The sequence below is a fragment of the Terrabacter aerolatus genome (assembly GCF_007991735.1).
GTDB classification, from domain to species: Bacteria; Actinomycetota; Actinomycetes; order Actinomycetales; family Dermatophilaceae; genus Terrabacter; species Terrabacter aerolatus.
In genome coordinates this window covers 169,794-226,238 of record NZ_BJYX01000002.1, presented here as the reverse complement: position 1 = coordinate 226,238, position 56,445 = coordinate 169,794, and the positions used below count along the sequence as shown (strand labels likewise).

The following is a 56,445-nucleotide window of genomic DNA, read 5'->3' as shown; positions in this document are numbered from 1 at the left end:
CGCAGCAGCGCCTCCAGCGCGTCGACCGCCTCGGCCGGCCCCTGGGCCACGACCTCGACCCGGCCGTCGGCCGTGTTGCGCGCGTGACCGACGAGCCCCAGCTCGAGGGCGCGCGCCCGTGTCCACCACCGGAAGCCGACCCCCTGCACCGCGCCACGCACGAAGATCGTGCGCCTCACGGTCTCGCCCACCGGTCCGCTCGATCGCTCGTCCACCCCGACACGGTATGCCGCGTGGCGCCGCCGTGTCGGTACCACCCGTCACTATGCTCACGGCAGGCACACCGGTGACTCCACTCACCGCACGCCCACGGAAGGAGCGACGTGACGACGTCCGCGATTTCACGGGCGGCTGGCAGGAGCCAGACCGCCGAGGAGGCCACGGAGGCCGGACCGACATCGGGCCGCGCCCGCCCTCGCCGCGGGTCGGCCGGTCCTGACGCCGCCTCCTCGGGTCGCGGCGGCCGCATCGAGGGCCTCGACGGTCTGCGGGCCCTCGCCATCGTCGGTGTCGTCGTCTACCACCTCAACGCGTCGTGGCTGCCGGGCGGCTTCCTCGGCGTCGACGTCTTCTTCGTCGTCTCCGGCTTCCTCATCACGACGCTGCTCGTGCGCGAGCACCAGCGCACGGGGCGCGTCGCCCTGTCGCAGTTCTGGGTGCGCCGGGCCCGGCGTCTGCTGCCGGCCCTCGTCCTCTGCGTCCTGACGAGCGTGCTCATCGCGCGGGCCGTCAGCGAGGACCTGCTCGTCGACGTGGGGCGCCAGATGGTCGGTGCGCTCACCTTCTCGACGAACTGGATCGAGATCACCGCGGGCAGCAGCTACTTCGACCAGACCGCGCCCCAGCTGTTCATGAACTTCTGGTCGCTGGCCGTCGAGGAGCAGTTCTACCTCCTCTGGCCGCTCATGACCCTGGCCCTGCTCGCCGTGTCGAGCCGCGTGCGGGTGGGCGTCGCCGTCGCCGTCGGGCTCGCGTCCTCGGTGCTCATGGCGGCGCTCTTCACGCCGGGCACCGACGCGACCCGCGTCTACTACGGCACCGACACCCACGTCATGGGGCTCATGGCCGGCGCGGCCCTCGCGTTCGCGTGGGCGAGCCCCCAGCTCGCGCGGCGCGTGGCGCCGTCCCGCTGGGGCCGCCTCGGGTCGTATGCCGTGCCGCTGGCCCTCGTGGTCCTGCTGGCCGAGATGGCCCTCCTCGACGAGCAGTCGACCTTCACCTTCCGCGGCGGCATCGTCGTGGCGTCGCTCGCGACCGCCGTGCTCGTCATGGGTGTCATCGAGCACCGACCGGCCGGCGTGACGTGGACCCAGCGGCTGGTGCGGCACCCCGCCGCGAGCTGGGTCGGCGCCCGGTCCTACTCCATCTACCTCTGGCACTGGCCGGTCATCCTCCTCGTCGCCCTCGACAGCCCTTCGGCTCCCGGCACGACGTCGCACCTGCTGACCCGGCTGTGGTGCGTGCTCGTGACGCTCGCCCTGGCCGACCTGACCTTCCGGTTCGTCGAGTCGCCGTTCCGCACCCTCGGCTTCCGCGGGGTGGCCTCGACGGTGCGACGAGCCCTGTCGACACTCACCCTCCGCGGCAAGCGTGGACTGGCGGGCGTCCTCTCGGTGCTGGCCGTCGTCACCGCCGTCATCGTGCTCACCGCCCCCGACCAGAGCGAGACCGCCCGCATGCTCGCGGCCAACGAGGCTGCCGCCGACACCGCGCCGACCGCCGGTCCGACGACCGCGGGCGGACCGACGGGGGCACCGGCCCCCGCGGCCCCCGGCTCGACGTCGGGGTCGGCCTCGGTGCTCCCGACGGCGTCGGGCTCGTCCGCGTCGCGGACCGCGTCGGCACAGAACGCGTCGTTCACGATGCCCTCGGGCCCGGAGATCGACGCCTACGGCGACTCGATCATGGTCGGCAGCCTGCAGGCGCTGCAGTACTACTTCCCCGGCATCCGCATCGACGCCAAGTCCAACCGCCGGTGGTCCGACGGGCTCACCGAGGTCTCGGCCCGCGGCACCGCCAACCGGCGCGCGGTGATCCTCGCCTTCGGCACCAACGCGGGCGTCGACGAGGATCGCGTCAAGCAGGTGCTCGACGTCCTCGGGCCCGACCGCATGGTCGTCCTCGTCAACATCATGGGTCCGTTCTCGCGCGTCGACAGCGACAACGCCACCCTCGACCTCATCGCCAAGGGCCGGCCCAACGTCGCCGTGGCCGACTGGGCCGACGCCATCCGGGCCCATCCGGAGCAGGTGCAGTCCGACCGGATCCACCCGACGATCAGGGGCGCGCACCTCTTCTCCAAGACGGTCCGCCAGGCGCTGGCCGACCTCTCCGAGCGCAACACCGGCACGAAGGTCGTGCTCAAGGAGCTCCCGATCCCCTGACGCGGCTCAGCCGGGCACGACCTCGTCCCCGACCCGGAGCGTTGCACCGGGAACGAGCGGCAGCACCGGGGTCAGGCGGATGCCGAACCAGGTGGCACCCTCCCACCTGCGGTGCCGAGCCAGGGTGCGGATCGGCTCCTTGCCGGTCCTCAGGTCGTCGCGTCCGATCGTCGTCATGACACAGCGGTCGCACACCATCGTCGTCCGGAAGGCGACGGCCCCGATGCGCACCGTCGACCACGTGTCCTCGACGAAGGGCTCACTGCCCGCCACGACGACGTTGGGCCGGAACCGCTCGTGCCGCAGGGCGTCCCGAGGCTCCTCACCGCGCTCGAGAGCGGTCTCGAGGACCCAGCCGTTGAGCCGGGCGAGGGACGACTCCGACGTCACGTGGACCGGGGCGGCGTCCGAGAGCGAGTTGCGGTCACCGTCCTCGCCACCGAGGTCGGGCCGGATCGGGCGCTGCGTCCCGTCGTCCTGCCACACGAGGCGGAGCGAGCGCCCGACCCGGCCGGTCAGCCAGTCGTCGGCGACGGAGCCCGCAGGTCGGGCCCGGTCCTGGCCCGAGAAGCCCACCCTCACGGGCGCCGCGTCCCGGGGTGGCGCCACCTCGACGGGGTCAGCCCCCGGAGCGAGCAGGCGCACGCCCCCGTCGTCGAGCGGTTCGGCCCGCAGCCCGAGCAGCGCGTGCTCCTCACGGGCCGTCACCTTGGTGCCGTCCGGGTCGACGACCGCCCACCGGCGGTCGCCCCTGAGTCCCTGCGCCTCGACGGCCGCCGCCTCGAGGGAGACACCCGCGAGCGACTTGACGGGGTATGCCGTCAGCGCCGTCACGTGCACGCGATCTGTCCCGGGCACCCGTCACTCCGCCAGCCACGCGGCATACGCGTCGAACGTGTAGGGCCGGCCGAGGAAGTCCTCGACGAGGTCCGCCGCGTCGCGGCGCCCGCCCTGGGCGAGCACCTTGTCGCGGTACGCGCCGGCCACCTCGGGGTCGAAGAGGTCGTCGCGGTCGAAGGCGGAGAACATGTCCTTGGCGATGACGAGCGACCACATGTACGTGTAGTACGCGGAGCTGTAGCCGTCGAGGTGCCCGAAGTGGCACTGCATGTGGGTGCCCGCGAGGTACGGGAACACCGAGTACCGGCCCATGAGCTCGCGCAGCCGGGCCGTCAGGTCGTCGCTCTGGTTGACGTGGAAGTCGTAGGACAGCGCGGCGTAGAACATCTGCGTGCGGGCGTCGTAGCCCTTGCCGAAGTCGTCGGCCCGGCGCATCGCCCGGACGAGCTCGGCGGGGATGGTCTCTCCGGCGGCGTTGCGGGCGAAGGTCGCGAGGACGTCGGCGTCCCAGGCCCACTCCTCGAGCATCTGGCTCGGCGCCTCGACGAAGTCCCACTCGGTCGCCACGCCCGAGAAGCGGACCCAGTCGGTGCGACCGGCGAGGACGTGGTGCACGAGGTGACCGAACTCGTGGAACAGCGTGACGACCTCGTCGTGCTCCATGAGCCCCCGGTTGAAGTTGCACACGAGCACACCCTCGACCAGCTGCGTGCCGGCGACGCCCCGGGCGAGGTCGAACTGGGCGGCGTGCTTGTACTTGCCCTCACGCGGGTGCAGGTCCAGGTGGATCCGCCCGATCCGCTCGCCCTGGAACGACACGTCGTAGGTCGCGACCTCCTCGTGCCACGTGCGGGCGTCCTCGCGCGGCACGGGCGACCACTCGAGGCCGAAGAGGCGCCCCGTGACGTCGAGCAGCCCCTGGCGCACCGCCTCGAAGGCGAAGTAGGTGCGCACCTGCTGGGCGTCGACCGCCAGCTGCTCCTTGCGGACGAGCTCGGCGTAGTACGACACGTCGGCCCCGTCGATCTCGTCGGCCTCCGTACGGTCCTGCCGCAGGCGTTCGAGCAGGACCGCCTTGTCGCGCTCGGCGCTGGCGGTCGACAGCTCGGTGATGCGGTCGATGAACTCGCCGATGGCCTTGCCGCTGCCGATCATCTTGACCTCGGCGTCGTAGTCGGCCCAGGACGCGTAGCCGAGCAGGGCGGCGTGCTCGCGGCGCACCGCGAAGAGCTCCTGCAGCACCCGGTCGTTCGCCGGCCAGGCGATGGTGAGGAACTCGGTCACGAGGTCGCGTCGGGCCCGGGCGTCACGGGCGAAGGTGCGGAACGGGACGACGTCGGGGTAGTCGGTCGTCACCGTGACGAGCCCCTCGTCGTCGACGGGGTGCGCGTCGACCCAGTCCTGCGGCATCCCGTCGAGCCGGTCCGGCGTCAGCCGGATGCTGCGCACGTCCTCGCGGATGTTCTTGCTGAACTCCTGGCTGAGCAGGACGGCCCGCTCGCTCAGCTCACGCAGCCGGTCGCGCGTCGCGTCGTCCTGGTCGACACCCGAACGGCGGAAGTCGCGCAGCGTGCGCTCGAGGACCCGTGACGCGTCGGCGTCGAGGCCACTCGCGTCGACACCGGCGAGGACGGCATACAGCTGCGTGTCGAGACCGAGGTCGGTGTCGAGCTTCTGCACCTGCTGGGCGACGGCCTCGGCGCGCTCGCGCACGGCCGCGTCGGGGTGCACCTCGGAGAAGAGCGAACCGACCGAGGCTGCGTTGGACAGCGCGGTCTGGGCCTCGTTCCAGACCCGCAGCACCTCGAGGGGCTCACGGGGCGGGTCGCTGCGCAGTCCCTCGACGAGGGAACGCGCCAGCGCGAGCTGCTGCTCGCCACGGGCGCCGACCCAGTCGAGCCAGTCGCTCTCGAGAGGCAGGGGCAGGTGGGTGGGCTCGGTCGTCACAGACGGCACTGTATGCCGCCGACCGCGCCGGGAGTGGAACCCTCAGTCCCAGAGGTGCATCGAGCGCGCCAGGATGCCGCTGAGGTCGTCGGGCCCGACCTCGCGCGGGCTCGTGGCCAGGAGCCGCTGCTGCTTGAGCGAGCCGTCGACGAGGTCGGCCACGTCGTGCTCGTCGTAGCCCACGGCCGCCAGCCCGTTGGGCATGCCGATGTCGCGCATGAGGTCGGCCAGGACGCCGGGCAGCACGTCCCGGGGGTCGGAGTCCCACCGGTCGCCGTGGGCCGGGTCGAGCAGCCGGGCGGCCGCGAGGTGCCGCTCCGGGTCGGACTCGAAGGTCCACCGGAACGCCTCCGGCGCGGTGAGCGCGACCGCCATCCCGTGGGGCACCATCGGCTCGTCGCGGGGGTAGCCGTCCGGGTGGAAGCCACGCACCCGACCGGCGATCGGGTAGGCGTTGGCGTGCGGCACGTGCACCCCGGCGTTGCCGAAGCCGAGTCCGGCGAACGTCGCCGCCAGGGCCATGTCGCCGCGGGCGGCCTCGTCCGACCCGTCGCGCACCGCGGCGCGGAAGGCCTTGGCGAGCAACGACATCGACCGCTCGGACCACATGTCCGAGATCGGGTTGCGACCGCAGTAGGGCACACGCTCCCCCGGCTGCTTGCGCTCGTAGCTCGAGTACGGCCGGGCCGTCCAGCTCTCGAGCGCGTGGCACAGGATGTCCATGCCCGCGCTGGCCGTGACGCCGGCCGGCTGGCTCGCCGTCAGGCGGGGGTCCACGACGGCCAGGCTCGGGCGGAGCCGGACGTGGCTGATGCCGGTCTTCACCTTGAGCGACAGGACGTCGAGCACGCAGATCGTCGTGCTCTCGGCGCCCGTCCCCGTCGTCGTCGGCACCGCCACGAGCGGCGCGAGCCGACGGGTCGGGGCCCGGCCCGCACCCACCGGGACGTTGACGTAGTCCATGAGGTCGCCGCCGTCACTGAGCAGCAGGTCGACCGCCTTGGCCGTGTCGATGGCCGAGCCGCCACCGACGGCGACGAAGCCGTCGAACGGCCCGTCCGACCGGGCGCGCTCGACGGCGGCGTCGAGGCTCGCGTCGGTGGGCTCGACGTGCGCCGAGTCGTGGACCACCACCTCGATCCCGAAGCCTCGGATGCCCTCGGCGACCCGGTCCGGCCAGCCGGTGGCCAGCACACCGGCGTCGGTGACGAGGAGGACCCGGCGTGCGCCGAGAGCGAGCAGGTCGTGGCCGACCTCGTCGGCAGCGCCCGGGCCGAACTTCAGCTGCGGGGCGCCGTAGGTGAAGACGGACTCGGGGTTCGCAGGCGACCACGTCATGGGCCCACCCTAGGCTGGCCACCATGTCCAGTGACGAGCGCGCCGTGACCCTCGTCGTCGGGGCCGGCCAGGCCGGCATCTCGCTCGTGACCGCGCTCCGCGAGCTCGGCGACACCGCTCCCGTGGTGCTCGTCGGCGACGAGCCCGAGCCGCCCTACGAGCGGCCGCCCCTGTCGAAGGGCTACCTCCGCGGCGACCACGAGCGAGACTCGCTCGTCTTCCACGACGCGGCCTGGTTCGCCGACCTCGGCGTCGAGCTCGTGACCGGCGACCGGGTCGAGTCGATCGAGCGGGACGCCTCGGGTGGCAGCGCCACGACGGCGTCCGGGCGCACGCTCGCCTTCGACCGGCTGGCCCTCACGACGGGAGCCACCGACCGGAAGCTGCCGCTCGACGGCGCCGACCTCGACGGCGTCCACTCGGTGCGGACCCTGGCCGACGCCGACCGGCTCGCGCCACGGATCCGCGCCGCTCGTGAGGTCGTCGTCGTCGGAGGTGGCTTCATCGGGCTCGAGATCGCAGCAGGGGCCCGGTCGCTCGGTGCCGCCGTGACGGTGGTCGAGCTGACCGACCGTCTCCTCGGCCGGGCCGTCAGCCCCCTGCTGTCCGACGCCGTCCGGGACGCCCACCTCCGACGCGGCACCCGGATCCTGCTGCAGGCCGGGGCCGTCCGCGTCGTGGGCCACGACGGGGCCGTCACGGGAGTGGAGCTCGCCGACGGCACGGTCCTGCCGGCCGAACTCGTCGTCGTCGGCATCGGAGCGGTCCCACGCACCGAGCTCGCCGAGCAGCTCGGACTGCTCGTCGAGCCGCTCGGGATCGTCGTCGACGAGCGAGCCCGCGCCTCGGACGGCCTGACGGTCGCAGCCGGTGACTGTGCGGTCGGGCCCAACCCGTTCACCCGCGGCGAGCCCGGTCCCGCGAGGCTCGAGAGCGTCCCGCACGCGACGGACCAGGCACGCGTGGCCGCGGCGACCCTCGCCGGGCACGACACGGCATACGACAGCGTGCCGTGGTTCTGGAGCGACCAGGGCGACCTCCGGCTCCAGATGGCGGGCCTCCCGCACGGCGCCGACCGCACGGTGGTCCGCGGCGACGTTGCGTCAGAGCGGTTCTCGATCCTCAGCTACCGAGACGGCCTGCTCATCGCCGTCGAGTCGCTCGGTGTCCCCGCCGACTACCTGGCTGTGAAACGCGCGCTCGAGAAGGGTATGACGATCGAGGCCGACTCGGCGGCGGACTCCTCCGTCCCGCTCAAACGGCTCATCACCGGGGCACGAGACACCCGCCCAGCCTGACGCGCCCGCCGTCCGGGGCTGCGCTAGCGTGAGTCGTCGCCCAACGAAGGGACTGAACGCATGCACGCACTGGCGGGTCTGCCCACCGCGGACACCCTCATCAGCGCCAAACCGGTCGACTACCTCATCATCGCCCTCTACTTCGTCTTCGTCCTCGGCATCGGGGTCATGGCGAGGCGCGCGGTGTCCGACTCGATCGACTTCTTCCTCTCCGGCCGGTCGCTGCCGGCCTGGGTCACCGGCCTCGCCTTCATCTCGGCGAACCTCGGTGCCGTCGAGATCATGGGCATGTCGGCCAACGGTGCCGAGCTCGGCATCTCGACCGTGCACTACTTCTGGGTCGGCGCCATCCCCGCCATGCTCTTCCTCGGCGTCGTGATGATGCCCTTCTACTACGGCTCGAAGGTGCGCTCGGTCCCGGAGTTCATGTTCCGCCGCTTCGGCACGGGCGCGCACCTCGTCAACGCGATCAGCTTCGCCGTGGCCCAGCTGCTCATCGCCGGCGTCAACCTCTACCTGCTCGGCTCGATCGTGCACGCGCTGCTCGGCTGGCCCCTGTGGGTGGCCCTGCTCGTCGCGGCCGCGATCGTGCTGTCCTACATCACCCTCGGCGGCCTCTCGGCGGCGATCTACAACGAGGTGCTCCAGTTCTTCGTCATCGTGGCCGCGCTGCTGCCGCTGACCCTCATCGGCCTGCACCGGGTGGGTGGCTACCAAGGGCTCAAGGACAAGATCACCGAGTTCGCGGCGAGCCCCGCCGCCGCAGCCGCGAAGGTGCCGTCGGCCGACCAGCAGCTCCACTCCTGGCCCGGCGAGGCCCTCTCGGGGTTCAGCTCACCGGTGTGGTCGGTCATCGGCATCGTCTTCGGGCTCGGCTTCGTGCTCTCCTTCGGCTACTGGACGACGAACTTCGTCGAGGTCCAGCGCGCCATGGCGTCGAACTCGATCTCCGCGGCCCGCAAGACGCCGATCATCGGGTCGTTCCCCAAGATGTTCGTCCCCTTCATCGTCATCCTCCCCGGCATGGTGGCCGCGGTGCTCGTCCCCGAGATCACCAAGCTCAAGGCCGGCGGCTCGCCCCCCGGCGGCGCCTCCGGGGAAGGCGTGAAGTTCAACGACTCGCTCCTGCTGCTCATGCGTGACGTGCTGCCCAACGGCCTGCTCGGCGTCGCCATCGCCGGGCTGCTCGCGGCCTTCATGGCGGGCATGGCCGCCAACATCTCGGCGTTCAACACCGTCTTCAGCTACGACCTGTGGCAGCGCTACATCCGCAAGGACCACAGCGACGACTACTACCTGCGCATCGGGCGCCTGGCCACGGTCGGCGCGACCGTCATCGCGATCTTCACCGCCATCGTCGCGAGCTCGTTCAGCAACGTCATGGACTACCTCCAGACGCTGTTCGGCTTCTTCAACGCCCCGCTCTTCGCGACGTTCATCCTCGGCATGTTCTGGAAGCGGATGACCGCGACCGCCGGATGGGTGGGCCTCTCGGCCGGCACGCTGTCGGCCGTCGCCGTCGCCCTCCTCAGCAAGGACGCCTTCGGGACCCTGAGCCTCGGCATCATCCCGCTCGGCGGGCAGGGCGCCGCGTTCGTCGCGGCCTCGGTGGCCTTCGTCGTCGACATCGTGCTCAGCGTCGTCGTCTCGCTCATGACCGAGCCGAAGCCGGCGAGCGAGCTGCGCGGACTCGTCTACTCCGAGACCCCGCGCGAGGACCTCGTGGACCCCGAGGAGCGCAAGCTCCCGTGGTTCCGCCGCACGCTGCCCCTCGCCGGCATCTCGCTCGTCCTCGTCCTCATCCTCAACTTCTTGTTCTGACAGGAGCCTCGACATGAGCGAAAAGCACGATCGCGGCGCTCCCACCCGCGACGGGAAGCACGAGGGCCAGCACACCGCGGGCGCCTTCGACATCCGCAACTTCATCGGGGCGCTGCTCGGCCTCTACGGCATCATCCTGCTCGTCATGGGGATCTTCGGTGACCAGTCGCTCGACAAGACGGGCGGCGTCAACGCCAACCTGTATGCCGGCATCGCGCTGGTCGTCGTCAGCGCCTTCTTCGTCGTGTGGGCGCGGATCAAGCCCATCGTCGTCCCCGAGCACGTCGAGCCGCCCGACGACGACCCGGTGCGCCCCGCCCCGAAGCGTCGCCCCTCGGGCCACTGACGCCCACCCGGCAGACCGCCGGGGCAGCCAGAGGTCGCCGCAGCCCGTCCCCCGTCCTCGACGGTCAGGACGGGCTGCGGCGTCTCGGTCGTGGCTGGCAGACCGGGCAGGAGAACGACGAGCGGTTCATGAAGTGCTCGCGCCGCATGATGGTGCCGCACCGGTCGCACGGGGTGCCGGCCCGGCCGTACGCGTGGAGCGAGCGGTCGAAGTAACCGCTCGCGCCGTTGACGTTGACGTAGAGCGAGTCGAAGCTCGTCCCCCCGTGCCCGAGCGCCTCGGCCATCACCTCCCGGGCGTGGTCGAGGATGCGTGACAGGGTCGGCTTCGTCAGCGCCGAGCAGAGCCGTTCGCCGTGCACCTGCGCGCGCCACAGGGCCTCGTCGGCGTAGATGTTGCCGATGCCCGAGACGAGGGACTGGTCGAGCAGGGCGCGTTTGACGGCGCTCTCACGCTGCTTCATCCGGCGCACGACCGAGGCCTGGTCGTAGGCGGACTCGAACGGGTCGGGCGCGATGTGGGCGACCGACTCGGGGATGCCGTCCGGGCGCAGCGGCGAGAGCGCGAGACCGCCGAAGGTGCGCTGGTCGACGAAGCGCAGCTGCGGTCCGCCGTCGTCGAAGTCGAACTGGGCGTGACAGTGCTTCTCGAGCGGCGCATCCGCCGGCTCGACGAGCATCTGGCCGCTCATGCCCAGGTGGACGATGAGCGCGTCCTCACCGTCGAGCGCCAACCAGAGGTACTTGCCGCGGCGGGAGGCCGCGGTGACCGTCACGTCGTGCAGACGAGCCGCGAGGTCGTCGGGACCGGCGTCGTGGCGACGGGCCACGCGCACGCCGGTGATGCGGGCGCGCGTGACGTGCCGACCCACGACGTGGTCGGCGAGGCCACGACGGACGACCTCGACCTCGGGCAGCTCGGGCACGCGGCTCAGCCCTCGGACGAACCCGCGGCTCCGACGCTCGGCTCAACGGCCGGGTCGGTCGAGCTGCCGCGGCCCACCGAGGTCGCGGCGTTCACGGGCGTGCGACGGGCGTCGAGGGTGTGCCAGGCCTCCTTGGCGGCCTTCTGCTCGGCCTCCTTCTTCGACCGGCCGTGGCCCTCACCGAGGACCTCCTCGCCGACGACGACCCGGGCGTGGAACTCCTTCTCGTGGTCCGGCCCCTGCTCGGCGACGCGGTACTCCGGTGAACCGAGGGCCGATCCCGCGGCCATCTCCTGCAGGCTGGTCTTCCAGTCGAGCCCGGCACCGAGCGTCGCGGCCTCCTCGATGAGGGGGTCGAAGTGGTGGTGCACGAAGCGCGCGGCGAAGTCGATGTCGGTCGAGAGGAACACCGTGCCGATGAGCGCCTCGAGGGTGTCGGCCAGGATCGAGGCCTTGTCACGCCCGCCCGTGGCCTCCTCGCCCTTGCCGAGCATGACGTACTGCCCGAGGTCGAAGGTGCGCGCGACGTCCGCGAGGGCACGCATGTTGACGACCGCGGCGCGCAGCTTCGCCAGCTGCCCCTCGGCGAGGTCCGGGTGCTCGCGGTACAGCGAGTCGGTGACGACGAGGCCCAGCACGGAGTCACCGAGGAACTCGAGACGCTCGTTGTTGGGCAGTCCACCGTTCTCGTAGGCGTACGAGCGGTGCGTCAGGGAACGCAGGAGCAGCGGCTCGTCGATGTCCTGGCCGACCACCTCGTGGAGGTGGGCGATCAGAGCATCGACGGGCCGCTGCGGCACCGCCGGAACACCCCCAGCGCCAAGGTCGCTCATGGGGCTGCTCACGGTGTGATCAGGCCTGGTGCTCGGTGCGCTCGGCAACGGAGTAGTGACGGCCCTTGTACGTGCCGCACGAGGGGCACGCGATGTGCGGCTGGGTCGCCGCACCGCACTGGGGGCACGTGGTGAGCGTCGTCGGCGTTGCCTTCCAGTTCGCGCGACGCGAACGGGTGTTGGAGCGCGACATCTTCCGCTTCGGGACAGCCACGTCAGTTCCTCTTCTCTTGCGGGTCGTCGCTCAGCAGTCCACTGAGGGACGACCACCTCGGGTCGATCACTTCATGATGATGGTCCGGGTCCTCCGCGAGGTGCATCCCACACTCGGAACACAACCCCGGGCAGTCCGGCCGGCACACCGGTTGGAACGGCAGCGTCGGCACGACAGCGTCCCGGAGCACGGGCTCGAGGTCGATGAGGTCACCGACCAGCTCGTGCACCTCGTCCTCGTCCGAGTCGGCGCCCACCTCGTGGTGGTGCGCCGCCCGGTCGGCATAGGCGAACAGCTCCAGGAAGGTCCCCTCGACAGCGAGCTCGAGGGGATCCAGGCACCGCACGCAGACGCCGGTCGCCGTGCCACTGACCGAACCCGTCACGAGGACACCTTCGACGACGGACTCGAGCCGCACCTCGACCTGCACCGGATGACCGGCAGGGATCGAGATGACGTCGGTTCCGAGGTCTTCGGGCAACGTCACCGTGCGCGAGAGCTCCAGCATCGTGCCCGGTCGCCGAACGAGCTCCCTGGTGTCGAGCACCAGAGAAGAACGGGGATCGGGACGGTCCATGGCTCCTGCGAACAGTAGAGGATTCGGCCCGCGCCAAGACGGACGTGGACCGACCTCCAAGGGTACTGGAGGGGGGCCGTGCACCCAAATCAGGCGAGACGATCGCCCAGCGCCGCGAGGACGGGGTCCGGCACGAGACCGCTGACGTCGCCGCCGTAGCGCACGACCTCCTTGATGAGCGAGCTCGAGACGTGCTGCAGGGTCGGGTCGGCCGCGAGGAAGAGGGTCTCGACGCCCGTGAGGTGGTGGTTCATGTGCGCCATGGGTAGCTCGTAGGCGAAGTCGGTCCCGCCGCGCAGTCCCTTGACCATCGTCGAGGCCCCGACCTCGCGGCAGACGTCGACGACGAGCGTGCCGGCCCAGGCCCCGATGCGGACGTTGGGCAGGTGTCCGACCGACTGCCGGATGAGGTCGATGCGCTCGTCGACGGTGAACGTGCCCTGCTTGCTCGGGTTGTGCAGGATCGCGACGACGACCTCGTCGAACAGCCTGCTGGCCCGGGTCACCACGTCGACGTGACCGTTGGTGATCGGGTCGTAGGAGCCGGGGCAGACACAGCGGCGCGCTTCGCTCGTCACGCGGCCCAACCTACCGTCCGGCTGTGTGCGGACGGCTCAGGCCACGACCTCGCGTGGCGGCGGCTCGGCGAACCACATCGCCGTCTCGCCGTAGCGCTTCTCGCCGGACAGCTCGAGCCCCTCGGGCCAGGTGGGCTGGGGCGAGCGGCTCGATCGCTCCACGACGACGAAGGCGTCGGACGCGAGCCACTGCCGCTCGACGAGGGTCGCGAGCACGGAGGCCAGGGCGTCCTCGGGCACGTCGTAGGGCGGGTCGAGCAGGACGAGGTCCATGCGCACCCCGCCCGGCGGCCCTGACGCCAGAGCGCGCTCGACGGTGTCCGCGAGGACCCGGACGCCCGGACGCCCCACGACCGCCACGTTGCTGCGGATGACCTTGGCCGCGGCCTGGTGCGACTCGACGAGCAGGACGAGCGCCGCCCCGCGACTCGCGGCCTCGAGGCCGAGGGCTCCGGAACCGGCATACAGGTCGAGCACGTTGGCCCCGTCGAGCAGGCCGCGGTGCTCGAGACGGCTGAAGAGCGCCTCACGCACGCGGTCGGACGTGGGTCGCGTCAAGGACCCCGGCGGGGTCTGGAGCCGTCGCCCGCCGGCGACGCCGCTGATGATCCGTGTCATCTCATCCTCGCTCGAGCCATACGGCCTGGTCCTCGTCGAGGCGCATCGCCACCGCTGCGGCGAGCGCCGGGTGCTCGCGCAGCCCGGGGTCCGCGTCGACGAGGGCGAACGCGTCCTCCCGCGCGTCGGCGATGATCTGCTCGTCCTCGACCCGGCCGAGACGCAGGTGCCGCACGGAGTTGCCGCGACCGCTCTGGCGCGCGCCGAGCACGTCGCCCTCGCGCCGCAGCATGAGGTCGGCTCGGGCGAGCTCGAACCCGTCGGTCGTGGCGGCCACCTGGTCGAGGCGCTCGGCGGCCCGCTCCCCCGCGCCCTGGGTCATGAGCAGGCAGAGCCCCGGCACCGCACCACGGCCCACCCGGCCGCGGAGCTGGTGCAGCTGCGAGATGCCGAAGCGGTCGGCGTCGACGACGACCATGACCGAGGCGTTCGGCACGTCGACGCCGACCTCGATGACGGTGGTCGCCACGAGCACGTCGATCTCGCCCGCGGCGAAGGCGCGCATGGTGGCGTCCTTGGCGTCGGGGTCGAGGCGCCCGTGGAGCACCTCGAGCCGCACGCCCTGGAGCGCCGGTGTGGCCCGCAGCGTGCTGAGCATCGCGTAGACGCCGGTGAGCTCCTTGGCGGGCGCGTCCTGCTCGCCCTCGGGGGCCGCGCCGTCGTCGTCCCAGTGGGCGTCCCACCCGGCGTCCTCGTCCGAGGTGTCCCGGGACGTCGCGGCACCCGAACCGCTCTCGTCGTCGGCGTCGCCGATGCGGGGGCACACGACGTATGCCTGGTGTCCCTTCGCGACCTCCTCGGCCACCCGCTGCCAGGTGCGGTCGACCCACCCGGGCTTGTCGGCGTCGACGACGTGGGTGGCGATCGGTGAACGCCCCCGGGGCAGCTCGCGGAGCGTGGAGGTCTCCATGTCGCCGAAGACCGTCATGGCCACGGTGCGCGGGATCGGCGTGGCCGTCATGACGAGCACGTGCGGAGGCCGGATCCCCTTCTCGCGGAGGGCGTCTCGCTGCTCCACTCCGAACCGGTGCTGCTCGTCGACGACGACGAGTGCGAGGTCGGCGAACTGCACGTGCTTCTGGATGAGGGCGTGGGTGCCCACGACGATGCCCGCGCCGCCCGAGGCCGCGTCGAGCAGGGACCGGCGACGGGCCCCGGCGTTCTGGCTGCCCGTGAGCAGGGCCACGGTCGTGCCGAACTCCGAGCCGCCGAGCATCCCGCCCTGGGCGAGGTCGCCGAGCATCGCCGTGATCGAGCGGTGGTGCTGTGCCGCGAGGACCTCGGTCGGTGCGAGCAGGGCGGCCTGACCACCCGCGTCGATGGCGGCCAGCATCGCCCGGAGCGCCACGACCGTCTTGCCCGAGCCCACCTCACCCTGGAGCAGCCGGTGCATCGGACGCTCGGACGCGAGCTCGGACGCGAACACCTCACCGATCTCACGTTGGCCCTGGGTGAGCTCGAAGGGCAGGCGGGCGTCGAAGGCAGCCAGCAGCCCGCCGGGTCGAGGGAGCCGCGGTGTGCCGAGCTCGGCCTCGGCGGCCTTGCGGCGCTGGGCGAGGATCGTCTGGAGGACGAAGGCCTCGTCGTACTTGAGCCGGTCGAGCCCCCGCGACGGGTGGTCGTCGACGGCGGGCCGGTGGACGAGCTCGAGCGCGACGGCCCGGTCGACGAGGCCGCGCGCCACGCGTACCTCCTCGGGTACGGGCTCACGGATGCGGTCGACCGTGTCGAGCGCGGTGTGCACGAGCTTGCGCAGGCGCAGCGAGTTGAGCTTGCCCGTCGTGGAGTAGACCGGCACGCGGTGGGTGCGGTACCACTCCACGGCGGCTTCTCCGGCCTCCTCGTCGTCGAACAGCTCGTACTCCGGGTGGGTCAGCTGGAGGCGCCGACCGTAGGCGCCGATCTGCCCGACGAAGAAGCCGCGCACGCCGGGCTTGAGCTTGCCCTCGTGGCCGTAGGCGCTGAAGAACGTGACGTCGAGCTCGTTGCCCAGGTCGTCGCCGATGACGACGGTGAGCATCTTTCCCCGGCGGTTGCGCATCGACCGGGTCGCGGCGGTCTTGACCTCGGCGACGACGAGGACGTCCTCACCGACGTGCAGCGACGAGAGGTCGGTGAGCTGGCCGGGCCTGACGTAGCGGCGGGGCACGAACTCGAACAGGTCGGCGACGCTGAGCAGGCCCTTGGTGCGGGCGAGCTGCTCCGCCTCGTTCTTCTTGACGAGCTTGGTCAGGGGCGAGTCCTCGGTGAGCACCGGCACGTCACTCCACCCCCAGCAGGACGGGGTAGACGGCCTGGCCGCCGTCGATGAGCGACACCTCGATGCCGTGCTGCTCGCGCCTCGCCTCGTCGGCCACCGCCTGGAGCAGCCCGTCGGGCGCGTCGACGCCGGCGACCACGGTGACGAGCTCGCCGCCGCTCGCGAGCAGCCGACGCACGACCTCCCGCGTCACGAGGAGCTGGTTGGCGCCGACGATGACGACGTCGCCGTCGACGACGCCGAGCACGTCCCCCGCCTCGCACGGTCCACCGCTCGTCAGGGCGGCACGGTTGGCGACGGTGACCGCACCGTGCCGGGTCGCCGAGGCGGCCTCCTGCATGGCGAGCACGTTGGCCGAGGCGGGTGCCGACCGCTCGAAGACCGCGAGCGCCGCGATGCCCTGGACCGCGGTGCGCACGTGCACGAGGTGCGCCTCGATGCCGTCGTCGGCGACGGCGCGCACGGCTGCCGCCGCGGCGAGCAGGGTGTCGCCGTCGTTGGGCAGCACGACGACCCCGGAGGCGCCCCGGGCGTGTTGCTCGCGGATCGCGCCGATGAGCCCACCGGTGGAGGCACGACGGCCGGGGCCGGAGCGCACGACCACGGCGCCGGCGTCCTCGAAGAGGCCCTCGAGCCCGACGCCTGCCGCGCACGCGACGATCGCGGCACCCGAGCGCGGGGTCGCGCCGGCACCGTCGTCCCGCTCGAAGCGGGCTCCCGTGTCGTGCCCGTCGGTGAGCCGCGTGATGCGGATCCGGTGCGGTCGTCCCGCCTCGATGCCGGCCTCGACGGCGGCCCCGGCGTCGTCGACGTGCGCGTGGACGTTCCACTCCCCGTCCCCGCCCACGACGAGCACCGAGTCGCCGAGCTCGACGAGTCGGGCGCGGAGGCTCTCGACGACGGCGTCGTCGGAGTCGGCCAACAGGTACATGACCTCGAACTCGGGGATGGCCTCGGTGTCGGGGCTCCCCCGGCGTCCTGCGCCGAGGGCCGCGCTCGCGGTCTCGGGCCGGCGCCGGGAGCGCCGGTCGGTGGTGTCGGTCCCCGAGCTGGCCCGGTGCCCGGCGCACACCCGCTCGAGACACTCGAGCAGCACGACGAGCCCGGCGCCACCGGCGTCGACGACCCCCGCACGCGCGAGCACCTCGAGCTGGTCCGGGGTGCGGGCGAGCGCCTCCCGCGAGGCCTCGACGGCAGCCAGGGCGACGGGGTGGACGCCGACGGGGGCGTCACCGCCGGTGTCACCGCCCGCGGTGGCCGCGGCACCGGTGTCGTCGGCCACCGCGGCGCAGGCGCCCTCGGCGGCCTGGGCCATCGCGCTGGCGACCGTGAGGATCGTCCCCTCCTTGGGGTCCGTCACCGCCTGGCGAGCCCGGGCCTCGGCCTGGCGGAGAGCCACGGCCAGGACCCGCCCGTCGATCTCGGCGGCTCCCGCGCACCCCTCGGCCAGACCGCGCGCCAGCTGGCTGAGGATGACGCCCGAGTTGCCGCGGGCGGTCCACAGCAGGTGCTTGGCGAAGACCGACAGCAGGGCGTCGGCCGTCGTGACGTCGCTCGTGGCGAGGGTGCGCTCGACCGCGCCGTCGAAGGTGAGGTAGAGGTTCGTCCCCGTGTCGCCGTCGGGCACCGGGAAGACGTTGAGGGCATCGATCTCGGCCCGGCGGGCGGCGAAGAGCGAGCGGGTCAGCACCGCCCACCGACGGACGGCGACGAGGTCGAGCAGCGTGAGGGGTCCTTCGGGCATCGGCTCGGCGCCGGGCATCGGACCTCCTTCTCGTCGTGCGGGACCTGGCGTCCGGATGTCGGTCCGGAGATCGGACGGGCGGCTGGCCCTGCCGATCCTCGGCAGGCTAGCGCCTCGACCGGACCGTCGCATGCGCCGCTCCGTGCCGGGTGGATGCCGCCGGGTGCGGCTAGCGTGGTCGCCGTGTCGAGCACGTCCCCCGCCCACCACCGCAAGTCGTGGCCTGCGGCGCCCGAAGGCTTCTTCGAGGTCGAGGCGGCCGGCCTGCGCTGGCTCGCCGAGCCCGAGCTGCACGGCGGGGCCCGGGTCGTCGAGGTGCGCGCCGTCGCCGCCGACCACATCGACCTCGCGCGACTGCAGCCCACGCGGCCGACCCCTGCGTCCGCGGAGGCCCTCGGACGCGGGCTCGCGGTCACGCACGGGTCCGGCGCTCCCGCCTTCGGATCCCCGCCGGCCGGCTGGACGAGTGGTGCGTGGATCGGTCGCCAGCGCCAGAGCAACGACCCCACCCCGACCTGGGGCGCGTTCTACGCGGAGCAGCGGGTGCGTCCCTTCGTGCGGCGGGCCGTCGACCACGGCCACCTCGAGCCTGCCGGCGCGCGCATCGTCGACCGGGTCTGCGACCGCCTCCTCGCCGGCGACTTCGACGACAGCCGGGCTCCGGCCCGGATCCACGGCGACCTCTGGTCGGGCAACGTCGTCTTCACCGCGCAGGGCGCGGTCCTCATCGACCCGGCCGCGCACGGCGGCCACGGGCTCACGGACCTCGCGATGCTCGCCCTCTTCGGGTGCCCCGGCCTCGACCGTGTCGTCGCCGCCTACGAGGAGGCCGCCGGGCTGGAGCGGGGGTGGCGAGAGCTCGTCGAGCTGCACCAGCTGCACCCCCTCGCGGTGCACGCGGCGTCCCACGGCCCTGCGTATGCCGTGCAGCTCGTCGAGTCGGCCCGCGTCTTCGCGTGACCGGGTCCGGGCGCTGGGGCGGCAGCCCGCATCGCCGTTTTGTCGTCCGAGCGAGTCGTCGGCTACTCTTTACCGGTTCCCCCCGTGCACTGCGGGGTGACGCGCGCCCTCGTGTGCGTCGACCCGATCCGGTGGTGGAGCACAGCATTTCGTCGACATCGAACTTTCAGGAGATACCCGTGGCTGCCAACTGCGACGTCTGCGGCAAGGGACCGAGCTTCGGTCACAACATCTCGCACTCGCACCGCCGCACCAAGCGCCGCTGGAACCCCAACATCCAGCGCGTTCGGACGCTGGTGGACGGTGTGACGCCGAAGCGACTCAACGTCTGCACCTCCTGCCTCAAGGCGGGCAAGGTCGTTCGCTGAGCGAACCCTCACCAACGTCGAGAGGCCGGTTCCCGTAAGGGGCCGGCCTCTTGTCATATCCGGCGCGACGGACGCCGTGACCGACGCCGTGACCGGCGAAGGCCGGCGGCCGAGGTCTCCGCGCACACGGCACACCCCGTCGTCTCGTCTGCCACGTCGTGGCTCCGGCCGGTCGGCCGGTCGGCAGGTCGCGGTGGATCCAGGACCTGCCGCCTCGCGCTCACGCGTCGCGGAAGTGGTCCCACCCCGTGTGGGCGACGGCGCGCCCGGCCACGACGATGCCGGGCGCCTCGCCCCCGGCCGGGTCCCGGACCGAACCGATGGCTCGCCACCCCTCCGGGAGCGAACCGGTCGGGAAGGTGGCGAGCAGCGAGTGCTCCTCCCCTCCGGCGAGCACGCAGTCGAGGGCGGCCTCGGCCCCGAGCGCCCCGCTCAGGGCGGCGACGTCTGGCGCGAGCGCCTGCGGGACGAGGTCGATGACGACGCGGCTCGCGCGCGCGATCCGGCCCCCGTCGCGCAGCAGACCGTCGCTGAGGTCGAGCATCGCGGTGGCGCCTGCGGCGGCCGCCTCCGGACCGGCGGCGAGCGGCGGCTCGGGACGGCGCTGACGCTCCACCGCCACTGGCAGCAGGTCGACGGTGTCGGCCTGGAGCAGTCGCAGCCCGGCGTCCGCCAGGCCCAGCGAGCCCCGGACCGCGAGGACGTCGCCGGCCCGGGCCCCGGAGCGCAGCACCGGCTCGCCGTCGAGGCGCCCGAGGGCCGTGACCGAGACCATGACGACGCCGGCCGGCGCCGACGACAGGTCTCCGCCGAGTACCGCCACCCCGGCCGCGAGGCAGGCCTCGGCGAGACCGCGCACGTGGTCGAGCACCCACTCGAGCGAGAGCTCGGGGTCGGCGACGAGCGTGACGAGGACACCGGTGGGATGGCCACCCATGGCCGCCACGTCGGCGAGGTTCTGGGCGACGACCTTGTGACCGATGTCGGCGCCCGACGACCAGGCGTCGAGCCAGTCGCGGCCGAGGACGACGGTGTCGGTCGTGGCGATGACGCGCCCCGAGGTGTGCAGGACGGCCGCGTCGTCACCGGGCGCGACGACGAGGTCCTTGCTCGCCGGGAAGCCGGGCAGGATGCGTCCCAGCAGCTCGTCCTCGTCGAGCGAGCGCAACGGGGTGCCACCCGTCATCATCGGCCCCCGTTCGAGCCGTCGGACGTTCGGCACGGTCACACACCCTTCCGGTGGACGGCCCTCGCCGGGCCCGGTTTCCAGGGGACGTGGAGCCCCATGGCAAGGTAGCGTCAGGGCACGGTCACAGTCACACTGGGACCTGCCGTTCCGACCGGTCCGTGCGGGCCCTCGCGCCCACGCACGGCCGACCAACGATCGACACACAGTGAGGTGACACGTGGTCCAGGCCTACATCCTGATTCAGACCGAAGTCGGCAAGGCCGCGAGCGTGGCGGAGCAGATCGCCGGGATCTCGGGCGTGACCCTCGCCGAGGACGTGACCGGTCCCTACGACGTCATCGCCCGCGTGGAGGCCGCCAACGTCGACGACCTGGGCCGCCTCGTCATCGCGAAGCTCCAGGACGTCCCCGGCATCACCCGGACCCTGACCTGCACGGTCGTCCACGTCTGAGGCCGGCCCCCTGACCGGACGCCTGTTCCCCACGACGGCGGCGCTCATCGGCGCCGCCGTCGTGCTGTCCGCGTGCACCCACGCGCCCGAGGTCGCCCTCGCCCCGCAGGCGTCGGCTCCCGTGTGCGCCTCCGCCGCGTGGCCCGCCTCCGTCAGCGGGAACACCCGAGCGGCGACGCAGCCCGAGGACCCGTCCGTGGCCGCCTGGGGCGACCCCGCGATCATCGCGCGCTGCGGCATGGACCCCCTCGCACCCACGACGCAGGACTGCGTCACCGTCGACGGTGTCGACTGGGTGGTGCGCCCGCTCAGCGACGGGTCGGCGGCCACGACCTACGGCCGCGACCCGGCCATCGAGGTGCTCGCCCCCGGCACCTACGGTGCGGTGCCGCTGCTGCTGCCGGCCTTCACGGCCGTGGCGAGGTCACTGCCCGCCAACGGGCGCCACTGCTCCTGATCGCGTATGCCGGGTGGCCGGCTGCCGTGGGGCGGGTGCAGGCGCGGCCGGGTCGGTCAGCGCAGGCCGGTGCGGCGCTCGAGCGCGAGCGAGATGAGCTCGTCGATGAGGTCGGGGTACTCCAGGCCCGAGGCCGCCCACATCCGCGGGTACATCGAGTGCGGCGTGAAGCCGGGCATCGTGTTGATCTCGTTGATGACGACCCGGCCGTCGGCGGTGTAGAAGCAGTCGACGCGGGCGAGCCCCTCGCACCCGAGGGACTCGAACGCCTCGGCCGCCAGGCGCCGCACCTCCTTGGCGACCTCCTCCGGCACGTCGGCCGGGCAGCTGAGGTCGACGTCGGCCTCAGCGAGGTACTTCGCCTCGAAGTCGTAGAAGGCGTGGTTGTCGTGGATGGCGATCTCGCCGACCTCGGAGGTGCGCGGCCCGGAGGTGCCGTGGCCCTCGAGCACCGCGCACTCGATCTCGCGCCCGACGATGCCCTCCTCGACGAGCACCTTGGGGTCGTGCTCGCGGGCGACCTCGATGGCGGCCTCGAGGCCGGCGGGGTCGTCGACACGGGTGATCCCCATGGAGGACCCGGCGCGGGCCGGCTTGACGAAGAGGGGGTAGGTCAGGCCGGCGCAGGCGTCCATGGCCGCGGCGCGGTCGGTGCGCCACGCGCGGTCGGTGATGACGGCATACGGCCCGACGGGCAGGCCGTGCCCGGCGAAGACGAGCTTCATGTAGTGCTTGTCCATGCCCGCCGCGGACGCGAGGACGCCGGAGCCGACGTAGCGCACGTCGGAGAGCTCGAGGAAGCCCTGGAGGGTGCCGTCCTCGCCGAACGGGCCGTGGAGCAGCGGGAAGACGACGTCGACCTGGCCGAGCTCCTGCGGGGGCTGTCCGCTCTCGAGGACGGTCAGGGAGGTCTCGCGCGTCGAGAGTGGCAGGACGACGTGCGCGGCGCTCGGCTCGACCTCGGGCGTGCGCCCGGCGGTCAGCTCGAAGCGGCTCGGGTCGTCGGCGGCGAGGACCCACTGGCCGTCGCGGGAGATGCCGATGGGCACGATGTCGTACTTGCTCCGGTCGATGGCGCGCAGGACTCCGGCGGCCGTGGCGCAGGAGACGGCATGCTCGGAGGAGCGGCCTCCGAAGACGATGGCGACGCGGGGGCGGCGGCTCGGCTGGTCGGGCTGGGGCTGGTCCGTGGTCATCAGACGAGACTCTATCCCGCCTCGTGGGCCCCGCTCGTACCCTGACGTCGTGGTCAGGGAAGAGGACTCGCAGCAGCTGCAGGTGGAGACGTTCCTCGTGGCGTCCGGTCGTCCCGAGCGCTCCCCCGGGGCCTCGGTCAACGTGGGTGTCGAGCTGACGTCCACGTATGCCGCGGACGGCGTCGTCAACTACGCCCGGTCGGGCAACCCGACGTGGAACGCCTTCGAGGAGGCTCTCGGCGGTCTCGAGGGCGGGCGTGCGCTCGTGCACGCCTCGGGAATGGGCGCCATCTCGGCGGCCCTGTCCCTGCTGCCCGCCGGCGGCACCGTGGTCGCCCCCGACACGACCTACAACGGCACCGGCGACCTCCTCGCGGCCCACGAGCAGGCCGGCGGGACCGTCGTCCGGGTGCACGCCACCGACACGGCCGGATTCCTCGCCGCCCTCGACACCGCCGAACTCGTGTGGCTCGAGTCGCCGACGAACCCGCTCATGGACGTCATCGAGCTCGACGTCGTCCTGGCGCGCGCCCGCGAGGTCGGTGTGACGAGCGTCGTCGACAACACGCTGTCGACACCGTTGCTCTGCCGCCCCCTGTCCCTCGGCGCCGATGTCGTCGTGCACTCGGTGACGAAGTACCTCTCCGGGCACAGCGACGTCGTGCTCGGGGCGACGGTCGTCGGCGACACCGAGCGCGGGCGCGAGCTGGGTGAGCGCCTGCGCCGGCACCGCACGCTGCACGGCGCGATCGCCGGCCCGATGGAGGTCTACCTCGCCCTGCGCGGGCTGCGCACGCTGTCGGTGCGGCTGGAGCGTGCGAGCGCCAACGCCGCCGAGCTCGCCGCCCGCCTCGAAGGACACCCTTCGGTCGCGCGCGTCCGCTACCCCGGTGCGGGCGCCATCCTGTCGATCGACGTCGCGGGTGACGCCGACGCGGCCGAGCGGGTGTGCGCCGCGACCCGGGTGTGGCTGCACTCGACGAGTCTCGGGGGCGTGGAGTCGCAGGTGGAGCGCCGCCGCCGCCACCCGTCCGAGTCCACGCAGGTGCCCGAGAGCCTGCTGCGCCTCTCGGTGGGGATCGAGAACGTCGAGGACCTGTGGGCCGATCTCGACCGGGCGCTGTCGGCCGTCTGAGCCGCCCGCTCTGAGATTCTCCCCAGAATCCTCGGGAAGGGTGGGCCCTTCGCCGCGGGCCGACCGCGGCCGTCGCCTCCCCCGCGAAGGACCCGCCCGTGAGCAACCTGCTCGACCTCAGCACCGCCCTCTTCCTGCGCGTCAACGACTTCGCGCGGACGTCGACCTGGCTGCACGGCCCCGCCGTCGCCTACGCGACGTACGGGCTCGTCGTGTTCGCCGCCCTCCTGGTCGTGGGAGTGTGGCAGCGGCGCAGCTCGGGTGACCGCGAGCTCGCGGCCGCGGTCTGGGCCGGCCTCGGAACCCTCGTCGCCGTCGGGGTCAACCAGCCCGTGTCGGCTCTCGTCGCGGAGGCCCGGCCGTATGCCAGCCACCCCTCCGTCCTCGTGCTCGTGGACCGGACGACCGACTGGTCCTTCCCCTCCGACCACTCGGTCATGGCCGGGGCCGCCGCGATGGGGCTCCTCCTCGTCTCGAGGCGGCTGGGCGCCGTCGCCGCGGTGGCGGCCGTGCTGATGGCCGCGGTGCGCGTCTACGTCGGCGCGCACTACCCGCTCGACGTCGTGGCCGGGCTCCTGCTCGGCGCCGTCGTCATGGGCCTCGGGTGGCTGCTCGTGCGTCGTCCGCTCACCCGGCTCGTGCACCACGGGCGGGCGCTCCCGGTCGTCGACCGCGTGCTGGCGCCCACCGCACGGGAGGCCTGAGCGCCCGACGCGTCCTCCGGCGGTCCCCTCGCGTCGGCGCCGGCACGGGGACGCCCGACGGTCAGTGCTTCTCGGCCTTGAGGTCACGCGACATGAGCCGCGGGCCGACCTCGCTCGCCGAGTGGCCGTCGCGGATGACCGCCACCACCTGCTCGCAGATGGGCATGTCGACGTCGTGCTGCTGGGCGAGCGTGAGGATCGACTCGCACGACTTGACGCCCTCCGTCGTCGTGCGCAGCTCGGCCGTGGCCTCCTCGACGGTCATGCCCCGCCCGAGACGCACCCCGAAGCTGTGGTTGCGTGACAGAGGGGACATGCAGGTGGCGATGAGGTCACCGACACCGGCGAGGCCCATGAACGTCTGAGGGTGCGCCCCGAGCGCGAGGCCCAGACGCGTCGTCTCGGCCAGGCCGCGCGTGATGATCGTGGCCTTGGTGTTGTCGCCGAAGCCCATCCCCTCGGCCATCCCGGACGCCAGGGCGACGACGTTCTTCGTCGCCCCGCACACCTCTGCCCCGGTCACGTCCGTGTCGGTGTAGGGGCGGAACCACGGCGTCGCGCACGCCGCGGCCACCCGCTCGGCCGTCGCCATGTCACGACAGGCGACGACACCACCGGCCGGCTGCCGGCGGGCGATCTCCGGGGCGAGGTTCGGACCCGACACGACGACGACGCGGTCCTGCTCGACGTCGGCCGCCTCGGCGATGACCTCGCTCATCCGCATCGTCGTCCCGAGCTCGACGCCCTTCATGAGCGAGACGACCGGCGCTCCGGACGGGATCGCACCGCCCCACTCGACGAGGTTGTCGCGCAGCGTCTGCGAGGGCACGGCGAGCACGACGACCTCGGCGCGGTCGAGCGCCTCGGCGGGATCCACCGTGGCACGCACCGTCCGGGGCAGGTCGAGCTCCGGGAGGTAGGCCTCGTTGCGTCCCCCGTTGATGGCCTCGGCCACCTCGGACCGGCGGGCCCACATCGTCACGTCGCAGCCGGCGTCGGCCAGGATCATCGCGAACGCGGTGCCCCAGTTGCCGCTGCCCAGGACGGCGACCTGCGTCGTCACGCCCCGTTCCCGTCCGGATCGGCCGGCGGCTTCGGCCGCCCGATCTCGTGGTGCTTCAACGGGTTCCCGATCTCAGGGACACCGTGCGTGCGTGGGTCGAACCGCTCCGTGGGCCGCTTCTCGCCCCGCAGCTCCTCGAGCAGCCCGGTGATGCGGTCCATGAGCCGGTCGGTCGCCTCGCGGAGGACCTTGGTGTCGATCGGCCGGTCGTAGAGGTCGGACAGGTCGACGGGCGGACCGGCATACATCATCATCGTCTTGCGCGGGAAGAGCGAGGGCCGGTGCCCGTAGGGCGACAGGATCTCCTGGGCACCCCACTGCGCCACGGGCACCAGGGGGCAGTGCGTCTCGAGGGCGACCCGCGCGGCGCCCGTCTTGCCGCGCATCGGCCACAGGTCCGGGTCCCGGGTGATGGTGCCCTCGGGGAAGATGCCGAGCGCCTTGCCGGCACGCACGCCCTCGACGGCAGCGCGGTAGGAGTCGGTCGCCGCCGCGGAGTTGCGGTAGACGGGGATCTGGCCGCACTTCTTGAGCAGCCACCCGACGACCGGGATCGCGAAGAGACTGTCCTTGCCCAGGAAGTAGGCCTCGCGTCCGCTGTCGAACATGAAGTGCGCGAAGACGAGCGGGTCGGCGTAGGAGATGTGGTTGGTCGACACGACGAAGCCGCCCTCGGCCGGGATGTTCTCGAGCCCACGCCAGTCGCGCTTCGTCACCCGCATCAGGAGGGGCCGGAGCACGAACGCCACGGCCCGATAGGCCCAGGGCAGTCGCCTCCTGCGTGCACCGGCAGTCACGTGGTCACGTCCTTCTCGTCGTGCGCACGCCGGTCGACGTGGGCTGGGCTTCATCTTGTCCACCTCGCGGCGCGGTGTCGAGCAGCACCGCGGCGAGTGGGACGATATCGCCAGCATGACGACCTCACCGCACACGCCCCCCACGGCACCCCGGTCCTTCGAGTGGCACGTCGTGGTCCCCGTCAAGGACACGACCCACGGCAAGTCCCGCCTCGCGCGCGCGGTCGGCTCCGACCGCGCGGACCTCAGCGCGGCCATCGCCACCGACACGCTCTCGGCCGCCCTCGAGGCCGTCGGCGCGGGACGCCTGGTCCTCGTCTCCAGCGACGTGGTCCTGTCCGCCACGTGGCGGGACAAGGGGGTTCGGGTGGTGCCCGACCCGGGCAGTGGGCTCAACGACGCCATCCGGGCCGGTATGCGTGCAGCCGGCGAGGGCGCCCACGTCGCGGCCCTGCTCGGCGACGTCCCCGCCCTCGACGCCCGCTCCCTGAGGGCCGCTCTGGACGTCGCGGGGCTGCACGAGCAGTCGTTCGTGCCGGACGCGGACGGGACCGGCACGGTGCTGCGCTGCGGTCGTGGCTTCACGCCCCGCTTCGGCGCCGCCAGCGCGTCGCGCCACGAGGCCGACGGGGCCCAGCGCCTCGACCTGCCGCTCCCCCGCCTGCGCACCGACGTGGACGACGCCCGGAGCCTCTCCCGTGCCCGGGGCATCGGCCTGGGGCCGGCGACGCGAGCCGTCCTGCGCCACCGGGCATCTGGTTGGATCAGGAGCATGCAGGCCACGGTCCACCGCTTCGACCCCGAGACCCACACCGGCAGCGTGCTGCGCGACGACGGCGTCGAGCTGGCGTTCGAGGCGCTCGCTTTCGACACCAGCGGTCTGCGGCTGCTGCGCCTCGGCCAGCGACTCACGGTCGAGGTCGTCGACGACGTCGTGGTCGCCCTCCGCATCGTCGGAGTCGGTCCGGGGCAGCCGATCCGCTGACGACCGGACGGTCCGTACCGCTGCCCACCCCCTGACGCGGGTGTGGGCCCGGCCGTCAGTCGGCCGGGCCCACGTCGTGCGAGCGGCGACCCGGCGCGGGCGCCGCTCCGTTCGTCACCTGGAGGCGGCCTTCTTCGTCGTGGCCTTGCGGGTCGTCGTCTTCTTCGCCGCGGTCGTCTTCGTGCCCGCGGCCTTGGTGGCCGTCGTCTTCCTGGCGGTGGCCTTGGCGGGCGCGGCCTTCGTGGCGGTCGCGCGCTTGGCCGGGGCGGCCTTCGTCGCCGCAGCCTTGGACGTCGCCGTCGTCCGCTTCGCGGTCGTCTTGGCCGGCGTGGCCTTCGTCGCCGTGGTGCGCTTGGCCGGGGCGGCCTTGGTCGCCGTCGTCCGCTTGGCGGCGGCCTTGGCGGGAGCAGCCTTCGTGGCGGTCGCGCGCTTGGCCGGGGCAGCCTTCGTCGCCGCCGCCTTGGACGTCGCCGTCGTCCGCTTCGCCGCGGCCTTGGCCGGGGCGGCCTTGGTGGCGGTGGCGGTGCGCTTGGCCGTGGTCTTCTTGGCCGGCGCGGCAGCGGTGGAGGACCCGGCGGAGGCGCGCGAGGCGGCGGACTCGGTCTTGGAGAGCTTCTTGGCGCCCGACACGACCTCCTTGAAGTTCGTGCCCGAGCGGAACTTCGGGACACGGGTCTTCTTGATCTTCACGGTCGCCCCCGTCTTCGGGTTGCGGCCGGTGCGCGCGGCCCGGTCGGCCCGCTCGAAGGTGCCGAAGCCGGTGATGCCGACCTTGCCGCCCCGGGCGACCTCGCGGATGACGACGTCGAGGAACGCCTCGAGCGAGTCGGAGGCGACCTTCTTGCTGCCGAGCTTGGCCTCGAGTGCGTCGATCAGTTCTGCCTTGTTCACGTCTTCCCCTCCAGAGGACTGTCGGTGTCAGGCGACCCGACGATGTGAGTCCGGAACCGGTCCGGCTACTTCCCGACGTTAGGCCGCCATCGCGGGCACGTCCATCACCACTCAGTGGGTTTTTCGTTGTGTCGCAAGGACTTTGACGGGTTTTGCCGGCCCTGGGTGAGGGTCCGGGACACCTCTCCACCGTGACGGCCTGGGCCGGATATGACAACGGATCCCTTTGTGAGACAAAGGGATCCGCTGAAATTTGGGGACTGCGAAGCAGTCCCGGGCCGACGGTCAGGCCGGGCTGGTGACCGGCTTGTGGCTCGGGCGGCGCGACTCGAAATCCGCGACGAGATCCTCGTGTCGGAGGGTCAGTCCGATGTCGTCGAGCCCCTCGAGCAGGCGCCAGCGGGTGTAGTCGTCGATCTCGAAGGGCGCCACGATCTCGCCTGCGCGGACCGAGCGCGCCACGAGGTCGACCGTGATCTCGGCGCCGGGGTTGTTCTCGAGGTACTTCCAGATGAGCTCGACGTCGTCCTGCGAGACGATCGCCGTGAGCAGCCCCTGCTTGCCGCTGTTGCCCCGGAAGATGTCGGCGAAGCGCGAGCTGATGACGACCCGGAAGCCCCAGTTCATGAGGGCCCACACGGCGTGCTCGCGACTCGACCCCGTCCCGAAGTCGGGTCCGGCCACGAGAACCGAACCGTTCGCGTACACAGGGTTGTTGAGGACGAAGGACTCGTCCTTGCGCCAGGCGGCGAAGAGCCCGTCCTCGAAGCCCGTGCGCGTCACGCGCTTGAGGTACTCGGCGGGGATGATCTGGTCGGTGTCGACGTTGCTGCGGCGCAGGGGGACGCCGACGCCGGTGTGGGTCTCGAACGTGTCCATGGCTCAGGCCTCTCCGGTGGTGGCGGACGCGAGCTCGCCCGGGTGCGCGGCGTCGAGGTCGGCGGGGCTCGACAGGGTGCCTCGGACCGCGGTGGCGGCGGCGACGAGGGGGCTGACGAGATGGGTGCGACCGCCCTTGCCCTGACGGCCCTCGAAGTTGCGGTTGGAGGTCGAGGCGCTCCGCTCGCCCGGGGCGAGCGTGTCGGGGTTCATCCCGAGGCACATCGAGCACCCCGGCAGGCGCCACTCGGCGCCCGCGGCCGTGAAGACCCGGTCGAGCCCCTCGGACTCGGCCTGCAGGCGCACCTTGGCGGAGCCGGGGACGACGAGCATGCGCACACCGTCGGCGACCCGGTGGCCGCGCACGACGGCGGCCGCGGCGCGCAGGTCCTCGATGCGTCCGTTGGTGCACGACCCCACGAAGACGGTGTCGACCTTGATGTCGCGCAGCGGCGTCCCCGGCTCGAGCCCCATGTAGGCGAGGGCGTTGGCGGCGGCGAGACGGTCGCTCTCGTCGGCGAACCCCTCGGGGTCGGGCACCGAGGCGGAGAGCGGCAGACCCTGGCCCGGGTTCGTGCCCCACGTGACGAACGGAGTCAGCTCGGCGGCGTCGAGGTCGACCTCGGCGTCGAAGACCGCGTCGTCGTCGGAGCGCAGTGCGGTCCACTCGGCGACCGCCGCGTCCCAGTCGGCGCCGGTGGGCGCGTGCGGGCGTCCCTGGAGGTAGTCGAAGGTGACCTGGTCGGGAGCGATCATGCCGGCGCGGGCGCCGGCCTCGATCGACATGTTGCAGACCGTCATCCGGGCCTCCATCGACAGGGCCTCGATGGCCTCGCCGCGGTACTCGATGACGTAGCCCTGGCCACCGCCCGTGCCGATCTTGGCGATGACGGCGAGCACGACGTCCTTGGCCGTGACGCCGTCGGGAAGCGCACCGCGCACGTTGACGGCCAGCGTCCGGAAGGGCTTGAGGGGCAGCGTCTGCGTGGCCAGCACGTGCTCGACCTCGGAGGTGCCGATGCCGAACGCGAGCGCACCGAAGGCGCCGTGGGTGGAGGTGTGGCTGTCGCCGCAGACGACGGTCATGCCCGGCTGGGTGAGGCCCAGCTGCGGGCCGACGACGTGGACGATGCCCTGGTCGGCATCACCCATCGGGTAGAGACGGACCCCGAACTCCTCGCAGTTGCGTCGCAGCGTCTCGACCTGGATCTTCGACACGGGGTCGGTGATCGGGCCGGGCGTCGTGGGGACGTTGTGGTCCTCGGTCGCGAGGGTGAGGTCGGGGCGACGCACGGGGCGGCCGGCGAGCCGCAGCCCGTCGAACGCCTGGGGAGAAGTGACCTCGTGGAGGAGATGGAGGTCGATGTAGAGGAGATCGGGCTCCCCCTCGGCGCGACGAACGACGTGTGCGTCCCAGACCTTCTCGGCCAGTGTCCCTGCCATGACTCCCTCTGACTTCCCTCCGCGACGGCGTTCCGATGCCCGAGCGGCGCGCGCCATCGAGGACCGGGTCGCGACATCGCTCTTTGCAAAGACTGAACCTTTTATGGGTGAGGTGGATTGACGTCTCAGTGCCTGAGACGTCAATATCAGTGCATGGACAACTCTTCTGGGGTCGGCGTTCTCGACAAGGCCGCCACCGTGCTGGGCGCCCTCGAGGCCGGACCGGCCACGCTCGCCCAGCTCGTCGGCGCCACCGGGCTCGCGCGACCGACCGCCCACCGCCTGGCGGTCGCGCTCGAGCACCACCGCCTCGTCTCACGCGACATGCAGGGCCGCTTCGTGCTCGGCCCACGGCTCGGCGAGCTGGCCTCCGCCGCCGGCGAGGACCGACTGCTCGCAGCTGCCGGCCCCGTGCTCGGAGCGCTGCGCGACCACACGAACGAGAGCGCGCAGCTCTTCCGCCGCCAGGGCGACCAGCGCATCTGCGTCGCTGCGGCCGAGCGCCCCGTCGGGCTGCGTGACTCGATCCCCGTGGGGGCCACGCTCTCGATGCTGGCCGGCTCCGCCGCGCAGGTCCTGCTCGCCTGGGAGGAGCCGGACCGGCTGCACCGCGGCCTGCAGGGCGCGGCCTTCACCGCGACCGCGCTCTCCGGTGTCCGGCGACGCGGCTGGGCCCAGAGCGTGGCCGAGCGCGAGGCCGGCGTCGCATCGGTGTCGGCGCCCGTCCGGGGCCCGTCGGGCCGCGTCGTCGCCGCCGTCTCCATCTCCGGCCCGATCGAGCGCCTGTCGCGCCAGCCCGGTCGCCTCCACGCCGCGACGGTCGTCGCCGGTGCCAACAAGCTGACCGAGGTGCTGCGCCGCCACCACGCGATGCAGCAGCAGCAACAGCAGCAGCACAACGCCTGACCGGCACCGGCTGCCGGTCCTGGCCGGCCGACCTGGACCTGGACCTTGCCTGCGCAACGGATCGGTCACGATCCGCGCTCCGACGACGGCCGTGACAACCACGGACCCCCTCATCGCGTCACTCTCGGTGCAGTGCAACGACGCACGGCACGTCGCGTTTCGGACAAGGGGTCATGATGCAGGCTGCCAGCTCACCGTCCCGCGCCACCGCACGGGTGCGGCGCACCCTCGTGCTCGCAGGCGCCGTCGCGCTGGTCGTCGCGTCGACCGCGTGCACCCCCGACCAGCAGGGCGCCCCGGCCGCCGGCGGGCCGGTGACCCACGTCCCGGCCAGCGGTACGCCTGACGCGCCCTCGACGACGACCCCGTCCGCCAGCGCGAGCACCGGGCCCTCGAGCCCTCCGACGAGCACCCACTCCAGCGTGCCCGCGGGCCGTCCCGCGAGCACCCCCACCACGGCAGCGCCGCCGTCCTCCGCGGCCCCCACCCGGACGGCGCCGAACCCCACGGCGACGGCCGTCCCCCCGCCCGCCCCCGTCGTCGTGCTCCGCCCCGGCGACTCGGGCCCGAAGGTCCGCGCGCTCCAGGCCCGCCTGCGTCAGCTCCGCTGGCTCGAGGGCGACGTCGACAACGACTACGGGGCGAGGACGACGACGGCCGTGCGCGGCTTCCAGGCCAAGCGCGGCTTCGACGCCACCGGCGTCCTGGACGAACGCACGTGGGACAAGCTCGTGGCGATGACCCACGCCCCGACCACCGACGAGCTCGCGAACGTCCGGCCCACCCCGGTGCAGCCGAAGCCCGGCGCCCTCTCGTGGGACGTCGACGAGCGATGCCTGAAGGGCCGCGTCATGTGCGTCAGCAAGACGACCAGACAGCTCACCTGGGTCGTCGACGGCGTGCCCCAGTACGGCTTCGACGTCCGGTTCGGCAGCGACGAGCTGCCCACCCGCGAAGGCGTCTTCTCCGTCTACAAGAAGCAGGTCGACGTCATCTCGAACCTCTACCACACGCCCATGCCGTACTCGATGTTCTTCTCCGGCGGCCAGGCGGTGCACTACTCCTCGAACTTCGCCAGGCTCGGCTACGCCGGCGCGTCGCACGGGTGCGTCAACGTGCGCAACAAGCCCCTGCTGATCCAGCTCTACAACGAGGTGCGCGTCGGCGACAAGGTCGTCGTCCACTGGTGAGGGGCCGCCGAGCACCCCGACGTAGGCTGACGGGGTCACTCCCCCAAGGCCCGAAGGAGTCGGTGTGCTCAAGGTTGGTTGGAAGGCGTCCGCGGAGCAGTTCGGTCCACGCGACCTCGTCACGTTGGCGGCCCACGCCGAGGAGGTCGGACTCGACTCCGCGTTCATCTCCGACCACTTCCAGCCCTGGCGCCACCAGGAGGGGCACGCACCGTTCGCGATGAGCTGGCTCGCGGCCGTCGGAGAGCGCACCGAGCGCATCCAGCTCGGCACGTCGGTCATGACGCCGACGTTCCGCTACAACCCGGCCGTCGTGGCGCAGGCCTTCGGCACGCTGGGAGCCCTCAACCCGGGCCGCATCGTCCTCGGCATCGGCACCGGGGAGGCCCTCAACGAGGTGGCCGTCGGCGCGGCGGGCTCGCCGTGGCCGGAGTTCAAGGAGCGTTTCGCCCGGCTGCGCGAGGCGGTGACGCTGATGCGGCGCCTCTGGACCGAGGAGCGGGTCGACTTCGAGGGCGACTACTACCGCACGCACGCCGCGACGGTCTACGACCGTCCCGAGCAGCCGATCCCCGTCTACGTCGCCGCGGGTGGTCCCCTCGTCGCGCGGTATGCCGGCCGGTCGGGTGACGGCTTCATCTGCACCTCCGGCAAGGGACGCGAGCTCTACGAGGACAAGCTGCTTCCCGCCGTCGACGAGGGCCTCGAGAAGTCAGGCCGCACGCGCGACGACATCGACCGGATGATCGAGATCAAGCTGTCCTACGACCGCGACCCCGAGCAGGCGCTGCACAACGTGCGCTTCTGGGCGCCGCTGTCCCTCAGTGCCGAGCAGAAGCACGGCGTCGAGGACCCGGTCGAGATGGAGCGGCTCGCCGACGAGCTCTCCGACGAGGAGATCGCCAAGCGCTGGATCGTCACGAGCGACCCGGCGGAGGCGGTCGACGCGGTGCGCCAGTACGTCGACTGGGGCTTCAACCACGTCGTCTTCCACGCTCCCGGCCACGACCAGGCACGCTTCCTCGACCAGTTCTCCACAGACGTCCTCCCCGGACTGCGCGAGCTCGGCTGATCCGCCCCACCGACGTCGCAGGGTCCGCCCGGACCCGGCGAGGACGCCTGCGGACCCCTTCCGACACCCCCGCGGAGGGACCCCGGCCACTAGCATCCAGGTCAGGGAGCGCTCGATCACCGACGCGTAGGGGGCGGTTCGGATGCCCGAAGGTTCTGCCGTGGAGACCACGGGCGAGTCGACGGCGGTCCGGCTGTCCCGGATGGCGCGGCGCGTGCCCTTCACCGTGGGGATCGTCGCGACCATGGTGGCCCTCGGGGTGCTGACGCAGTCGCTGTGGTCACCGCTGCAGGACAGCGACCTGCTCGACACGGTGGCCTACGGGCTCCCGGCCCTGCAGGACGGCCGCTGGTGGACGCCCGTGAGCGGCGCGTTCTTCGCGCTCGTCCCGGCGCAGTACCTCCCGGTGGCGGGAGGCGCCCTGCTGCTCCTCGGGTGGTCCGAGGTGCGTCTCGGCACGCGGCGCGTCGCCGTGGCGTCGGTCACCGGTCACCTCGTCGGGGTCCTCGGCGCCTCGTTCGTGCTGCTCGTGCTGTCGAGGACGGCGTGGGCCTGGGCCGACCGCACGGCCGCCGTGCTCGACGTCGGCTTCAGCGCCGGCGCCCTGGCCGCGGTCGCAGCGGCCAGCGCGACGCTCGGGCCGCCATGGCGCGGACGGCTGCGGCTGGTGCTCACCCTGTACGGCGGCCTGGCCCTGCTCTACGTGGGGCTGCTCTGGGACCTGGAGCACCTGCTGGCGATCCTGGCGGGGCTCGGTCTCGGTCCGGTGCTGCTCGGGAGACGCCCCCGGCTCGACCTGCCGACCTTCAGCCGACACGAGTGGCGGATCATCGCCTCGACGCTCTTCGTCGTCTCCGCCGTCGTGCGCATCCTGCTGTACTTCACCCCCTCCGACGGTCCGCTGGGCGCCGCCACCGCCGACTCGGACGCCATGACCGTCCTCGTGGGGGCGGCGATCTCCCTCGCCCTCGCTTGGGGACTCGGCCGCGGGTCCCGGCGCACGTGGCAGGTGGCCGGCGCCCTGGCGACGCTCTCGGTGCTCGTCGGGCTCACGGCGCTCGTCCTCGAGCTCCTCGCCCCCGACCGGCTCGACGCTCAGGGCGATGTCGTCTCGTCGGTGCCGCAGCTCGTCGTGGACAGCCTCCTCTGGCTCCTGCAGCTCGTCGTCCTGGTCGCCGGTCGGGCGGCGTTCCAGGCCCGCTCGGGTCGCCGACGCCGCGCCGACCTCGCCGCCGGCGCGAGCGACCGCGACACCGCCGTCGCGCTGCTCAAGACCCATGGCGGGACGACCATGTCGTGGATGGGCACGTGGCCCGACAACCACTGGTTCATCCACCGCGACCCGGACGGGTCGCCGCTGGGCTACGTCGCGTTCCAGGTGCATCGCGGCACCGCCATCGCCCTCGGCGACCCCGTGGCAGCGGACGCGGCGAGCCGGGCTGCCGTGCTGCAGGCGTTCGTCGACGAGGAGGAGACGCACGGCCTCAAGGTCTGCTTCTTCTCGGTCACCCCGGAGGTCGTCGGCTGGGGCCGTCGGCACGGTCGTCGCGACGTGCTCGTGGCCGAGGAGGCGATCATCGACCTGCCCGACCTCGAGTTCAAGGGCAGGTCGTGGCAGAGCGTCCGGACTGCCCTCAACCGCGCCACCAAGGACGGGATCACGTATCGCGAGGGGCACCTGGCCGAGATGCCGCGGGGCCTGCTCTCCCAGGTCCGTGCGATCTCCGAGCTCTGGGTCTCGGACAAGGGCCTGCCCGAGATGGGCTTCACGCTCGGCGGGGTCGACGAGGCCCTCGATCCGGACACGGTGGTCGGCCTGGCCGTCGACGAGGACATGACGGTCCACGGGGTGACGTCCTGGTTGCCGGTCCACTCTCCCGGTGGCGAGGTCCGCGGCTGGACCCTCGACGTCATGCGCCGGCTGCCGGACGGGTTCCGGCCCGTCACCGAGTTCCTCATCGCGAGCGCGTGCCTGTCCTTCCGCGACGAGGGCGCGCAGCTCGTCTCGCTCTCGGGCGCGCCTCTGGCCCACTCCGGTGACGGATCGGCCGAGAGAGCGGCCCTCGAGCGACTGCTCGACCAGCTCGGCGAGGCGATGGAGCCGCTCTACGGCTTCCGCTCGCTCGACAGCTTCAAGCAGAAGTTCCGTCCGCGGCACGAGCCGGTGAGCCTCGTCTTCTCCGACGAGGCGGCGCTCCCCCGGATCGGTCTGGCCCTGACGTCGGCCTACCTGCCGGGCGCCTCCCTGCGCGACCTGGCCCGGGCCGGCCTGGCGTCGCGCCGGGACGATCAGGTGTCCTTGTAGGGCCGCTTCTCGAGGAGCGAGCCCAGCCTGGCCGTCTTCTCGGGCGTCCACCCCGGTGGGTTCGTCACGGCGACCCAGGACTCGAGGTTCGACGTGGCCGAGTAGAGGTGGCCGTAGCCCATCGGGATGCTGCCGGCGCCGGGCAGGTCGAGCAGGACCTGCCACATCGTGACGAGCGGGAACCAGCCCATCCGGGCGGAGACGTCGGGCCCCCTCTCGCCGTCCTTGAGCCACTCGGGCGCGGTGAACGCCAGGCTCGGGGAGAAGAAGACGATGGGGTCGCTGGCGTGCTGGAGGTAGACGAGACGGGTGGGTCCCCACACCTGTCCTCCGCGGCCGAGGCCGTTCTGCTCGGCGGTGAAGCGCACCGTGCGCCCCTGCTCGTAGACGGGCAGGTATGCCGGGCTGTCGGGTTGGCGCTGCGCCGTGAGCCGGGCGTGCAGCTCGTTGACGAACGGCGGCCCCGACATGAGGGCGCCGTCGATGGGCTCGTTGATGACGTTGATCGAGCTGAGGATGCTCTCGACGCCGAGGGACCCGAGCGACAGCCCGTAGAGGTAGAGCTTGGGCCTGCTGGCCTCGGGTAGGGTCGACCAGTACTGGTGCACCGTGTCGAAGACGACGCGCGACGTCTCGCGCACCGCGTCCTGGTCGGCGAGCAGCGAGATCCACGAAGGCAGGTACGAGTACTGCACGCCGGCGATGGCCGTGTCGCCGTTCCAGAGGAACTCGAGCGGGTCGGTGCCGTTCTGGTCGAGGAACCCGGTTCCCGTCGTCGTGGCGATGACGAGGACCTTGCGGTCGAAGGCGCCCGTGCGCTTCAGCTCGGCGAGGACGAGGTCGGCCCGTCCCTGCACGGTGTCGGCCGAGCGGAGGCCGGCGTAGACACGGATGGGCTCCTTGGCTCCGCCGCCGTTCGCCGCGTCGAGCTCGGCCACCGTGGGCCCGCCGCCGACGAAGTAGCGGCCCTGCCGGCCGAGCAGCTCCCAGCTCGACAGGGACTGGGGGCTGCCCGAGCGCTCGGGCTCCTTCGGTCGTCGCATGTCCTCGGCGATGAGGGTGTCGCGCGGCGCGAAGATGTTGTTGGCGACGGCGAAGAAGCCGTTGACGAGGACGCCGGTCAGCAGCGACCAGATGAGGGCCAGGAGGACTGCCGAGCCGACGACGACCGCCACCCGCCGAGGGAGACGACGCCCCAGCCATCCGAAGACGGTGCGGAAGAGCAGGCGCAGGCTCCGGGCCGCGACGAGGATGAGGACGGCGAGCAGCAGGGTGAGCGCGATGATGACCGGCCACACGGTGGGCGACGCGGGCTCCATCCCGTAGAGCGTCCGGATCTCGTTCTGCCAGCCGACCTGTCGCCACCCGGTGAAGACCGCGGCCCAGAGCCCGAGCCCCACGAAGATCGCCACGAGCACCCGGCGCGCGCGTCCGGGCACGCCGGGGATGCCGAGGTAGCGCCAGAGGGCCTGCGCGCCGGCCCCGAGGCCGTAGCCGATCATCACGGTCACGCCGGACGCGATGCCCTGCACCATGGCCCCCCGCGGGAGGAGCGACGGCAGGAGGGACAGGGCGAAGAACCAGGCCGCGACGGTGAGCCCGACCCCGGAGAAGGTCGTGTCGAACACCCGTCGCGGGGCGCCGAGGGAGGGCCGCCACGGGCGGCTCCCGGCATGGACCGCCGGAGGGGCAGCGGTGGTCGGTGCGGTCATGGCTTCTGCTCCTTGCTCGGCGTGGCCTATGACGAGCCGAGCATAGGACGGCCTGCGGGAGGGCACCCCTGACATGCAAGAAGACCCCGGTCCGTGTGGACCGGGGTCTTCTGCTGCTCTCTCGAGCGTCACGTAGCCCCGACGGGATTCGAACCCGCGCTACCGCCTTGAGAGGGCGGCGTGCTAGGCCGCTACACAACGGGGCCGTGAGCGGTGCCGAGCGGACTCGGCACGAGAAGAAACCTTACCGTGAAGGCTGGATTTCTCCGAATCGGACCACGTTGCCGTGGACCAGAGCTGGGGTACCAGGACTCGAACCTAGAATGACGGAACCAGAAACCGTAGTGTTGCCAATTACACCATACCCCAAGGGGTTTCACTCCGAGCTGGCCTTGCGACCCGTACGGGGTGAACCGAATGGGAATACTACCGGTCCGTGACCGGTGGCCCAAATCGGCGCCCGAGCGCCTGTGTCAGCTCGTCCAGACCGCGCACGGAGGCGACCGCCTCGGAGGTCCCACGGCCCTCCCGGTCGAGCCAGACGGCACGGAGTCCGGCCGCCTCGGCGCCCAGCACGTCCCACTCGAGGTTGTCGCCGAGGCAGACGGCTCCGTGGGGCTCCACGTCGAGCAGCCGGCACGCCTCGAGGTAGACCCGGGGGTCGGGCTTGCCGAAGCCGAGGGTGTCGGTGGTCACGACGACGTCGAAGCGCCCGACGAGGTCGAGCGCCTCGAGCTTGACCCGGGTGGGGGCGTGCGCGGAGTTGGTGAGCAGGGCGATGGGCAGGCCCTCGCCCTCGGCGGCCGCGAGCAGGTCCGGCACGTCGGGGAAGAGCCGCTGGGCGCCTCGGAAGGCGGGCGCGTAGGCCTCCTCGTAGGAGCGGTGGGCGCCCTCGGGGACCTCGACACCGAAGGCCGCAGCGACCTCCGACAGCCGCCCGGCCCGCATCACCTCGAACGCGACGTCACCTGAGGCATAGCGCGGGAACCAGCCCTGGGGATCGTCGTAGTAGCGCTGCGCCATGGCGCGGTGCTCACCGGTGCGGTGGGGCCAGACGGACGCCGCAGCGTGGGTGCCCGCGACCACCATCGCCTCGCGGGTGTCGACGATCGTGTCGTCGACGTCGAGCACGAGCGCCCGGACCCCGTGGAGCGTCTCGACGAGTGACCGGCCGCTCACGGGCGGCCCTCGATCCCGAAGAGGGGCAGGGCCGGCGTCACGCCGTCGACGACGACGCCGTGCGGGCCGTCCGTGCCGCCGCGGCCGGACGCCGACCACGCCGTACGGGTGAGGCGCACGTGCTGCAACGTCTCACCCGAGTGCTCGAGCACGGACCGGTGCGTGTCGAGGTAGCCGAGCGACCGGGAGACGCCGAGGGAGCCCGCGTTGCCCAGGACGGCCGAGCTGACCGCAGCCTCGGCCCGCAACGGGCCGAAGGCGAGGGCCAGCACGGCCGCGCGCATCTGCGTGCCGAGGCCCCTCCCCCGCGCCGCCACGACGAGCCACGACGAGGAGTCGACCGTGCGGTCGGTACGCCAGTCCGGCCCCTCGAGCCACTGCGCACCGACGACCACGCCGTCCCTGCGGACGACGAACGGCAGCGCCCAGTCGTCGGGCGACCACAGACCGAGGGCGCGCCAGTAGCCCTGCGCGAGGACGGCCCGACGGTTCGCGCGGAGGTCGAGTCCGGCATACCTCGTCGCGTGCGGGTTCATCTCCACGTCGTCGGGGAGCAGGGCCGCCAGGGCGGGCAGGTCGGCCTCGGTCATGACCCGCAGGTCGAGGTCGGCCGTGCGCAGGCGAATGCCGTGCAGCGGCCAGGACCAGTCCCCCATGCCCGGCGGCCTCAGAGCGAGTCGCGCAGCGACCGCAGGCGGCCCAGGGTCGAGGTCTTGCCGAGGATCTCCATCGACTCGAAGAGCGGCGGTGAGATCCGGGCACCCGACACCGCGGTGCGCAACGGGCCGAAGGCGAAGCGCGGCTTGATCCCCAGCCCGTCGACGATCGCGGCGCGCAGCGCCTCCTCGATCCCGGCGGCGTTCCAGGCGCTGCCGGTGCCGAGCACCCCGGCGCCGTGGTCGTCGATGTCGCCGAGGACCTTCAGGGCCGCGTCGAGCACGGCCGGGGCGTCGTCCTTGAGCTGGGCACGGGCGTCGTCGTCGATGACGAGCTCGTCGTCGGCGACGAAGAAGGGGCGCACGAGCGCGGGCGCCTCGGTCAGGTGCGCCATCCGCGTCTGGATGAGCTCGGCGACCGCCTTGAGGCGGGCCAGCTCACCGAGGGACTGAGTCTCGCCGAGGACCCCGTCGGCGACGAGGTAGGGCAGCAGGCGGCTCGCGAACTCGCCCACGTCGAGGGAGCGGATGTAGACGCCGTTGAGCCAGTCGAGCTTCTTGAGGTCGAAGATCGGGCCGATCGGGTTGACCTTGGCCCAGTCGAAGGTGCGGCTGAAGTCGTCGAAGGTGAAGACCTCGACGTCTGCACCCTCGGCGTCCTGCTGCGGCGGATAGGCAAGCAGCGCAAGGAAGTTCACGAGGGCCTCGGGCAGGTAGCCCTCCTCGCGGAACCACGTCAGGCGAGCGGCGGGGTTCTTGCGCTTCGAGATCTTCGACTTGTCGGTGTTGCGCAGCAGCGGCATGTGCGCGAACTTCGGCGCCTCGAGGCCGAGCCAGCGGTAGAGCAGGATGTGCTTCGGCGTCGAGCTGATCCACTCCTCACCGCGCACGACGTGCGTGATGCCCATGAGGTGGTCGTCGACGACGACGGCGAGGTGGTAGGTCGGGAACCCGTCGGCCTTGAGGATCACCTGGTCGTCGGGGCGCGGGGCGGAGACCTTGCCGCGGATGACGTCGTCGAAGACGAGCGGCACGTCGTCGGGGACGAGCATGCGCACGACGGGGGTCTCGCTGAAGCCGGGCAGTGCGGCGCGCTCCTCGCGGGTCTTGCCGACGCAGAGCCGGTCGTAGCCGGTGGGCTGCTTCGTCTTCTGCTGGACCTCGCGCATCTGGTCGAGGCGTTCCTTGGAGCACCAGCAGTAGTACGCGTGGCCCTCCTCGAGCAGCCGCTCGACGTAGGGGCGGTAGGTGTCGAGGCGCTCGGACTGGCGGTAGGGCGCGAAGGGCCCGCCGAGGTCGGGGCCCTCGTCCCAGTGCAGCCCGAGCCAACCGAGCATGTCGTAGAGCTGCGCCTCGCTGTCCTCGCGGAAGCGCGCACGGTCGGTGTCCTCGACGCGCAGGACGAACTGGCCACCCTGCTGGCGGGTGAAGGCGAGGTTGAAGAGCGACATGTAGGCCGTGCCGACGTGGGGGTCGCCGGTCGGCGACGGCGCGACGCGGGTGCGCACCGGGCCGGAGCCGTCGGAGGTGGAGACGCGCTCGGACGGCGCGGTGCGGAGCTCGACCTGCCCGAACGTGTCGGGGGTGTCGCTGGCGGGGGAAGACGGCATGTCGGTGCGGGTGCTGTTGTCGCTCATGGTGCGCCCAAGCCTAGTGGGCGCCCCGCACGCAGCGAGACGCGCCGAGGGGTGCCGGGACGTGCCGGTGGATGCCTCCGCGCGGCGACGCCGCCCGGACCGTTGCGGTCGGGCGGCGTCGCGGAGCGCGGTGGTCGAGGGCGCTCAGGCCTGCGTGGCCCCGGGAGGGCCGTCGACGTCGTCGTGCCGCGCGTCGTACGTCGCGTCCTCGTCGGGGCCCTGGTCGGGCTTGCCGGGACGCGCGTGGCGACCGATGTAGCCGCTGTCGGCGGCGCTCTGGCCGGCCCCGGCCGGCGTCTGGGGGTTCACATCATCCTTTTCCATGACATAAACCCTAAAGCGCCCGGTCAGCGGCGCACGAACGTGTTCGTCAGCGACCCGATCCCCGCGATCTCGACCGTGACCTGCTGACCCGCCTCGACGAGGCCCACCCCGGCCGGGGTGCCGGTGAGGATGACGTCGCCGGGGAGCAGGGTGAAGGCGGCGGACGCGTACTCGATGATCCGGGCGATCCCGTGGATCATGTCGGCCGTCGTGCCGTCCTGCTTGACCTCACCGTCGAGCGTCGTGCGGATCGACAGGTCGGCGGGGTCGAGCTCGGTCTCGACCCACGGTCCCAGGGGGCAGCTCGTGTCGAACCCCTTGGCTCGCGCCCACTGGCCGTCGGTGCGCTGCCAGTCCCGGACCGTCACGTCGTTGGCGATGGTGTAGCCGTAGATGCACTCCGCGGCGTTCTCGGCCTTGACGCCCTTGGTGATCGTCTTGATGACGACGGCGAGCTCGCCCTCGTAGGAGATCTCGTCGCTCCCGGCGGGAAGCACGACGGGGTCGAAGGGCCCGACGACGGCCGTGTTCGGCTTGAAGAACATCATCGGCTCGGCGGGGGCCTCGCCGCCCATCTCCTTGGCGTGGTCGGCGTAGTTCTTGCCGATCGCGACGATCTTGGAGCGCGGGATGACGGGCGCGAGGAGCCGCGCGTCGTCGAGCATGACGGGCGGCTGCCCGCTCGGCTGGAGCCCGATGTAGAGCGGGTCACCCGCCAACGGCGTGATGACCTCGCTGCCGGGGTCGCCCTGGACGATTCCGTATGCCGGGTCGTCCCCGGTCGTGTACCTCGCGATGCGCACGCGCCCACCCTACGACGGCGCCGCGCCGCGGGTACCGGTCGGTCTCAGCGCGGCCAGACGATGGTGACGTCGGCCGGAGAGCCGGGCTGCCCGCTCGGCCGCGTGCGGTACTCCGGCACACCGACGCACGTCCACAGCAGGCCGGCGACGTCCTGCCCGAGGAGGTGGGCGAGGTCGGAGTCGCGGAACGTCATGCCCGACGCTGCAGCGCCCAACGCATACGCCATGAGGTGCAACCGGCCCTCGGCGAGCCCGGCGAGCAGCTGCACCTCGCGGTAGGCGTGGTCGTCGAGGTCGTCGAGCCGGGCTCCGCTCATGACGACGAAGGACGCGTCCCGGGCCAGGCCCTGCTCGAGCGACGCGGTGAAGAGCTCGTCCCGGACGGCCGGTTCGGGCAGGGCGCGCACCGGAGAGCTCAGGTCGGGCCAACGGTGGATCCCGGTGGGCACGTCGTCGACGCCGCTGACTCCGACCCAGTGCGGCACGTCGATCCCGCGCAGCGCGGCGCCCATCGCGTCGACGAGGACCTGCCGAGGCAGGGAGCGGTCGGGGTGCAGACGCCGCACCGAGCCCTTGCTCGCGACGACGGCGTCGGTGCTCGGTCCGCCCTCCGTGCTCATCCCGACCGTGGCGCCGCGATCGACCTCGGCGCCGAGGACGGTCTGCTCCCCCGCGCGCTGGGCGGCGGTGACGAGGGGGAACTCGAGGCCGTCCGGGTCGTGGTGCCCCGACATGGGGTCGCCGGCAGGGTGGATCGCGGGGCCACCCTCCCCGAGGGCCACGAGCGCGACGGGGAACTCGTGGACGCGGTCGGCCCCGACAAGGGCGGCCACCTCGGCGTCGGGGAAGGCGGTGAAGAGGCGCGCCGTGATGCCGGCGGAGTCGGCGAGCGCCAGGGTCTGGGCGAGCATGGTGCCCGCGTCCCAGTAGATGTGGCGGAAGCCGCGCTCGCGGTAGCGCCAGCCGGTGCGCCACGGCACGCCGGTGACGACGAGGGTCACCGCGTCGCCAGAGGGCGGCGGCCCGAGGACGACGAGGGCGTGGGCCTCGGGGTCGTACCAGTGCAGGCCCGGCTCGAGGCCGACGACGCCGGCACCCCGCGGCACGGCGACGTACAGCTCGAGCGGGAAGCGAGCTCCTGCCGAGCCGGCCGCGCGGAAGAGGACGAGGCTGCCGTCGGGACGGCGGGTCCGGCGCGTGACGCCGGACGACAGGTAGAGCAGTCGGGCCAGGCCGGCGAGGTCGAGCGGGGTGCTCGCGACCTGCGCCGTGCCGGCGAGCACGGCGGTGGCCGGGACCGTCGTGGCGGGCAGGTCCTGCGGCAGCAGGACCCGACGGAGGTCGTCGTCGTACCGCTTGTAGGGCTGCGGCCGCCGCGACTCGTCGTTGGGGACGAGGTCCTGGACGAGCCGGTCGTCGTCGGGGACCTCGGTCCACTCCCGGTCAGACGAGTAGGAGGTCAGGCGGTGCAGCAGGTGCGTGGGGCGCTCGGCGGCGGTGGCCATGGGTGACATCCTGCTCCCTCCTGACCCGTCCTGCCCGGTGGTGGGGGAAGAGGCGGACATCGTGCCGGCAGGCGCTGGCGGTCACATCGAGCGGCGCAGCCGCAGGTCGAGCGGTCTCCCGTCGGGGTCGTAGACGAGCCGGTAGAGCGGCGTCGCCCAGAGCCGGGTCAGGCGGTCCTGGTCCGGGCTGTCCAGTGGACGCAGGCGTCCCGGTGGGCGCGACTCGGCCGTCGGTGTCGTGCCCTGCTGCCGGCGCCAGGCGTCGAGGGCCGCCGCGCTCGCCGCGAAGGCCTCGAAGTGGTCCTCGATCGGGAGGTCACCGTCGGCGTCGAGATGCTCGCGGGCCAGGCGTTGGCGCAGCTCGCGCGCGTAGTCCGCGTGCGCCACGGCGGCCGACAGCTCGGAGTCGTGGGTCCAGGACCGTCGGTTGAAGTTGTCGGAGCCGACGCTGGCCCACTCGTCGTCGATGACGCACACCTTCGCGTGGACGTAGACGGGCGTGCCCTGCCGGTTCTCGACCCCGTAGACGGCGACGCGGCCGGGGCCGGCGGCGTGCAGATCCCGGAGCAGTCGTGCGCGGCTGACGAGGTTGGGCGGCCGACTCAGGCGCCCGTCCTGGTCCGGCTGGTGCGGCAGCACCGCGACGACGCGGAGCCGCGGCGACCGGCGGAGGGCGTCGGCCAGCAGCGAGCCGACCTCCGCGGACCACAGGTACTGGTCCTCGATGTAGACGAGGCGCCGGGCGCGGCCGAGAGCCTTCGCGTAGGCGCGCGCCACGCTCCGCTCGCCGCGGGGCGCGAAGGGATAGCCGCCGAGACGGTGTCCGTAGGTGCGCAGCAGCTGGACGGGGTGGGGGCCGCAGGGCTCCGGGTCGGCCTGCTGCGGAGGGAGGGGGCGGCGCGGGGGCCGGTCGTGCCGGACCGCGTCGCCGACCCAGCGCACGGGTGAGCGGCTCAGCGCCTGCGGGTCCTCCCACCGCTCCCGGAACACCGTCTCGACGTCGCCCACGGCGGGGCCCCGGATCGCGAGCTGGATGTCGTGCCAGGGCGGTCGCGGTCCGTAGACCTCGGCCATGCTCTGGCGCTGGGGGTCGCCCGAGTGGCCGGCGTCGTCACGTCGGCTGTGGCACAGGTCGATGCCGCCGACGAAGGCGACGTCGAGGTCGGGCCGACCCGGATGGCGCAGGACGACGAACTTCTGGTGGTGCGAGCCGCCCGTGCGCACGCGCATGTCGAGCACGCACTCACCCCCCGCCGCGTTGATCTCCTCGCCGAGGTGGCGGTTCTCCCCGGCGGAGAAGGAGAACCGGTCCCAGTGCGACCGCCACACGAGGCCGCGGACGTCGACGCCCCGGCGGGCCGCGTCGGCGAAGAGCGTGCCGACCTCGCTGTCCGGGCTGCCGGTGAGCCGCTCGTCCGGGTCGCCCCGCCAGTCGACGAAGAGCAGGAGGTCTCCTCGTCCCATCCGGGAGACGGCCTCGACGAGCGCGCCGAAGTAGGCCGCTCCGTGCACCAGGGGCGTCACGAGGTTGCCGTCGGTCCAGGCGCGGCCGTCGGTGTGACGTCGGTCGAGGCGTGTCGCGGCGTTGCCTCGCTCACTGGGCGAGAGGTACCAGTCGGCGGGATCCACGTCCCGAGGCTAGATCCTCGAGCCGGTCGCAGCCATGCCCGACCCGGTCGGGTGCCGTGGACGCCCCGGTGAGCGACTGACCTACGATCGCGGGATGCAGGTGCTCGACGAGTCGGAGTGGCGCAGACGGACGGCGGCGCACGAGGCGCGGGTCGACTCCGCCACGGCCGCGCACCTCGCCCGACGACGTGACCACCGCAAGCACCCCGTGGAGGACTTCCTCTTCACCTACTACTCGTTCAAGCCGGCCCAGCTGCGCCGTTGGCACCCGGGCGCCGGCCTACGGCTCGACGCGGCTGCAGGGGCACCCCAGCGCGACTGGCGCTTCTACTCGGTCGTGGGCGACGTCGTCGGCCTCGACGTGGAGGCGTTCGCGGCAGCCAGGGGCGACACGATGCGGTTCGTGCGGGACCTCCTCGTCCGCACGGCGGCTCGACCGGCACGTTTCGGCTGCTTCGGGCTACACGAGTGGGCCATGGTCTATCGCCTCGACCCGTCCGACGTGCGGCATGCGGGCTGGCCGCTGCGGCTCGGTGCGTCGGGCACCGACGCCGTCGTCGAGAGCCACCAGGTCGCCTGCTCACACTTCGACGCGTTCCGCTTCTTCACCCCCGAGGCCGCGCCGCTCAACGCGCTGACGCCGACGCGCGAGACCCAGCCGGCACTGGAGCAGCCGGGATGCCTGCACGCCGGCATGGACCTCTACAAGTGGGCCCACAAGCTCGTGCCTGCGGTGTCGAGCGACCTCGTCATGGACTGCTTCGAGCTCGCCCGCGACATCCGGGCGCTCGACATGAGGGCGGCGCCCTACGACCTCCGCGAGCTCGGCTACGAGCCGGTCCGGATCGAGACGGCCGAGGGCAAGGCGGAGTATGCCGCAGCGCAACGTGGTTTCTCGGTCCGCGGTCAGGCACTTCGGGCTCGCCTCGTCGAGGCGATCGACGACGTCGTCAGCGACGACGCCGCCTCACCCCGCCCCTGAGCGCTTCTCGACGTCTCGCGGCGCCACTCAGGCGCTGAGACGAGGACGGGTCAGGCGGCGAGGGCGAGGGTCAGGGCGTGTTCGAGGGGGCTGAGCATGTCTGGCTCGGCGGGTCCTCGAGGCTGCTGGGGCGGTAGGCCGGAGAGCAGGGGCGGGGCATGAGAGGTGTAGCTGTGTCCGGTGGGGGTGGTGGTCCGGACGGTGTGAGGTGCGCCGAGCTGCCGCCCGGTGATGGTGTCGGTGTGGGTGTTGATGTCGGTCGTGGCGGTGAAGCCGGGCAGCTGTTTGGTGTGGTTGCAGCGCACGCAGAGGGCTTGGCCGTTGGTGGCGGTGGTGGGCCCGCCGTGGGCGTGGTCCTCGATGTGGTCGAGGTGGCGGGCGGGTGCGTCGCACCAGGGGGTGCGGCAGGTGGCGGCGTCGCGGGTGAGCAGGTAGCGGCGCAGGCCGCCGTCGAAGGTGCGGCGGACCGAGTCCATCCCGACGAGGGTGCCGGTGGTGGGGTGGGTGAAGAGCCGCCGCAGCCACACGCTCGCCGCCCACGCCTCGGCCCCACGCCCGGTGCCATTCCCGGCCTCATGCCCGGCCTCATGCCCGGTGTCATGCCCGGCCTCATGCCCGGTGTCATGCCCGGTGTCATGCCTGGTGGCGCCGTGAGCGGCGGGGTCGGTGGTGTGGCGGAGCCGGGTGAGCAGGTCGCGGACCCAGGCGGCAGGGACCGGGCCGTGGCCGGTGAGGTGGGCGGGGGTGTCATCGTCGCCGAGGAGGGCTCGGTCGGTCATGACGAGCTGGATCTCGACGGGGACGGCGCCGGGGGTGTCCTGTCCGGTGAGGCGGGTGACGAGGGTGTCGGCCATGACCTGGCCTTTGCCGCGCTCGTCGCCGGCGGCGCGGGCGGTGTCAGCCGCGGTGGTCAGCGCGGCGTGGGCGGCGACGGCCTGCGCGACGGGCAGCAGGGCGGTGAGGTAGGCCATGGTGTCCGGAGCGGGCCGGAGCGTGACCCGCCGGTCGGTCTCGGCCTTCGCGGCGCGCGCCGTGACGGAGGCGGCGTCGATGCGGTAGGCGACGGCCCGCACGCGCTGGGCGAGCTCGCGGTCACCGAGCATCCCGACCGGGTGGTCGACCGAGCCGATGACCTCGGCGTCGACGACGCGCCGGTCGGCCGGGGTGAGGACGGCGGTCTCGCGGACGATGATCTGGGCGCGCCACTCGCTCAGCTCGCCGGCTTCGAGCGCAGCCAGGGTGTGCGGCAGGTCCCGGGTCAGGGCGAGCGCGAGCCGGACGTGGCCGGCGCCCTGCACGGGTGACTCGTGCCGGGCGAGCGCGACCTGCGCCGCGATCCCGGTCATGCCCGAGGGCCGCCGCCGGCGCTGCGACCGGGCGCCATGGTCAGCAGCACCGGGCTCAGACGGCGGCTGACTCTCGTTGTCCTGGTCAGCGAACGACGCGGCGCGGGCCTGGTTCCGCGCGGCGCGCCACCCGTCGAAGTCACCCGCGTCGGAGCACTCGGACGCCCGCTGGGACCACGCCTGCGCGACCTGCCCCTGGGAGTCCACGAACGCCGCCGTGACCCGCACCTGCGCCGCCGCGGCCGCAGACTTCAACCGCTCGAGCACGGCGAGCTGGTCGATCCGGGCGTGGTCCGAGTCGCTGCCCGACCCGACCTGCGACAGCGCCGACACGAGGGCCTCGAGGCCCTGAGTCGTCAGCACGGGCGCGTCATCGAACATGTGTTCGATTCTAGGTGAGGACCGACGCGAGCGGCAGGGGCATCCACAGCCAATCCCGTTCGCGGAGAGCGGAACTCGAGTCAGTCACGGTCCTGATACAGGCAGAACGGGTGACCGGCCGGGTCGAGCATCACCCGGACATCGTCCTGGGGCTGGAATCCAGCAAGGACGGCCCCGACCTCGACGGCATACGCCACGGCGATATCGAGATCGTCCACCTCGAGGTCGAGGTGCAGCATCATGATCGGTCGGCCCGGCTCGCTCGGCCAGACCGGGCGGACGTAGTTGGGCTCCGTCTGGAACGAGAGGTTGTAGCCGTGGGCGTCCGACGGGGCGAGCGTCGCCCAGTTCGGGGTGTCCTCGAACAACGTCCAGCCGAGCAGTCGCTCGTAGAAGTGTGCGAGGGCGGAGGCGTCGGGGGCATCGAGCACGACACCGAACCAGTGCTTCGTCGTTCGTAGCGGCATCGCCCCAGCATGCCGAGCGGGCGCACACCCACGGGCGCGGAGACGGCCCACAATCCGGGAATCGACGTATCAGGTGCGCTGCCTCTCGCTCTGAGGGGTGTCGGCGAAGGTCCAGGCACGCGCGTCGACGAACCTCCACCCTCCAGGGGTGGTGCTGGGCGGGGCCTGGACCGCCCAGCACTTGCACCGTCCACCTGTCCTGGGCGCGGGCCGGCGTGACCAGCAGGGAGCGACGTGACCACCTGTGCGCGGCGCGCCTCAGCGCGACCGGGTGAGACCTCGCACGATGACCGACAGGCCGACCTCGAACGCCTTGGCCTCGGCCGTCGCGTCCGGTGCCGGCAGGTCGGGGTCGATGGTCGCGGCCAGGGATCGATCCTGCTGTGCCGCAACCGATCCGAGGATGTGGTGAACGACGAGCGCCGCTGCCTCGTCCCGCTCGGCAGCCGGTGCGCCGGCCTCGTGGACGAGTCGCGCGAGGTCGCGCAGCGGGCGCGTGGCACCGGGGTCGACGGCGTACGCGAGACCCACGACGTCGGCCGCGTCGGGCACCGCGGCAAGGACCTCACGCACTGCCACCGCGAGGCCGACGAGCGCCTCGCTGGCCGGCCGGTCGACCGGCGGGGCCGGGATCTCGGCGAGCAGCACGTCGGCGACCTCGACGAGCAGCTCCTGCTTGTTCGCGACGTGCCAGTAGAGGGCCCCCGGGGCCACACCGAGCTCACGAGCGAGACGGCGCATCGACAGGTCGCCGAGGCCGTAGCGGCGCAGCAGGTCGACCGCGGTCGCGACGACCTGGTCCCGGCTGAGTGCCACGCGCTCCCCTGCTCCCGACGGACGAGCCCCCGTGGACCCGCGTTGACAGCCGAGCCTAGCGACTCGGCATACTGAACACCGTTCAAGTTGAACACCGTTCAACGACGCGCGCAAGGAGCCCGCATGACCCGCCGATTCGACGACCTCGCCGACGCCGTGCTGGCCGGCACCCCGGCGGCGGCGGAGGACGCCCTCGACGTCCTGCGCACCACCGACGACGAGCTGCTCGACGTCGTCGCCGCGGCGGCACGCTTGCGCCGCAAGCACTTCGGCAACACCGTGAAGGTGAACTACCTCGTCAACCTCAAGTCCGGGCTGTGTCCCGAGGACTGCCACTACTGCTCCCAGCGGCTCGGCTCACAGGCCGACATCCTCAAGTACACCTGGCTCAAGCCGGACGAGGCGATCGAACAGGCGGCCGCCGGACTTCGCGGCGGCGCGACCCGGATCTGCATGGTCTCGAGCGGACGCGGACCGACCGACCGCGACGTCGAGCGGGTGGCCGGCATGGTCGGCGCCCTCAAGCAGGAGCACCCGGACGTCGAGGTCTGCGCCTGCCTCGGCCTGCTCAAGGACGGACAGGCGGAGCGGCTCCGCGCCGCCGGCGTCGACGCCTACAACCACAACATCAACACGGCGGAGTCGCACCACGACGACATCGTCACGAGCCACACCTACGCCGACCGGGTCGACACGGTCACCAAGGCCAAGGAGGCCGGGCTCTCGCCGTGCTCCGGGCTCATCGCCGGCCTCGGGGAGACCGACGAGCAGCTCGTCGAGGCGCTCTTCGCCCTGCGCGACCTCGGGTCGGACTCGATCCCCGTCAACTTCCTCATGCCCTTCGACGGCACACCGCTCGAGGGCACGTGGGACCTCACCCCGGGACGGTGCCTCCGGATCCTCGCGATGGCGCGGATCGTCTGTCCTGACAAGGAGATCCGTATCGCCGGCGGCCGGGAGATGCATCTGCGCTCGCTCCAGGGCCTCGCGCTCCACGTCGCGAACTCGATCTTCCTCGGCGACTACCTCACCTCCGAGGGCCAGGCCGCCGAGGCCGACCTCGAGCTGATCCGCGACAACGGCTTCGTCGTCCTCGGCGCCGATGAGGACGCCTCCGTCCCCACCGACGGGGCCGCGACGACGCACGACCCGGCCAAGCGTCGGCGCGGGGCCGGCACCGAGCTTCCCGCCAATGCCTGACGCGCAGGGCTCGGCCCTCGCCACCCGCGACCGCGGGCTCGTCTGGCACCCGTACGCTCCCCTCGACGGTCCCGAGCCGTATGCCGTCGAGGGCGCCTCGGGTGTGCGGCTCTCGCTCACGGCGCCCGGTGGCGCGCACCACGACGTCGTCGACGCCATGGCCTCGTGGTGGTGCGCGGTGCACGGCTACCGCAACCCGGTGCTCGACGCCGCGGCCCACGAGCAGCTCGACCGTTTCAGCCACGTCATGTTCGGCGGCCTGACGCACGAGCCGGCCGTCCGGCTCGCCGAGCGCCTCACGGCGATGGCACCCGGCCCGATGGCGCACGTCTTCTACGCCGACTCCGGCTCGGTGTCGGTGGAGGTCGCCCTCAAGCTGTCGCTGCAGTACCAGGCCGCCGTCGGCCGCCCGAAGCGTCAGCGGTTCCTCACCGTGCGCGGTGGCTACCACGGCGACACGTTCGCCGCGATGAGCGTGTGCGACCCGGTCGACGGGATGCACTCGGCCTTCCCCGGGGCGCTGGCCCGTCAGGTCTTTGCGCCCCGCCCTCCAGCCGCACGTCTGGTACACACGCCGACCGGCGAGGAGCGCTGGGAGACGGACCGATCCGCCGTCGAGGCGTGGGCGGACGAGGTGCGCACCCTGGCGCGGACGCATGCCGACGAGCTCGCCGCGGTCGTCGTCGAGCCGATCTTGCAGGGCGCCGGTGGCATGCACGTCTACCACCCCGACTGCCTGCGGCTGCTCCGGGACGTCTCGGACGAGCACGGGCTGCTCCTCGTCGTCGACGAGATCGCCACCGGCTTCGGCCGCACGGGCCGGCTGTTCGCGTCCGAGTGGGCAGACGTCACGCCCGACGTGCTGTGCGTGGGCAAGGCCCTGACTGGTGGATACCTCTCTCTCGCAGCGGTACTCACGACGAGAGAGGTCGGGGAGGCGATCACCCGCTCGGAGTTCCGTGCCCTGTTGCACGGCCCGACGTTCATGGCGAATCCCCTCGCCTGCGCGGTCGCGAACGCCTCCGTGGAGCTCGTCGAGAGCACGTGGAAGGAGCAGGTCCCCCGGGTCGGCCGCCTCCTGGCCGAGCACCTCGAGCCGGCATCGGCCCTCCCCCACGTCGCCGACGTGCGCACCCTCGGTGCCGTCGGCGTCGTGCAGCTGACGTCGCCGGTCGACGTCCCCCTCGTGACCCGGGCCGCGGTGGAACGTGGCGTCTGGGTGCGACCGTTCCGCGACCTCGTCTACACGATGCCTCCCTACGTCTGCACCGACGACGACGTCCGGCTCATCGCCGAGGGCATCGTCGGCGCCGTGGCGCAGGTGCACTCATGAGCAGCTGGGAGGCGTGGCTCACCGAACGGTCGGACCTGCGGGCGCGGCGTGGCACCGAGCGCTTCGACGCCGTGCTGCGCGTGCACCGCCCCGGAGGTGCCGGTCAGGAGCCCCTCGACCTCGCCTCGAACGACTACCTCGGACTGTCCCGTGACGAGCGCGTCGTCACCGCGGCCAAGGACGCGCTCGACCGCTACGGCGCCTCGGCGACCGCCAGCCGTCTCGTCACGGGCACCCTCCCCGTCCACCGGGACCTCGAGGCCGCGCTCTGCGACCTGACGGGGCAGCCGAGCGCCCTCGCCTTCTCCACCGGCTATGCCGCCAACCTCGGCGTGCTGACGGCGCTCAGCGGGCGCGGGGCCGAGATCCTGCTCGACGCCCATGCCCACGCCTCGCTGCACGACGCCGCCCGCATGTCCCGTTCGCCCTACAGCACCTTCGAGCACAACGACCCCACGTCGCTGGACGCCGAGCTGGCGGCCCGGCCGGACCGGAGGGTCGTCGTCGCCGTCGAGTCGATCTACTCCGTGCTCGGCGACGCCGCGCCACTGCGAGAGCTGTTGGAGGTGTGCCACCGCCACGGGGCGCTGCTCGTCGTCGACGAGGCCCACGGCATCGGCGTGGCGGGTCACGGACATGGACTGGTCCACGAGCTCGACCTCGTCGGCGCGCGCGACCTCGTCGTGAGCGTCACCCTGTCCAAGGCGCTCGGCTCCCAGGGCGGTGCGGTCCTCGGGTCCACCGCCGTCCGGGACCACCTCGTCAACACCGCGCGCAGCTTCATCTTCGACACCGGACTGTCGCCGGCCTCGGCCGCGGCGGCCGCTGCCGCCGCAGGAGTCGTCGCCGGTGACCCGTCGCTCGCCGCCGCGGTGCGCGCCAACGCCGGCACCATCGCGGCCATCTGCGGCATCGAGCCGGCGGCCGGCGCCGTGCAGTCGCTGCCCATGCCCTCGACCGAGGGGGCGGTGGCCGCCGCTCTCGACCTGCGGGCCCAGGGGGTCCTCGTCGGATGCTTCCGGCCGCCGAGCGTCCCCGACGGTGTGTCGCGCCTCCGGATCACCGCTCGCGCCGACCTCGCCGGAGAGGACCTCTTCCACGCTGCCCGGCTCGTCGCCAGGACGGCAGCGGCCCACGGCGCCCCACCTCGTCCCGATACCGTCGAGGGGCCACGGGCGGGGGACGCTCCCTCCCCCGTCCGTGGCCTCCCGTCGGTCGCGGCCGTCGAGGGCGTGCAGGGTCCGGTGCCCGCGACGCCGCTCGGTGCCGCCTCTCCCCGCGGCGACGATGACTGAGGCGCCCGTGCCCCGGGTCGTCGTCGTGACCGGCACCGACACCGACGTCGGCAAGACCGTGGTGACGGCGGCGGTCGTCGCGACCGCGCTGGCCTCGGGACGACGCGTCACGGCATACAAGCCCACCCAGACGGGCGTGGAGCCGGGTGATCCCGGGGACATGGCCGAGGTCGAGCGGCTCTGCGGCGTCGAGACGTCCGAGGGCACCCGCCTGCGCGCCCCGATGGCGCCCCGCCCGGCCGCGCGCCTCGAGGACGCCGCGCTGCCCTCCCTCGACGAGCACGTGGCCCGCGTCGCCGCCCTGGCCGTGGGCCACGACCTCGTCGTCGTCGAGGGCGCGGGTGGCCTGCTCGTCGAGCTCACCGACGTCGGGGACACGCTCGCCGACCTCGCCTCGGCCTTCCCCGACTGCGGTGTGCTCGTCGTGGCCCGGAGTGGGCTCGGCACCCTCAACCACACGATGCTCACGCGAGAGGCACTCTCGCACAGGCAGATCCGGCAGCTCGGGATCGTGATCGGCTCATGGCCCGATAGTCCGGACGTCATCGAGACGACGAACCGCGAGTACCTCGAGGCACAGCCCGAGGGCCTGCTCGGTGTCGTCCCCACCGGAGCCCCTGGCCTCGAGCCCGCGGCCTTCCGCGAGGCATCGCCCGGCTGGCTGCCGGGTCTGGCTCAGCGCCTCGGGACGCCCTGACGCAGCAGCCCGTGGACGATGCCGTCGGTAAGGGCGCGCCACGACGCGGCGAGGATCGAGCCCGCGACACCGATGGTGTCCCACGACGTCTCGCCGTCGGAGGTCTCGATGAGCACGCGGGTCACGGCGTCGGTGCCGTGCGACGCGTCGAGGATGCGCACCTTGAAGTCGATGAGCTCGATCTTCTCGATCTCCGGGTAGGCCCGGGTCAGCGCCTCGCGGAGGGCGTGGTCGAGGGCGTTGACCGGGCCGTTTCCCTCGCCGGTGGCGATGAGCCGGGCACCGTCGGCGCGCAGCTTGACGGTGGCCTCGGAGGTGGCGTCACCCTCGCCCGAGGAGTCGGTGATGACCCGCCACGACTCGACCTCGAAGTAGTCGGTGCAGCCGGGGTCGAGCGCCTCACGCAGCATGAGCTCGACGGTGGCGTCGGCGGCGTCGAACGTCCATCCGCGCAGCTCGAGCTCCTTGACCTCGGCCAGCACCGACGCGACGACCTCGGGTCGGTCGGAGAGGTCGAGGCCGGCCTCGCGCGCCTTGAGCTCGATGCTCGCCCGGCCCGCCATGTCGGAGACGAGGGTGCGCATGCCGTTGCCGACGAGTGCCGGGTCCATGTGCTGGTAGAGGTCGGGGTCGACCTTGAGCGCGCTCGCGTGCAGGCCCGCCTTGTGCGCGAAGGCGCTCGCGCCGACGTAGGGCTGGCGACTGTAGGCGGGGACGTTGGTGACCTCGCTGATCGCGTGGGCGATGTGCATGGCCCGGCGCAGCGCGTCGGGATCCATCGCGTGCAGCCCCAGCTTGAACTGGAGGTTTGCCGCCACGGTGACGAGGTCGGCGTTGCCCGTGCGCTCGCCGTAGCCGTTGACCGTGCCCTGCACGTGCGTCGCGCCCGCCCGCACGGCGGCGACGGAGTTGGCGGCCGCGCATCCGGTGTCGTTGTGGCAGTGGGCACCCACCCGGGCACCGGTCGAGGCGAGGACGTCGGCGACGACCTCCCCCACCTGGTGCGGCAGCATGCCGCCGTTGGTGTCGCACAGCACGACGACCTCGGCCCCGGCCTCGTGCGCCGTGCGCACCACCGACAGGGCGTAGTCACGGTCGAGGTGCCAGCCGTCGAAGAAGTGCTCGCAGTCGACGAAGACCCGACGCCCCCGGCCCACGAGGTGGCTCACGGTGTCGCGGACCATCTCGAGGTTCTCCCCGAGCGTCGTGCGCAGGGCCCGCTCCACGTGACCGGTGTGCGACTTGGCGACGAGGCAGACCACCGACGCCTCCGAGTCGACCAGCGCCTGGACGAGGGCGTCCTGCGCCGCGACGCCGCCGGCACGGCGGGTTGCCCCGAAGGCGGCGAGCGTCGCGTGGCGCAGGTCGAGCTCGGTGCGGGCCCGTTCGAAGAACTCGGTGTCCTTCGGGTTGGCGCCGGGCCAGCCGCCCTCGATGAAGTCGACCCCGAGATCGTCGAGCAGCCCGGCGATGGCGAGCTTGTCCGACACCGAGAGGTTGAGCCCCTCCTGCTGGGCGCCGTCGCGCAGGGTGGTGTCGTAGACGTGCAGCGCTTCCATGGCCTTCATTGTCCTCGATCTCGGGGGTTCGGCCGACCGCCCCTGCGGGCGGGCGACGCTGGTGTGGGAGGGACCCGTTCTCTTCTCGTGGTCGCGGTGGGCCGGGGTGCTGGCCCTCGCGGTGTCTCCGTCACGGTGGTTCGGGAAACAAAAAGACCCCCCAGGGTTGGGAGGTCTGCGCGACGAGGGGTGCTCGTCGCGCTACTCGATAATGAGGGTGCCGGTGGGCACGGGTCGCTTCATCACACGCCCACGGTAGGGCCCGCGAAACCTCCGCGAAACACCACGTCCGGATCGTGGGACCGGCGTCCCATCCCGCGGATCGAGGTGGTCCCGCGGCCCACCCCGGCTCCGACATCACCTCGACCCGGCCGGATGGCATCCGTCATCGGGCGGCGAACGCGGCCTCGACGAGGGCGCGGAAGAGGCGCGGGTCGGTGCCCACCTCCGGGTGCCACTGGACGGCGAGGCGGAAGGAGGCCGCGGGGTCCTCCATCGCCTCGAGCGTGCCGTCGCCGGCCCAGGCCGAGGCGACGTAGCCGGGGTGTCTCAGCACCGACTGGTGGTGGTAGCTCGGCACGTCGACCTGCTCGCCGAGGATGCCGGCCAGCCGCGTGCCGGCCACCGTGCGCACGGGGTGGTTGCCGTACGTCGCCGGCGCCGGGGAGTGGTCGTGGTGGCCGACGCGGTCGGGCACGTGCTGCTCGAGCATCCCGCCCGCCGCGACGGCCATCACCTGCATCCCGCGGCAGATCCCGAGCACCGGCAGGTCGGCCTCGGCGCTCGCTCGCGCGAGCGCCAGCTCCGTGGAGTCCCGGTCGGGGCGGGAGGCCTGGACCGAGGCGTGCCGCTCGTCGGCGTACAGCTCGGGCGCCACGTCGACACCACCGGCGAGGACGATGCCGTCGAGGCGCTCGACGATCTCGAGCGCCGTGCCGTCGTCGGCGTCAGGACGGGGCGGGATGACCACCGCGATGGCGCCGGCGTCCTCGACCTGACGGACGTAGCGGTGTGGCACGAGAGCCCCGGGCACGTCGACCCAGCTGCCCCACGACACGCGCTCGACGTAGGCGGTGATCCCGATGACCGGCCGACCCATGCGCTCCTCCTGCCCCGTCCTCTTCCTGGCGTCCGCGTCAGAGCGGTGTGACGTAGGCGCCAGAGATGCCACCGTCGACGAGGAACGTCGAGGCCGTCATGAAGCTCGACT

The 56,445-nt window shown here is 72.5% G+C and carries 53 protein-coding genes and 2 tRNA genes (2 of these 55 running past the window's edge); 20 read left to right on the top strand and 35 right to left on the bottom strand.

Annotated features, from left to right (window positions below; translation table 11 throughout):
- Positions 1-215, bottom strand: the 5' portion of a protein-coding gene (locus TAE01_RS03415) for an acylphosphatase (protein WP_246111111.1). It extends 100 nt beyond the left edge of the window; 215 of the gene's 315 nt are visible here — the first part of the coding sequence; it begins with the start codon at positions 213-215; the stop codon falls past the left edge of the window.
- A gap of 108 nt (positions 216-323) precedes the next feature.
- Between TAE01_RS03415 and TAE01_RS03410 the strand changes: the two genes are divergently transcribed.
- Positions 324-2,384 (top strand): acyltransferase family protein, encoded by a 2,061-nt coding sequence (locus tag TAE01_RS03410; RefSeq protein WP_147063401.1) that lies wholly within the window; start codon positions 324-326, stop codon positions 2,382-2,384.
- Between the two features lie 6 nt (positions 2,385-2,390).
- On the opposite strand, the gene TAE01_RS03405 is transcribed toward TAE01_RS03410, so the two are convergent.
- The 3 genes from TAE01_RS03405 to TAE01_RS03395 are packed head-to-tail and all read right to left on the bottom strand — an operon-like array spanning position 2,391 to position 6,509.
- Positions 2,391-3,242 (bottom strand): MOSC domain-containing protein, encoded by an 852-nt coding sequence (locus tag TAE01_RS03405; RefSeq protein WP_246111110.1) that lies wholly within the window; start codon positions 3,240-3,242, stop codon positions 2,391-2,393.
- 3 nt (positions 3,243-3,245) lie between these two features.
- A complete protein-coding gene (locus tag TAE01_RS03400) occupies positions 3,246-5,171 on the bottom strand; it encodes a M3 family metallopeptidase (RefSeq protein WP_147063398.1) in 1,926 nt (641 codons plus the stop codon).
- Positions 5,172-5,213: 42 nt separating this feature from the next.
- Positions 5,214-6,509 carry a hydroxyacid-oxoacid transhydrogenase gene (locus tag TAE01_RS03395; RefSeq protein ID WP_147063396.1) on the bottom strand — a complete coding sequence of 432 codons (1,296 nt, stop codon included), beginning with the start codon at positions 6,507-6,509 and terminating at the stop codon, positions 5,214-5,216.
- Positions 6,510-6,532: 23 nt separating this feature from the next.
- Between TAE01_RS03395 and TAE01_RS03390 the strand changes: the two genes are divergently transcribed.
- From TAE01_RS03390 to TAE01_RS03380, 3 genes are read left to right on the top strand one after another with little or no spacing between them, the layout of a single operon-like run.
- A complete protein-coding gene (locus TAE01_RS03390; RefSeq protein WP_147063394.1) occupies positions 6,533-7,807 on the top strand; it encodes an NAD(P)/FAD-dependent oxidoreductase in 1,275 nt (424 codons plus the stop codon).
- Positions 7,808-7,867: 60 nt separating this feature from the next.
- Complete coding sequence (locus tag TAE01_RS03385) at positions 7,868-9,628, top strand: sodium:solute symporter family protein (RefSeq protein ID WP_147063392.1); 1,761 nt, start codon at positions 7,868-7,870, stop codon at positions 9,626-9,628.
- A gap of 13 nt (positions 9,629-9,641) precedes the next feature.
- Entirely contained in the window at positions 9,642-9,974 is a 333-nt protein-coding gene (locus TAE01_RS03380; protein ID WP_147063390.1) for a hypothetical protein, read from the top strand.
- A gap of 64 nt (positions 9,975-10,038) precedes the next feature.
- Here TAE01_RS03380 and mutM read toward each other — a convergent pair whose 3' ends face one another.
- From mutM to TAE01_RS03340, 8 genes are all read right to left on the bottom strand, one after another.
- Positions 10,039-10,899, bottom strand: a complete 861-nt coding sequence (gene mutM, locus TAE01_RS03375; protein WP_147063388.1) for a bifunctional DNA-formamidopyrimidine glycosylase/DNA-(apurinic or apyrimidinic site) lyase — start codon at positions 10,897-10,899, stop codon at positions 10,039-10,041.
- 5 nt (positions 10,900-10,904) lie between these two features.
- Entirely contained in the window at positions 10,905-11,732 is an 828-nt protein-coding gene (rnc, locus tag TAE01_RS03370; protein WP_246111109.1) for a ribonuclease III, read from the bottom strand.
- Between the two features lie 19 nt (positions 11,733-11,751).
- Entirely contained in the window at positions 11,752-11,946 is a 195-nt protein-coding gene (gene rpmF / locus TAE01_RS03365) for a 50S ribosomal protein L32 (RefSeq protein WP_147063386.1), read from the bottom strand.
- A 1-nt stretch (position 11,947) separates the two neighbouring features.
- Positions 11,948-12,523 (bottom strand): YceD family protein, encoded by a 576-nt coding sequence (locus TAE01_RS03360; RefSeq protein ID WP_147063612.1) that lies wholly within the window; start codon positions 12,521-12,523, stop codon positions 11,948-11,950.
- Positions 12,524-12,612: 89 nt separating this feature from the next.
- Positions 12,613-13,101, bottom strand: coding sequence for a pantetheine-phosphate adenylyltransferase (gene coaD / locus TAE01_RS03355; protein ID WP_147063383.1), 489 nt, complete (start codon positions 13,099-13,101; stop codon positions 12,613-12,615).
- 36 nt (positions 13,102-13,137) lie between these two features.
- Positions 13,138-13,719, bottom strand: coding sequence for a 16S rRNA (guanine(966)-N(2))-methyltransferase RsmD (rsmD, locus tag TAE01_RS03350; RefSeq protein WP_147063381.1), 582 nt, complete (start codon positions 13,717-13,719; stop codon positions 13,138-13,140).
- A gap of 1 nt (position 13,720) precedes the next feature.
- Positions 13,721-15,979: an ATP-dependent DNA helicase RecG gene (locus tag TAE01_RS03345; protein ID WP_147063379.1), complete on the bottom strand. Its 2,259-nt coding sequence runs from the start codon at positions 15,977-15,979 to the stop codon at positions 13,721-13,723.
- A 1-nt stretch (position 15,980) separates the two neighbouring features.
- Positions 15,981-17,741: a DAK2 domain-containing protein gene (locus TAE01_RS03340; protein ID WP_147063377.1), complete on the bottom strand. Its 1,761-nt coding sequence runs from the start codon at positions 17,739-17,741 to the stop codon at positions 15,981-15,983.
- A gap of 156 nt (positions 17,742-17,897) precedes the next feature.
- On the opposite strand from TAE01_RS03340, the gene TAE01_RS03335 reads away from it, so the two are divergent.
- On the top strand, positions 17,898-18,683 hold the full coding sequence (locus TAE01_RS03335; protein ID WP_246111108.1) for a fructosamine kinase family protein: 786 nt from the start codon (positions 17,898-17,900) through the stop codon (positions 18,681-18,683).
- 179 nt (positions 18,684-18,862) lie between these two features.
- The gene (gene rpmB, locus TAE01_RS03330; protein WP_020142801.1) at positions 18,863-19,051 is read left to right on the top strand and encodes a 50S ribosomal protein L28; all 189 of its coding nucleotides are present in this window, start codon (positions 18,863-18,865) and stop codon (positions 19,049-19,051) included.
- Between the two features lie 220 nt (positions 19,052-19,271).
- Here the strand turns inward: rpmB and thiL are convergent, their stop codons facing one another.
- Positions 19,272-20,240 carry a thiamine-phosphate kinase gene (gene thiL / locus TAE01_RS03325; RefSeq protein WP_147063610.1) on the bottom strand — a complete coding sequence of 323 codons (969 nt, stop codon included), beginning with the start codon at positions 20,238-20,240 and terminating at the stop codon, positions 19,272-19,274.
- Between the two features lie 217 nt (positions 20,241-20,457).
- Here thiL and TAE01_RS03320 point away from each other — a divergent pair, with 217 nt between their 5' ends.
- Together TAE01_RS03320 and TAE01_RS03315 are read left to right on the top strand one after the other, a co-directional pair.
- Positions 20,458-20,691: an Lrp/AsnC family transcriptional regulator gene (locus tag TAE01_RS03320; RefSeq protein WP_147063373.1), complete on the top strand. Its 234-nt coding sequence runs from the start codon at positions 20,458-20,460 to the stop codon at positions 20,689-20,691.
- Positions 20,692-20,752: 61 nt separating this feature from the next.
- On the top strand, positions 20,753-21,148 hold the full coding sequence (locus TAE01_RS03315) for a hypothetical protein (RefSeq protein ID WP_147063371.1): 396 nt from the start codon (positions 20,753-20,755) through the stop codon (positions 21,146-21,148).
- Positions 21,149-21,204: 56 nt separating this feature from the next.
- Here the strand turns inward: TAE01_RS03315 and TAE01_RS03310 are convergent, their stop codons facing one another.
- Positions 21,205-22,344, bottom strand: coding sequence for a D-alanine--D-alanine ligase family protein (locus tag TAE01_RS03310; RefSeq protein WP_147063369.1), 1,140 nt, complete (start codon positions 22,342-22,344; stop codon positions 21,205-21,207).
- A gap of 49 nt (positions 22,345-22,393) precedes the next feature.
- Between TAE01_RS03310 and TAE01_RS03305 the strand changes: the two genes are divergently transcribed.
- On the top strand, positions 22,394-23,479 hold the full coding sequence (locus TAE01_RS03305; protein ID WP_147063366.1) for a trans-sulfuration enzyme family protein: 1,086 nt from the start codon (positions 22,394-22,396) through the stop codon (positions 23,477-23,479).
- 98 nt (positions 23,480-23,577) lie between these two features.
- The gene (locus TAE01_RS03300) at positions 23,578-24,183 is read left to right on the top strand and encodes a phosphatase PAP2 family protein (RefSeq protein WP_147063365.1); all 606 of its coding nucleotides are present in this window, start codon (positions 23,578-23,580) and stop codon (positions 24,181-24,183) included.
- 61 nt (positions 24,184-24,244) lie between these two features.
- Here the strand turns inward: TAE01_RS03300 and TAE01_RS03295 are convergent, their stop codons facing one another.
- Positions 24,245-25,246 carry an NAD(P)H-dependent glycerol-3-phosphate dehydrogenase gene (locus TAE01_RS03295; RefSeq protein WP_147063363.1) on the bottom strand — a complete coding sequence of 334 codons (1,002 nt, stop codon included), beginning with the start codon at positions 25,244-25,246 and terminating at the stop codon, positions 24,245-24,247.
- A complete protein-coding gene (locus TAE01_RS03290; RefSeq protein WP_147063361.1) occupies positions 25,243-26,043 on the bottom strand; it encodes a lysophospholipid acyltransferase family protein in 801 nt (266 codons plus the stop codon). The genes TAE01_RS03295 and TAE01_RS03290 overlap by 4 nt, the downstream gene beginning before the upstream one ends.
- Positions 26,044-26,158: 115 nt before the next feature.
- Here TAE01_RS03290 and cofC point away from each other — a divergent pair, with 115 nt between their 5' ends.
- Positions 26,159-27,028 carry a 2-phospho-L-lactate guanylyltransferase gene (gene cofC / locus TAE01_RS03285; protein WP_147063359.1) on the top strand — a complete coding sequence of 290 codons (870 nt, stop codon included), beginning with the start codon at positions 26,159-26,161 and terminating at the stop codon, positions 27,026-27,028.
- Positions 27,029-27,142: 114 nt separating this feature from the next.
- Here cofC and TAE01_RS03280 read toward each other — a convergent pair whose 3' ends face one another.
- The 3 genes from TAE01_RS03280 to leuC all read right to left on the bottom strand — a co-directional run bounded on the left by TAE01_RS03280 (position 27,143) and on the right by leuC (position 30,241).
- Positions 27,143-27,919, bottom strand: coding sequence for an HU family DNA-binding protein (locus TAE01_RS03280; RefSeq protein WP_147063357.1), 777 nt, complete (start codon positions 27,917-27,919; stop codon positions 27,143-27,145).
- Between the two features lie 285 nt (positions 27,920-28,204).
- On the bottom strand, positions 28,205-28,798 hold the full coding sequence (leuD, locus tag TAE01_RS03275; protein WP_147063356.1) for a 3-isopropylmalate dehydratase small subunit: 594 nt from the start codon (positions 28,796-28,798) through the stop codon (positions 28,205-28,207).
- A gap of 3 nt (positions 28,799-28,801) precedes the next feature.
- Positions 28,802-30,241 (bottom strand): 3-isopropylmalate dehydratase large subunit, encoded by a 1,440-nt coding sequence (leuC, locus tag TAE01_RS03270; RefSeq protein ID WP_147063354.1) that lies wholly within the window; start codon positions 30,239-30,241, stop codon positions 28,802-28,804.
- Positions 30,242-30,394: 153 nt separating this feature from the next.
- Between leuC and TAE01_RS03265 the strand changes: the two genes are divergently transcribed.
- The 4 genes from TAE01_RS03265 (at position 30,395) to TAE01_RS03250 (ending at position 35,714) form a co-directional block, all read left to right on the top strand.
- Positions 30,395-31,147: an IclR family transcriptional regulator gene (locus tag TAE01_RS03265; RefSeq protein WP_020142814.1), complete on the top strand. Its 753-nt coding sequence runs from the start codon at positions 30,395-30,397 to the stop codon at positions 31,145-31,147.
- A 173-nt stretch (positions 31,148-31,320) separates the two neighbouring features.
- A complete protein-coding gene (locus TAE01_RS03260; RefSeq protein WP_246111107.1) occupies positions 31,321-32,337 on the top strand; it encodes a L,D-transpeptidase family protein in 1,017 nt (338 codons plus the stop codon).
- A 64-nt stretch (positions 32,338-32,401) separates the two neighbouring features.
- On the top strand, positions 32,402-33,409 hold the full coding sequence (fgd, locus tag TAE01_RS03255) for a glucose-6-phosphate dehydrogenase (coenzyme-F420) (RefSeq protein ID WP_147063352.1): 1,008 nt from the start codon (positions 32,402-32,404) through the stop codon (positions 33,407-33,409).
- Between the two features lie 160 nt (positions 33,410-33,569).
- Positions 33,570-35,714 carry a bifunctional lysylphosphatidylglycerol flippase/synthetase MprF gene (locus TAE01_RS03250; RefSeq protein ID WP_222594048.1) on the top strand — a complete coding sequence of 715 codons (2,145 nt, stop codon included), beginning with the start codon at positions 33,570-33,572 and terminating at the stop codon, positions 35,712-35,714.
- Here TAE01_RS03250 and TAE01_RS03245 read toward each other — a convergent pair.
- The 10 genes from TAE01_RS03245 to TAE01_RS03200 all read right to left on the bottom strand — a co-directional run bounded on the left by TAE01_RS03245 (position 35,699) and on the right by TAE01_RS03200 (position 45,159).
- On the bottom strand, positions 35,699-37,426 hold the full coding sequence (locus TAE01_RS03245) for an alpha/beta hydrolase (RefSeq protein ID WP_186815018.1): 1,728 nt from the start codon (positions 37,424-37,426) through the stop codon (positions 35,699-35,701). The two genes, TAE01_RS03250 and TAE01_RS03245, sit on opposite strands and share 16 nt — an antisense overlap.
- Before the next feature lie 133 nt (positions 37,427-37,559).
- Positions 37,560-37,632, bottom strand: a tRNA-Glu gene (locus TAE01_RS03240).
- A 91-nt stretch (positions 37,633-37,723) separates the two neighbouring features.
- Positions 37,724-37,795: transfer RNA gene (locus TAE01_RS03235), tRNA-Gln, on the bottom strand.
- A 57-nt stretch (positions 37,796-37,852) separates the two neighbouring features.
- Positions 37,853-38,605: an HAD family hydrolase gene (locus TAE01_RS03230; RefSeq protein ID WP_147063346.1), complete on the bottom strand. Its 753-nt coding sequence runs from the start codon at positions 38,603-38,605 to the stop codon at positions 37,853-37,855.
- Positions 38,602-39,261, bottom strand: coding sequence for a GNAT family N-acetyltransferase (locus TAE01_RS03225; RefSeq protein ID WP_147063344.1), 660 nt, complete (start codon positions 39,259-39,261; stop codon positions 38,602-38,604). Before TAE01_RS03225 ends, TAE01_RS03230 begins: the two co-directional genes overlap by 4 nt.
- An 11-nt stretch (positions 39,262-39,272) precedes the next feature.
- Complete coding sequence (gene gltX / locus TAE01_RS03220; RefSeq protein WP_246111121.1) at positions 39,273-40,712, bottom strand: glutamate--tRNA ligase; 1,440 nt, start codon at positions 40,710-40,712, stop codon at positions 39,273-39,275.
- Between the two features lie 330 nt (positions 40,713-41,042).
- On the bottom strand, positions 41,043-41,222 hold the full coding sequence (locus TAE01_RS03215) for a hypothetical protein (RefSeq protein WP_147063342.1): 180 nt from the start codon (positions 41,220-41,222) through the stop codon (positions 41,043-41,045).
- A gap of 23 nt (positions 41,223-41,245) precedes the next feature.
- Positions 41,246-42,025, bottom strand: coding sequence for a fumarylacetoacetate hydrolase family protein (locus tag TAE01_RS03210; protein WP_147063339.1), 780 nt, complete (start codon positions 42,023-42,025; stop codon positions 41,246-41,248).
- A gap of 44 nt (positions 42,026-42,069) precedes the next feature.
- On the bottom strand, positions 42,070-43,530 hold the full coding sequence (locus TAE01_RS03205; RefSeq protein WP_147063336.1) for a nitroreductase family protein: 1,461 nt from the start codon (positions 43,528-43,530) through the stop codon (positions 42,070-42,072).
- 81 nt (positions 43,531-43,611) lie between these two features.
- Positions 43,612-45,159, bottom strand: a complete 1,548-nt coding sequence (locus tag TAE01_RS03200) for a phospholipase D family protein (RefSeq protein ID WP_147063335.1) — start codon at positions 45,157-45,159, stop codon at positions 43,612-43,614.
- A 94-nt stretch (positions 45,160-45,253) separates the two neighbouring features.
- Here TAE01_RS03200 and TAE01_RS03195 point away from each other — a divergent pair, with 94 nt between their 5' ends.
- Positions 45,254-46,141 carry a 3-methyladenine DNA glycosylase gene (locus tag TAE01_RS03195; protein WP_147063333.1) on the top strand — a complete coding sequence of 296 codons (888 nt, stop codon included), beginning with the start codon at positions 45,254-45,256 and terminating at the stop codon, positions 46,139-46,141.
- A gap of 50 nt (positions 46,142-46,191) precedes the next feature.
- Here the strand turns inward: TAE01_RS03195 and TAE01_RS03190 are convergent, their stop codons facing one another.
- The 3 genes from TAE01_RS03190 to TAE01_RS03180 all read right to left on the bottom strand — a co-directional run bounded on the left by TAE01_RS03190 (position 46,192) and on the right by TAE01_RS03180 (position 49,151).
- Positions 46,192-47,868 (bottom strand): HNH endonuclease, encoded by a 1,677-nt coding sequence (locus TAE01_RS03190; RefSeq protein WP_147063332.1) that lies wholly within the window; start codon positions 47,866-47,868, stop codon positions 46,192-46,194.
- An 80-nt stretch (positions 47,869-47,948) separates the two neighbouring features.
- Positions 47,949-48,335: a VOC family protein gene (locus tag TAE01_RS03185; RefSeq protein ID WP_147063330.1), complete on the bottom strand. Its 387-nt coding sequence runs from the start codon at positions 48,333-48,335 to the stop codon at positions 47,949-47,951.
- 258 nt (positions 48,336-48,593) lie between these two features.
- A complete protein-coding gene (locus TAE01_RS03180; protein WP_147063328.1) occupies positions 48,594-49,151 on the bottom strand; it encodes a TetR family transcriptional regulator in 558 nt (185 codons plus the stop codon).
- Between the two features lie 123 nt (positions 49,152-49,274).
- Between TAE01_RS03180 and bioB the strand changes: the two genes are divergently transcribed.
- From bioB to bioD, 4 genes are read left to right on the top strand one after another with little or no spacing between them, the layout of a single operon-like run.
- Positions 49,275-50,351 carry a biotin synthase BioB gene (bioB, locus tag TAE01_RS03175; protein WP_147063327.1) on the top strand — a complete coding sequence of 359 codons (1,077 nt, stop codon included), beginning with the start codon at positions 49,275-49,277 and terminating at the stop codon, positions 50,349-50,351.
- Positions 50,344-51,684 carry an adenosylmethionine--8-amino-7-oxononanoate transaminase gene (gene bioA / locus TAE01_RS03170; RefSeq protein WP_147063325.1) on the top strand — a complete coding sequence of 447 codons (1,341 nt, stop codon included), beginning with the start codon at positions 50,344-50,346 and terminating at the stop codon, positions 51,682-51,684. Before bioB ends, bioA begins: the two co-directional genes overlap by 8 nt.
- Positions 51,681-52,979 (top strand): 8-amino-7-oxononanoate synthase, encoded by a 1,299-nt coding sequence (locus tag TAE01_RS03165; protein ID WP_147063323.1) that lies wholly within the window; start codon positions 51,681-51,683, stop codon positions 52,977-52,979. Before bioA ends, TAE01_RS03165 begins: the two co-directional genes overlap by 4 nt.
- Positions 52,972-53,676, top strand: coding sequence for a dethiobiotin synthase (gene bioD / locus TAE01_RS03160; RefSeq protein WP_147063321.1), 705 nt, complete (start codon positions 52,972-52,974; stop codon positions 53,674-53,676). The genes TAE01_RS03165 and bioD overlap by 8 nt, the downstream gene beginning before the upstream one ends.
- Here the strand turns inward: bioD and cimA are convergent.
- The 3 genes from cimA to TAE01_RS03145 form a co-directional block, all read right to left on the bottom strand.
- Positions 53,655-55,235: a citramalate synthase gene (gene cimA, locus TAE01_RS03155; protein WP_147063319.1), complete on the bottom strand. Its 1,581-nt coding sequence runs from the start codon at positions 55,233-55,235 to the stop codon at positions 53,655-53,657. The two genes, bioD and cimA, sit on opposite strands and share 22 nt — an antisense overlap.
- 385 nt (positions 55,236-55,620) lie before the next feature.
- Entirely contained in the window at positions 55,621-56,334 is a 714-nt protein-coding gene (locus TAE01_RS03150; protein WP_147063317.1) for a gamma-glutamyl-gamma-aminobutyrate hydrolase family protein, read from the bottom strand.
- A gap of 37 nt (positions 56,335-56,371) precedes the next feature.
- Positions 56,372-56,445: the end of a 3-oxoacyl-ACP reductase gene (locus tag TAE01_RS03145; protein WP_147063316.1), read on the bottom strand. It continues 694 nt past the right edge of the window; 74 of the gene's 768 nt are visible here — the last part of the coding sequence; its start codon lies off the right edge, out of view; it ends in the stop codon at positions 56,372-56,374.

Coding starts and splice junctions, on each gene's coding strand:
- bioA (WP_147063325.1), top strand. CDS start 50,344: ATGCCTGACGCGCAGGGCTCGGCCCTCGCCACCCGCGACCGCGGGCTC.
- TAE01_RS03225 (WP_147063344.1), bottom strand. CDS start 39,261: ATGGGGGACTGGTCCTGGCCGCTGCACGGCATTCGCCTGCGCACGGCC.
- TAE01_RS03395 (WP_147063396.1), bottom strand. CDS start 6,509: ATGACGTGGTCGCCTGCGAACCCCGAGTCCGTCTTCACCTACGGCGCC.
- cofC (WP_147063359.1), top strand. CDS start 26,159: ATGACGACCTCACCGCACACGCCCCCCACGGCACCCCGGTCCTTCGAG.
- rnc (WP_246111109.1), bottom strand. CDS start 11,732: ATGAGCGACCTTGGCGCTGGGGGTGTTCCGGCGGTGCCGCAGCGGCCC.
- bioD (WP_147063321.1), top strand. CDS start 52,972: ATGACTGAGGCGCCCGTGCCCCGGGTCGTCGTCGTGACCGGCACCGAC.
- TAE01_RS03205 (WP_147063336.1), bottom strand. CDS start 43,530: ATGGCCACCGCCGCCGAGCGCCCCACGCACCTGCTGCACCGCCTGACC.
- TAE01_RS03265 (WP_020142814.1), top strand. CDS start 30,395: ATGGACAACTCTTCTGGGGTCGGCGTTCTCGACAAGGCCGCCACCGTG.
- leuC (WP_147063354.1), bottom strand. CDS start 30,241: ATGGCAGGGACACTGGCCGAGAAGGTCTGGGACGCACACGTCGTTCGT.
- cimA (WP_147063319.1), bottom strand. CDS start 55,235: ATGGAAGCGCTGCACGTCTACGACACCACCCTGCGCGACGGCGCCCAG.
- TAE01_RS03190 (WP_147063332.1), bottom strand. CDS start 47,868: ATGTTCGATGACGCGCCCGTGCTGACGACTCAGGGCCTCGAGGCCCTC.
- TAE01_RS03165 (WP_147063323.1), top strand. CDS start 51,681: ATGAGCAGCTGGGAGGCGTGGCTCACCGAACGGTCGGACCTGCGGGCG.
- TAE01_RS03150 (WP_147063317.1), bottom strand. CDS start 56,334: ATGGGTCGGCCGGTCATCGGGATCACCGCCTACGTCGAGCGCGTGTCG.
- TAE01_RS03185 (WP_147063330.1), bottom strand. CDS start 48,335: ATGCCGCTACGAACGACGAAGCACTGGTTCGGTGTCGTGCTCGATGCC.
- TAE01_RS03380 (WP_147063390.1), top strand. CDS start 9,642: ATGAGCGAAAAGCACGATCGCGGCGCTCCCACCCGCGACGGGAAGCAC.
- TAE01_RS03195 (WP_147063333.1), top strand. CDS start 45,254: ATGCAGGTGCTCGACGAGTCGGAGTGGCGCAGACGGACGGCGGCGCAC.
- TAE01_RS03390 (WP_147063394.1), top strand. CDS start 6,533: ATGTCCAGTGACGAGCGCGCCGTGACCCTCGTCGTCGGGGCCGGCCAG.
- TAE01_RS03215 (WP_147063342.1), bottom strand. CDS start 41,222: ATGGAAAAGGATGATGTGAACCCCCAGACGCCGGCCGGGGCCGGCCAG.
- TAE01_RS03245 (WP_186815018.1), bottom strand. CDS start 37,426: ATGACCGCACCGACCACCGCTGCCCCTCCGGCGGTCCATGCCGGGAGC.
- TAE01_RS03340 (WP_147063377.1), bottom strand. CDS start 17,741: ATGCCCGGCGCCGAGCCGATGCCCGAAGGACCCCTCACGCTGCTCGAC.
- bioB (WP_147063327.1), top strand. CDS start 49,275: ATGACCCGCCGATTCGACGACCTCGCCGACGCCGTGCTGGCCGGCACC.
- rsmD (WP_147063381.1), bottom strand. CDS start 13,719: ATGACACGGATCATCAGCGGCGTCGCCGGCGGGCGACGGCTCCAGACC.
- leuD (WP_147063356.1), bottom strand. CDS start 28,798: ATGGACACGTTCGAGACCCACACCGGCGTCGGCGTCCCCCTGCGCCGC.
- TAE01_RS03260 (WP_246111107.1), top strand. CDS start 31,321: ATGATGCAGGCTGCCAGCTCACCGTCCCGCGCCACCGCACGGGTGCGG.
- gltX (WP_246111121.1), bottom strand. CDS start 40,712: ATGTCGCTCTTCAACCTCGCCTTCACCCGCCAGCAGGGTGGCCAGTTC.
- TAE01_RS03310 (WP_147063369.1), bottom strand. CDS start 22,344: ATGACCACGGACCAGCCCCAGCCCGACCAGCCGAGCCGCCGCCCCCGC.
- TAE01_RS03360 (WP_147063612.1), bottom strand. CDS start 12,523: ATGGACCGTCCCGATCCCCGTTCTTCTCTGGTGCTCGACACCAGGGAG.
- thiL (WP_147063610.1), bottom strand. CDS start 20,240: ATGATGACGGGTGGCACCCCGTTGCGCTCGCTCGACGAGGACGAGCTG.
- TAE01_RS03385 (WP_147063392.1), top strand. CDS start 7,868: ATGCACGCACTGGCGGGTCTGCCCACCGCGGACACCCTCATCAGCGCC.